Origin of the sequence: Ramlibacter cellulosilyticus (genome assembly GCF_014297465.1) — a bacterium.
Taxonomy (GTDB): Bacteria; Pseudomonadota; Gammaproteobacteria; order Burkholderiales; family Burkholderiaceae_C; genus Ramlibacter; species Ramlibacter cellulosilyticus.
The window spans coordinates 53,341-109,577 of record NZ_JACORT010000001.1; the positions used below are offsets into that span (position 1 = coordinate 53,341).

At 70.2% G+C, this 56,237-nt stretch carries 51 protein-coding genes and 1 pseudogene (2 of these 52 only partly in view); 30 read left to right on the plus strand and 22 right to left on the minus strand.

Annotated elements, in window-relative coordinates:
* Positions 1–279, minus strand: the 5' portion of a protein-coding gene (locus tag H8N03_RS00300; RefSeq protein ID WP_187074126.1) for a hypothetical protein. 54 nt of this gene lie to the left of the window's left edge; the window shows 279 of its 333 coding nt (coding positions 1–279); the start codon lies at positions 277–279; the stop codon falls past the left edge of the window.
* 363 nt (positions 280–642) lie between these two features.
* On the opposite strand from H8N03_RS00300, the gene H8N03_RS00305 reads away from it, so the two are divergent.
* From H8N03_RS00305 to H8N03_RS00320, 4 genes are all read left to right on the plus strand, one after another.
* Positions 643–1,149, plus strand: coding sequence for a hypothetical protein (locus tag H8N03_RS00305; protein ID WP_187074127.1), 507 nt, complete (start codon positions 643–645; stop codon positions 1,147–1,149).
* Positions 1,150–1,162: 13 nt separating this feature from the next.
* Positions 1,163–3,817, plus strand: a complete 2,655-nt coding sequence (locus H8N03_RS00310; protein WP_187074128.1) for a beta strand repeat-containing protein — start codon at positions 1,163–1,165, stop codon at positions 3,815–3,817.
* A gap of 114 nt (positions 3,818–3,931) precedes the next feature.
* The gene (locus tag H8N03_RS00315; protein WP_187074129.1) at positions 3,932–9,940 is read left to right on the plus strand and encodes a DUF11 domain-containing protein; all 6,009 of its coding nucleotides are present in this window, start codon (positions 3,932–3,934) and stop codon (positions 9,938–9,940) included.
* Positions 9,937–12,456 (plus strand): CshA/CshB family fibrillar adhesin-related protein, encoded by a 2,520-nt coding sequence (locus tag H8N03_RS00320; RefSeq protein WP_187074130.1) that lies wholly within the window; start codon positions 9,937–9,939, stop codon positions 12,454–12,456. Before H8N03_RS00315 ends, H8N03_RS00320 begins: the two co-directional genes overlap by 4 nt.
* Positions 12,457–12,458: 2 nt before the next feature.
* On the opposite strand, the gene H8N03_RS00325 is transcribed toward H8N03_RS00320, so the two are convergent.
* On the minus strand, positions 12,459–12,737 hold the full coding sequence (locus tag H8N03_RS00325) for a hypothetical protein (RefSeq protein ID WP_187074131.1): 279 nt from the start codon (positions 12,735–12,737) through the stop codon (positions 12,459–12,461).
* Between the two features lie 121 nt (positions 12,738–12,858).
* On the opposite strand from H8N03_RS00325, the gene H8N03_RS00330 reads away from it, so the two are divergent.
* From H8N03_RS00330 to H8N03_RS00350, 5 genes are all read left to right on the plus strand, one after another.
* The gene (locus H8N03_RS00330) at positions 12,859–13,287 is read left to right on the plus strand and encodes a hypothetical protein (protein ID WP_222622780.1); all 429 of its coding nucleotides are present in this window, start codon (positions 12,859–12,861) and stop codon (positions 13,285–13,287) included.
* Positions 13,288–13,309: 22 nt separating this feature from the next.
* Positions 13,310–14,026 (plus strand): ABC transporter substrate-binding protein, encoded by a 717-nt coding sequence (locus H8N03_RS00335; protein ID WP_187074132.1) that lies wholly within the window; start codon positions 13,310–13,312, stop codon positions 14,024–14,026.
* A gap of 133 nt (positions 14,027–14,159) precedes the next feature.
* Entirely contained in the window at positions 14,160–14,585 is a 426-nt protein-coding gene (locus H8N03_RS00340; protein WP_187074133.1) for a GlcG/HbpS family heme-binding protein, read from the plus strand.
* A gap of 42 nt (positions 14,586–14,627) precedes the next feature.
* A complete protein-coding gene (locus H8N03_RS00345) occupies positions 14,628–15,278 on the plus strand; it encodes a hypothetical protein (protein WP_187074134.1) in 651 nt (216 codons plus the stop codon).
* A 112-nt stretch (positions 15,279–15,390) separates the two neighbouring features.
* Entirely contained in the window at positions 15,391–16,266 is an 876-nt protein-coding gene (locus H8N03_RS00350) for a L,D-transpeptidase (RefSeq protein ID WP_187074135.1), read from the plus strand.
* Between the two features lie 7 nt (positions 16,267–16,273).
* Here the strand turns inward: H8N03_RS00350 and H8N03_RS00355 are convergent, their stop codons facing one another.
* The 5 genes from H8N03_RS00355 to H8N03_RS00375 form a co-directional block, all read right to left on the minus strand.
* A complete protein-coding gene (locus H8N03_RS00355) occupies positions 16,274–17,008 on the minus strand; it encodes a class I SAM-dependent methyltransferase (protein ID WP_187074136.1) in 735 nt (244 codons plus the stop codon).
* A 34-nt stretch (positions 17,009–17,042) separates the two neighbouring features.
* Positions 17,043–17,402 (minus strand): hypothetical protein, encoded by a 360-nt coding sequence (locus H8N03_RS00360; RefSeq protein WP_187074137.1) that lies wholly within the window; start codon positions 17,400–17,402, stop codon positions 17,043–17,045.
* 85 nt (positions 17,403–17,487) lie between these two features.
* On the minus strand, positions 17,488–18,087 hold the full coding sequence (locus H8N03_RS00365; protein ID WP_354005052.1) for a nucleotidyl transferase AbiEii/AbiGii toxin family protein: 600 nt from the start codon (positions 18,085–18,087) through the stop codon (positions 17,488–17,490).
* A 41-nt stretch (positions 18,088–18,128) separates the two neighbouring features.
* Positions 18,129–18,632 (minus strand): helix-turn-helix domain-containing protein, encoded by a 504-nt coding sequence (locus H8N03_RS00370; RefSeq protein WP_187074139.1) that lies wholly within the window; start codon positions 18,630–18,632, stop codon positions 18,129–18,131.
* A gap of 86 nt (positions 18,633–18,718) precedes the next feature.
* On the minus strand, positions 18,719–19,645 hold the full coding sequence (locus H8N03_RS00375; protein WP_187074140.1) for a LysR family transcriptional regulator: 927 nt from the start codon (positions 19,643–19,645) through the stop codon (positions 18,719–18,721).
* A gap of 84 nt (positions 19,646–19,729) precedes the next feature.
* Here H8N03_RS00375 and H8N03_RS00380 point away from each other — a divergent pair, with 84 nt between their 5' ends.
* From H8N03_RS00380 to H8N03_RS00400, 5 genes are read left to right on the plus strand one after another with little or no spacing between them, the layout of a single operon-like run.
* On the plus strand, positions 19,730–20,761 hold the full coding sequence (locus tag H8N03_RS00380; RefSeq protein WP_354005053.1) for an amidohydrolase family protein: 1,032 nt from the start codon (positions 19,730–19,732) through the stop codon (positions 20,759–20,761).
* Positions 20,758–21,660 (plus strand): VOC family protein, encoded by a 903-nt coding sequence (locus tag H8N03_RS00385; protein ID WP_187074141.1) that lies wholly within the window; start codon positions 20,758–20,760, stop codon positions 21,658–21,660. The genes H8N03_RS00380 and H8N03_RS00385 overlap by 4 nt, the downstream gene beginning before the upstream one ends.
* A 19-nt stretch (positions 21,661–21,679) precedes the next feature.
* Entirely contained in the window at positions 21,680–22,546 is an 867-nt protein-coding gene (locus H8N03_RS00390; protein ID WP_187074142.1) for a fumarylacetoacetate hydrolase family protein, read from the plus strand.
* Positions 22,543–24,090, plus strand: coding sequence for a bifunctional 3-(3-hydroxy-phenyl)propionate/3-hydroxycinnamic acid hydroxylase (locus H8N03_RS00395; protein ID WP_187074143.1), 1,548 nt, complete (start codon positions 22,543–22,545; stop codon positions 24,088–24,090). The genes H8N03_RS00390 and H8N03_RS00395 overlap by 4 nt, the downstream gene beginning before the upstream one ends.
* A gap of 25 nt (positions 24,091–24,115) precedes the next feature.
* Positions 24,116–25,087: a Bug family tripartite tricarboxylate transporter substrate binding protein gene (locus H8N03_RS00400; protein ID WP_187074144.1), complete on the plus strand. Its 972-nt coding sequence runs from the start codon at positions 24,116–24,118 to the stop codon at positions 25,085–25,087.
* A 36-nt stretch (positions 25,088–25,123) separates the two neighbouring features.
* On the opposite strand, the gene H8N03_RS00405 is transcribed toward H8N03_RS00400, so the two are convergent.
* Positions 25,124–25,339 carry a hypothetical protein gene (locus H8N03_RS00405; RefSeq protein WP_187074145.1) on the minus strand — a complete coding sequence of 72 codons (216 nt, stop codon included), beginning with the start codon at positions 25,337–25,339 and terminating at the stop codon, positions 25,124–25,126.
* A 148-nt stretch (positions 25,340–25,487) separates the two neighbouring features.
* Here H8N03_RS00405 and rarD point away from each other — a divergent pair, with 148 nt between their 5' ends.
* Entirely contained in the window at positions 25,488–26,405 is a 918-nt protein-coding gene (rarD, locus tag H8N03_RS00410) for an EamA family transporter RarD (RefSeq protein ID WP_187074146.1), read from the plus strand.
* Here rarD and H8N03_RS00415 read toward each other — a convergent pair.
* The gene (locus tag H8N03_RS00415) at positions 26,362–27,363 is read right to left on the minus strand and encodes an NAD(P)-dependent oxidoreductase (RefSeq protein ID WP_255428001.1); all 1,002 of its coding nucleotides are present in this window, start codon (positions 27,361–27,363) and stop codon (positions 26,362–26,364) included. The two genes, rarD and H8N03_RS00415, sit on opposite strands and share 44 nt — an antisense overlap.
* A gap of 178 nt (positions 27,364–27,541) precedes the next feature.
* Between H8N03_RS00415 and H8N03_RS00420 the strand changes: the two genes are divergently transcribed.
* Positions 27,542–28,624 carry a GAF domain-containing sensor histidine kinase gene (locus H8N03_RS00420; RefSeq protein WP_435531650.1) on the plus strand — a complete coding sequence of 361 codons (1,083 nt, stop codon included), beginning with the start codon at positions 27,542–27,544 and terminating at the stop codon, positions 28,622–28,624.
* Here H8N03_RS00420 and H8N03_RS00425 read toward each other — a convergent pair.
* Positions 28,613–29,224 (minus strand): annotated as a pseudogene (locus H8N03_RS00425) (acyl-CoA dehydrogenase family protein); the annotation flags it as partial. The gene H8N03_RS00420 and the pseudogene H8N03_RS00425 overlap by 12 nt on opposite strands.
* On the opposite strand from H8N03_RS00425, the gene H8N03_RS26110 reads away from it, so the two are divergent.
* Together H8N03_RS26110 and H8N03_RS00430 are read left to right on the plus strand one after the other, a co-directional pair.
* Positions 29,136–29,357, plus strand: a complete 222-nt coding sequence (locus tag H8N03_RS26110) for a hypothetical protein (RefSeq protein WP_255428002.1) — start codon at positions 29,136–29,138, stop codon at positions 29,355–29,357. The pseudogene H8N03_RS00425 and the gene H8N03_RS26110 sit on opposite strands and share 89 nt — an antisense overlap.
* Before the next feature lie 7 nt (positions 29,358–29,364).
* A complete protein-coding gene (locus tag H8N03_RS00430; protein ID WP_187074149.1) occupies positions 29,365–30,270 on the plus strand; it encodes a LysR family transcriptional regulator in 906 nt (301 codons plus the stop codon).
* 16 nt (positions 30,271–30,286) lie between these two features.
* Here H8N03_RS00430 and H8N03_RS00435 read toward each other — a convergent pair whose 3' ends face one another.
* Complete coding sequence (locus tag H8N03_RS00435; RefSeq protein ID WP_222622781.1) at positions 30,287–31,903, minus strand: ABC1 kinase family protein; 1,617 nt, start codon at positions 31,901–31,903, stop codon at positions 30,287–30,289.
* 180 nt (positions 31,904–32,083) lie between these two features.
* Here H8N03_RS00435 and H8N03_RS00440 point away from each other — a divergent pair, with 180 nt between their 5' ends.
* Entirely contained in the window at positions 32,084–32,863 is a 780-nt protein-coding gene (locus tag H8N03_RS00440) for an SDR family oxidoreductase (protein ID WP_187074151.1), read from the plus strand.
* A 24-nt stretch (positions 32,864–32,887) separates the two neighbouring features.
* Here H8N03_RS00440 and H8N03_RS00445 read toward each other — a convergent pair whose 3' ends face one another.
* The 3 genes from H8N03_RS00445 to H8N03_RS00455 all read right to left on the minus strand — a co-directional run bounded on the left by H8N03_RS00445 (position 32,888) and on the right by H8N03_RS00455 (position 34,608).
* Positions 32,888–33,127: a hypothetical protein gene (locus H8N03_RS00445; protein ID WP_435531644.1), complete on the minus strand. Its 240-nt coding sequence runs from the start codon at positions 33,125–33,127 to the stop codon at positions 32,888–32,890.
* A 148-nt stretch (positions 33,128–33,275) separates the two neighbouring features.
* Positions 33,276–33,725: a carboxymuconolactone decarboxylase family protein gene (locus H8N03_RS00450; protein ID WP_187074153.1), complete on the minus strand. Its 450-nt coding sequence runs from the start codon at positions 33,723–33,725 to the stop codon at positions 33,276–33,278.
* A 103-nt stretch (positions 33,726–33,828) separates the two neighbouring features.
* A complete protein-coding gene (locus H8N03_RS00455) occupies positions 33,829–34,608 on the minus strand; it encodes an IclR family transcriptional regulator domain-containing protein (RefSeq protein ID WP_187074154.1) in 780 nt (259 codons plus the stop codon).
* 159 nt (positions 34,609–34,767) lie between these two features.
* Between H8N03_RS00455 and H8N03_RS00460 the strand changes: the two genes are divergently transcribed.
* A complete protein-coding gene (locus H8N03_RS00460; protein ID WP_187074155.1) occupies positions 34,768–35,733 on the plus strand; it encodes a Bug family tripartite tricarboxylate transporter substrate binding protein in 966 nt (321 codons plus the stop codon).
* 26 nt (positions 35,734–35,759) lie between these two features.
* Positions 35,760–36,947: an FAD-dependent monooxygenase gene (locus H8N03_RS00465; protein ID WP_187074156.1), complete on the plus strand. Its 1,188-nt coding sequence runs from the start codon at positions 35,760–35,762 to the stop codon at positions 36,945–36,947.
* Positions 36,948–36,978: 31 nt separating this feature from the next.
* Here the strand turns inward: H8N03_RS00465 and H8N03_RS00470 are convergent, their stop codons facing one another.
* The 7 genes from H8N03_RS00470 to H8N03_RS00500 all read right to left on the minus strand — a co-directional run bounded on the left by H8N03_RS00470 (position 36,979) and on the right by H8N03_RS00500 (position 47,689).
* On the minus strand, positions 36,979–38,049 hold the full coding sequence (locus H8N03_RS00470; protein ID WP_187074157.1) for a hypothetical protein: 1,071 nt from the start codon (positions 38,047–38,049) through the stop codon (positions 36,979–36,981).
* The gene (locus H8N03_RS00475) at positions 38,046–39,077 is read right to left on the minus strand and encodes a ricin-type beta-trefoil lectin domain protein (protein ID WP_187074158.1); all 1,032 of its coding nucleotides are present in this window, start codon (positions 39,075–39,077) and stop codon (positions 38,046–38,048) included. Before H8N03_RS00475 ends, H8N03_RS00470 begins: the two co-directional genes overlap by 4 nt.
* A gap of 21 nt (positions 39,078–39,098) precedes the next feature.
* On the minus strand, positions 39,099–45,149 hold the full coding sequence (locus H8N03_RS00480; RefSeq protein ID WP_187074159.1) for an RHS repeat-associated core domain-containing protein: 6,051 nt from the start codon (positions 45,147–45,149) through the stop codon (positions 39,099–39,101).
* 289 nt (positions 45,150–45,438) lie between these two features.
* On the minus strand, positions 45,439–45,822 hold the full coding sequence (locus H8N03_RS00485; protein WP_187074160.1) for a hypothetical protein: 384 nt from the start codon (positions 45,820–45,822) through the stop codon (positions 45,439–45,441).
* Positions 45,823–45,937: 115 nt separating this feature from the next.
* Positions 45,938–46,663 carry an anti-sigma factor gene (locus H8N03_RS00490; RefSeq protein WP_187074161.1) on the minus strand — a complete coding sequence of 242 codons (726 nt, stop codon included), beginning with the start codon at positions 46,661–46,663 and terminating at the stop codon, positions 45,938–45,940.
* Positions 46,660–47,256 carry an RNA polymerase sigma factor gene (locus H8N03_RS00495; RefSeq protein ID WP_187074162.1) on the minus strand — a complete coding sequence of 199 codons (597 nt, stop codon included), beginning with the start codon at positions 47,254–47,256 and terminating at the stop codon, positions 46,660–46,662. Before H8N03_RS00495 ends, H8N03_RS00490 begins: the two co-directional genes overlap by 4 nt.
* Positions 47,257–47,320: 64 nt before the next feature.
* Positions 47,321–47,689 (minus strand): hypothetical protein, encoded by a 369-nt coding sequence (locus H8N03_RS00500; protein ID WP_187074163.1) that lies wholly within the window; start codon positions 47,687–47,689, stop codon positions 47,321–47,323.
* Between the two features lie 141 nt (positions 47,690–47,830).
* Here H8N03_RS00500 and H8N03_RS00505 point away from each other — a divergent pair, with 141 nt between their 5' ends.
* The 4 genes from H8N03_RS00505 to H8N03_RS00520 are packed head-to-tail and all read left to right on the plus strand — an operon-like array spanning position 47,831 to position 50,636.
* Positions 47,831–48,628: a sensor histidine kinase gene (locus H8N03_RS00505; protein WP_187074164.1), complete on the plus strand. Its 798-nt coding sequence runs from the start codon at positions 47,831–47,833 to the stop codon at positions 48,626–48,628.
* Complete coding sequence (locus H8N03_RS00510; RefSeq protein ID WP_187074165.1) at positions 48,625–50,037, plus strand: ATPase domain-containing protein; 1,413 nt, start codon at positions 48,625–48,627, stop codon at positions 50,035–50,037. Before H8N03_RS00505 ends, H8N03_RS00510 begins: the two co-directional genes overlap by 4 nt.
* Positions 50,027–50,425 (plus strand): response regulator, encoded by a 399-nt coding sequence (locus H8N03_RS00515; protein ID WP_187074166.1) that lies wholly within the window; start codon positions 50,027–50,029, stop codon positions 50,423–50,425. Before H8N03_RS00510 ends, H8N03_RS00515 begins: the two co-directional genes overlap by 11 nt.
* Before the next feature lies 1 nt (position 50,426).
* Positions 50,427–50,636, plus strand: coding sequence for a DUF3820 family protein (locus tag H8N03_RS00520; RefSeq protein WP_187074167.1), 210 nt, complete (start codon positions 50,427–50,429; stop codon positions 50,634–50,636).
* 297 nt (positions 50,637–50,933) lie between these two features.
* Here H8N03_RS00520 and H8N03_RS00525 read toward each other — a convergent pair whose 3' ends face one another.
* Positions 50,934–51,692, minus strand: coding sequence for an IclR family transcriptional regulator (locus tag H8N03_RS00525; RefSeq protein ID WP_187074168.1), 759 nt, complete (start codon positions 51,690–51,692; stop codon positions 50,934–50,936).
* Between the two features lie 88 nt (positions 51,693–51,780).
* On the opposite strand from H8N03_RS00525, the gene H8N03_RS00530 reads away from it, so the two are divergent.
* From H8N03_RS00530 to H8N03_RS00550, 5 genes are all read left to right on the plus strand, one after another.
* On the plus strand, positions 51,781–52,740 hold the full coding sequence (locus H8N03_RS00530) for a Bug family tripartite tricarboxylate transporter substrate binding protein (protein WP_187074169.1): 960 nt from the start codon (positions 51,781–51,783) through the stop codon (positions 52,738–52,740).
* Positions 52,741–52,855: 115 nt separating this feature from the next.
* Positions 52,856–53,533, plus strand: coding sequence for an RraA family protein (locus tag H8N03_RS00535; protein WP_187074170.1), 678 nt, complete (start codon positions 52,856–52,858; stop codon positions 53,531–53,533).
* Positions 53,530–54,465, plus strand: coding sequence for a hydroxyacid dehydrogenase (locus H8N03_RS00540; RefSeq protein ID WP_187074171.1), 936 nt, complete (start codon positions 53,530–53,532; stop codon positions 54,463–54,465). Before H8N03_RS00535 ends, H8N03_RS00540 begins: the two co-directional genes overlap by 4 nt.
* A gap of 45 nt (positions 54,466–54,510) precedes the next feature.
* Positions 54,511–55,509, plus strand: coding sequence for a tripartite tricarboxylate transporter substrate binding protein (locus tag H8N03_RS00545; protein WP_187074172.1), 999 nt, complete (start codon positions 54,511–54,513; stop codon positions 55,507–55,509).
* Between the two features lie 57 nt (positions 55,510–55,566).
* Positions 55,567–56,237 carry the 5' portion of a Bug family tripartite tricarboxylate transporter substrate binding protein gene (locus H8N03_RS00550; protein WP_187074173.1) on the plus strand. It continues 304 nt past the right edge of the window, so 671 of the gene's 975 nt are visible here — the first part of the coding sequence; the start codon lies at positions 55,567–55,569; its stop codon lies off the right edge, out of view.

Sequence of the window (56,237 nt, forward strand, 5' to 3'; positions counted from 1 at the left end):
CGGCACGTCATCGCCGGCGGGCAGCGCGGTCTGCTCGATGACCACGCCCTGCGGCGCCTGGACGGTGCGCTGGCCCGTCACGGACGCTGCCGCCACCTGCTGCGGCGGTTGCAGCGGTGCCGTCGGGGAGGGGGCGACCAGCGCCGCGAGCGCGAAGCCGCCCACGAGCGTCGCGGCCGCCGCGCCGGCCCAGCGCGACCGCACGCGGCCGGAGCCTGGCGCCGGCGCCGGTGCGCCGTGTTCCGCTTCCACTGCATCTTGGCGAACGAGGTAGCACATCGCAGGCTCCTTGCGCGGGGGTGCAAGGCAGTATGGTTCGCGCCCGCGCGGATGCAAGCACGACGCGCGCCCGCCACGCGCGCTTGCCGTTCAGGGGTGCTTTCGCGACCGTTAGGGGTTTTCCTTAGCCGACCCTTACTTCGCAACTTAACACGTTTGAAATAGGTCGTTACATTCAGCCCGTCCGTTGGGAGCTCGCACGTCCAGGGAAGGACAGGGCGTAGCGAGTACTGACTTGTCGGGTTGGATGCGCAGGGCCGCGTGCTCGCGTGGACGCCCCGCTCGGTCGGGACGGACAGAGGAGGGTGGTCGTCGTGTCACAAGCGGCGGCGCCCCTGTTGTCCGACCTACCGAGTGATTGATATGAAAGCATTGCTGAAGCCCTGCCTCCTGGTGGCCGGACTCGTGATCGCCCAGCTGGCCGCCGCCCAGAGCTCCGCCGTGAGCTCGACGCTGCAGGCCCGCCGCGTCGAGAACGTGAACGGCAAGGTGGTGCTCACGTCGGCCGACGTGGGCAAGCCCGGCGACCTCGTCGAATACAGCGGGACCTACCGCAATGGCGGCAGCAAGCCGGTCGACAAGCTGGTCGCCACGATCCCGGTGCCGCCCGGCACCACCTACGTGTCCGGTAGCGCCGAACCCGGCAAGGCCACCGCTTCCGTCGACGGCGTGCGCTACGCGCCCATGCCGCTGAAGCGCACCGTGCGCCAGGCCGACGGCACCTCGCGCGAGGAGCCGGTGCCCGTCACCGAATACCGCTTCATCCGCTGGGACATCGGCTCCCTCGGTGCCGGTTCGGAATCCGTCGTGAAGCTGTGGGTGCGCATCGATGCCGCCGCCACGGCCTCCGCGGCCAACGTGAAACCTTGAAGAGGGGAAAGCAATGACTGCAACTCTTGCCCTGCCCCGGCCTGCGATGCCGTGGCTCCATTTCGCCCGCGGCCTCGCGGTGTTCTTCCTGATGCTGGTGCTGGCCCTGGCCGGCACGCGCGCGTTCGCGGCGCCGCCGCCCGCGGGCACGTCGATCAGCAACATGGCTTCGGCCACGTACTCCGACGGTTCGGGCGTGGCCCGTACCGTCACCTCGAACGAGGTGAAGACCACGGTCACGCAGGTGTACAGCCTGACCCTGGACGTCCCCGGCTCGCAGAGCGCGAACCCGGGCAGCGTCGTGTACTACCCGCACACGCTGACCAACACCGGCAACGGATCCGATTCGTTCAACCTCACCGTGGCCAGCTCTGCCGGCTTCACGATGGGCTCGATGCAGATCTTCGCCGACAACGGCAGCGGCCAGCCCACCGGCCTGGCGATCACGACACCCGTGACGGTCGCCGCCAACGGCACCTTCAAGTTCATCGTGCAGGGCACGGTGCCCGCGGGCGCCACCAACGGCCAGACCAACACGATGACCGTGACGGCCCGCAGCGTCGGTGACAACACCAAGGTGCAGACCAACGCCGACGTCACCACCGTGACCAGCAACGCCGTCGTCACGCTGAACAAGTCGATCAGCGTCGGCTCCGGCCCCGCCGGCACCGCCACGCGCTACACCTACACGATCGGCTACACGAACACCGGCAACAGCACCGCCAGCACCCTCGCGATCGCCGACACGATGCCGGTGGGCATGACCTACGTCCCCGGCTCCGCGCGCTGGAGCATCACCGGCGCCGCGACCCCGGTCGACACCGGCAGTGCCGTCGGCACCGCGCCGAACACGCTCACCGCCAGCTACGACGGCCCCACGCGCAAGCTGACCGCGACCGTCAACACGGTGGCCGCCGGCCAGTCCGGCTGGGTGAGCTTCCAGGTGACGGTGGACGCGAACGTTCCGCCCAGCACGCTGCTGAACACGGCCACCGCCACGTACAACAACGGTGCGACGACGGCGAACGCCACCTCCAACCAGGTGCCTTTCACCGTGGTGCAGACCGCCGCCGTCACGATGGCGGGCGACACCGTGGCGAATGCCAACGCGGGCACGACGGTCACCTTCCGCAACGTGGTGACCAACAACGGCAACGGCAGCGACACGTTCAACATCGTGCTGGCCGCGACGAACACCTTCCCGACGGGCACCACGTTCCAGCTGTACAAGGCCGACGAGCTGACCCCGCTGGTCGACACCAACGGCGACGGCGTGCCCGACACCGGCCCGGTGGCTGCCAATGGCGGCACCTACACGGTGGTCGTGAAGGCGACGCTCCCGCCGAACGCCTCCGGCACCGGCCCGTTCGCGATCCAGAAGACCGCGACCTCCACGTTCGACGCCACCAAGTCGTCGACCGCGACCGACACGCTGACCGCCGTGACCAAGGCTGCCGTCGACCTGGCGCACACCGCCAGCGGCACCGGCAACGGTGCAGGCGCAGGCCCCGAAGCGGCCGGGCCGGTCGTGACGCTGTCCGGCAACCCGGGCACGACCGTGACCTTCACGCTCGTCACCCGCAACACCGGCCCGATCTCCGACAGCTACAACCTGGGCGCGAGCACGGACTCCGCATTCGCCACGCAGACGCTGCCGGCCGGCTGGTCGGTGACGTTCAAGGCCGACGCCAGCGGCGGCGCGTGCACGACCACGGGTGCGACGATCACCAACACCGGTCCGGTCGCCGCTTCCGGCAGCGCCACGGTCTGCGCGGTGGTGAGCATCCCCGCCGGCTTCGACGCGGGCACCACGCAGGTGTACTTCCGCGCGCTGTCGCCCACCTCCAGCGCGGTGGACGTGCTGCGCGACGCGGTGACCGTCAACGCGGTCCGCTCGCTGAGCCTCGCGCCCAACGGCACCGGCCAGACCTACCCGGGCGGCTCCTACGTCTACACGCACACGCTGACCAACAACGGCAACGTGGCCGAAGGCGGCACGGGCGGCAGCACGATCAGCACGGCGACCACGAACAACGGTCCCGGCTGGACGTCGACGCTCTACTACGACACCAACGGCAACGGCATCCTCGATGCGACCGACGCGCTGGTCGGCGCGACGCTGAACGTCGGTGCGGGCGGCCTGGCCAAGGGCGCGTCCATGACCATCTTCAACAAGGTGATCGCCCCCAGCGGCGCCGTGGCCGGCACGGTCAACGCCACCACCATCACGGTGACGACGGTCAACGCGGGCTACAGCACGACGGCGCCGGCCGACGCGACGGCCACCGACAGCACCACGGTGATCTCGGGCAACCTGACCCTGGTGAAGGAACAGGCCATCGACGCCACCTGCGACGGCACGCCCGACACGGCGTACTCGCAGGCCGCGCTGAACGCCGGCCCCGGCCAGTGCGTGATGTACCGCATCACCGTCACGAACGTGGGCGCGGCCAACGCGACCAGCATCGTGGTGTCCGACGCCACGCCGACGTTCACGACGATCAGCACGCTGGCCACCACGAGCTCCGGCGCGATCACCGGCCCGGCGGTCGGCGCGAGCGGCACGATCAACGCGTACATCGGCTCCGGCGCCTCCGCCGGTACCGGCGGCACGCTGAGCTCGAGCCAGTCCGCGACCATCACCTTCGGCGTGAAGATCGCCCAGTAAGCAGGCGCAAGCCGGGAAGGGGTCCGCCCCTTCCCCGCTTGCGGAAGCCCGAGTCCAGGGGACTTCCGCAAGCGCCGCGCAGCACCTGCCACGCAGCACCTCCCGAGCTCCGAGATGTCCTGGCGCCTGGTCCTCCTCAAGTTGCTGGCCTGCTGGGTCCTGCTGGCCGCAGGGCCCGCGGCCTTCGCCGCCCCGGCCGCCGGGGTGGTGATCAGCAACACCGCGCTCGCCAGCTTCGTCGACACCACCAGCGGCAACATCGTCCGCATCAACTCCAACACGGTGAACACGCGCGTCACGGCGCTCGAGGCGCTGACGCTCGCCTCCAGCCAGGCGCAGGTGCTGGCCACCGGCGCCCCCTTCGCCATCGCGCACACGCTGGCCAACACGGGCAACACCGACAGCACCTTCCGCCTGAACGCGAGCGTCGCGACGGGCAGCGCCTTCACGCCGCTCAACCTGGAACTGGTCCGCGACGTCAACGGCAACGGCCGTGCCGATGCGGGCGAACCCGTCGTGCCCGCGACGGGCATCGACCTCGCGGCAGGCGCCATGGCCAACCTGCTCGTGACGGGCCAGGTGCCGCCGACGGCGTTGCCCGGGCAGTCGGCGCAGGTCGTCATCAAGGCGACGTCGGTGTTGCAGGGCGCGACCGCGAGCAACACCGACACGCTGACGCTCACCAGCGGCGCGGCGGTGCAGGTGGTGCTCTCCGCCTCCGTCGCGGCCGCGACGCCGTCGGCCACCATCGACTGGACGATCGTCGCCGTGAACAACGGCGCCGCGCCTGCCGCTTCGCAGGCCGTCACGGTCGACGGTGCCGCGGCCAGCGGCTTCGTGCTGCGCGCGCCGGTGCCGGCGAACACCAACTACGCCGGCCTCGCATCCTCCGGCAACCCCGCCGCGCGCACGCTCTTCCACCTGGTCGGCCAGCCGGCCGGAACCTACGTCACCACGGTGCCCGCCGGCGGCATGGTGGAGGCGGTGGCGTGGCTGCTGCCCTCGCTCGCGGCCGGCAACGCCGTGCAGGCGCAGTACCGCGTGCGCGTGCACGCGAATGCCGCGGGCACCGTGAGCGAGATTGCCTATGCCGACTGGTCCGAGGCCGGCGCCACGCAGCTCGCCACCAGCAACAAGGTGGCGCTGCCGCTGCCGCCGCGGGAGGCGCAGGTCGCCTTCTACACCGGCAACACCTACGCCACGCGCGCCGCGCAGAACTCGCCCGGCAAGCCGCTGTACGTGCAGGCCGACGCCGCCCAGTGCAACGCGGACATGGGCGGCATCGACACGGTGCAGGTCCGGCTCGCGAGCCAGCTCACCGGCGACGTCGAGTTCTTCACGGGTGTCGAGACGACGCCCAACAGCGGCATGTTCCGCATCCAGCCCGACGTGCCCACGGCCGACGGCGCGACGCACGTCGTGGTGGCGGGCGACGGCATCCTGGAAGTGCTGCGCAACGACACGGTCACGGCCACGGTGACGCCCTGCATCGGCGGCGCCGCGACGGCCGTGACCTCGCTGCTGATCGACCCGAGCGGCATCGTGTTCGACAGCCACTCCAACCAGCCGCTCGCGGGCGCGACCGTCGAACTCATCGACGTCACGGGGCTCGGCAACGGCGGCCGGCCGGGTGAAGCCGCGCGCGTGCTCCTCGGCGACGCGAGCGGGCCCGCGCCGTCGACGGTCGTGACCGGCGCGGACGGCGTCTACGCGTTCCCGCTGGTGGAGCCCAGCACCTATCGCCTGCGCATCACGCCTCCGGCAGGCTACGTGTTCCCGTCCACCGTGCCCTCCGGCCAGCTGCCGCTCGGGCGGATCATCGATGCGTCGGGCTCGTACGGCGGCACCTTCGCCGCGGGCACGGGTGCCGTGCGCATCGACGTGCCGCTGGACACCGGCGGCCGCAGCGGCCTCTTCGTAGAGAAGACCGCCAGCAAGCGCACCGCCGAACTCGGCGACTTCGTGGACTACGCCGTGGTCGTGCGCAACGTGTCCGCGGCGGGCCTCGCCGGCGTGGAAGTGCGCGACGCGCTGCCCGCCGGCTTCGCCTACGTGCGTGGCAGCGCCCGCCTGGACGGCGCCCCCACCGCGGATCCCGCCGGCGGCACGGGCCCGCGCCTCACCTTCCCCGTCGGCGGCATCGCGGCCGGCGCGCAGCACGTGCTGCGCTACCGCGTGCGCCTGGGCGCGGGCAGCCAGTCCGGGGACGGCATCAACAGCGCGCAGGCCGTGGCCGGCGCCATGCTCTCCAACCGCGCGAGCGTGCGCGTGCTGGTGCAGGGCGGCGTGTTCGCGAGCGACGCGTACGTGATCGGCAAGGTCTTCGCCGACTGCAGCCGCGACGGCGTGCAGGGCGGCGACGAGCCGGGCCTCCCCGGCGTGCGCATCTACCTGGAAGACGGCACCTATGCCGTCACCGACGAGGAAGGCAAGTACAGCTTCTACGGCATCTCGCCGCGCACGCACGTCGCGAAGGTCGACCGCACGACGCTGCCCGCGGGCGCCGCGCTGCACGTCATCGACAACCGCAACGCCGGCGACGCGGGCAGCCGCTTCGTGGACCTGAAGAACGGCGAGCTGCACAAGGCCGACTTCGCGGTGGCGGGTTGCAGCGCCGACCTGCGCGAGCAGATCGCCGCGCGCCGCGCGGCGCTGCGCAATCCGTCGGAGATCGAGCAGGCGGGTGGCGTGCAGCTGCAGGCGACCCCCACGACCGGCACCGTCGACACCCGCACGCTCCCCGCCACCGGTGCGCTGGGCATCCCCGGCGCGACGCGCGCACCGGGTGCGGCCAACGTGGGCGCCGTCGGCGACACGGGTGGCCCGGTCGGCGCGATCCAGCAAGGGCTGCCGCTGCCCCTCTACAAGCCCGCCGACAAGCTCCTGAGCGCCGCACCGGCGCCGGCCGCCCCCGCAGCACCGGCCGCCCCCGCGCAGCCGCTGCCGCTGGAAGAACTGCTGCCGCAGCTCACCCCCGAGACCGGCTTCATCGGCCTGCAGGACGGCCAGCTGCTCTCCTCCCTCCAGACGCCGGTGCGCGTGAAAGGCCCGCTCGGCGCCGAGTTCGCGCTGTTCGTCAACGGCCAGCCCGTGCCCGCGACCCAGGTCGGCAAGCGCAGCAGCCTCGCGCAGACGGGCATCGCCGGCTGGGAGTACATCGGCGTGGACCTGAAGCCGGGCCGCAACACGCTCGAAGTGCGCGTGCAGGACGGCTTCGGCAACGTGCGCGGCAAGGCGCAGCTCACCGTGCTCGCGCCGGGCCCGCTCGCCGCGTTGCGCATCGGCGTTCCCGAGCGGCCGGTAGCCGATCCCGCCACGCCGGTCGCCATCACCGTGCAATTGCGCGACGCGAGCGACCTCCCCGTGGCCGCGCGCACGCAGCTCACGCTGCAGGCGAGCGCCGGCCAGTGGCAGGCCCCCGACGCCGACCCGCACCAGGCCGGCGTGCAGGTGATGGCGGAAGGCGGCACCGCGCGCGTGCTGCTGCTGCCGCCCGCCAACCCGGGCAAGGCGGAGCTCACCGTCGTCGCGGGCACGGTGAAGGCGACGATGGACGTGGAGTTCGTGCCCGCGCTGCGGCCGATGCTCGTGGCCGGCCTGCTGGAAGGCACCCTCGACCTGCGCAAGCTCAGCCCGTCGGCGCTGCAGCCGGCGCAGGGCGGCGACGTGTTCGAGCGCGAGATCCGCAGCGTGTCCCGCTCGTTCGACAACGGCAAGGCCGACGCTTCCGCGCGCGCGGCCCTGTTCCTCAAGGGCAAGGTGCTCGGCTCCAGCCTGCTCACGCTGGCCTACGACTCGGACAAGGCCGCCGACATGCGCCTGTTCCGCGACATCCAGCCGAACCAGTTCTATCCGGTGTACGGCGACTCCTCCGCGCGCGGCTTCGACGGGCAGTCCAGCGGCAAGCTGTACGTGCTGCTGCAGAACGGCACCAACTACGCGCTGGTCGGCGACTTTTCCACGCAGAGCGACAACGCCGCGCGCCAGCTCACGCAGTACGCCCGTTCCCTCAACGGCGCCAAGGCGCGCTGGAGCAACGGCAAGCTGGGCGTCGAGGGCTTCGCCAGCCGCACGTCCGCCACGCAGGTCGTGCAGGAGATCCGGGCCAACGGCACCTCCGGCCCCTTCCAGCTGGACACGCGCGGCATCGTGAACAGCGAGCAGGTGCACGTGCTGGTGCGCAGCCGCGACCAGCCCGCGCTGGTGCTGAAGGACACGGCCCTCGCCCCGTTCACCGACTACGCGATCGAGCCCTCCAGCGGGCTCCTGTTCCTGAAGTCGCCGGTGCCCAGCCTCGACGCCGACCTGAACCCGGTGTTCATCCGCATCAGCTACGACGTGGACGCCGGCGGCCCCGAGCACGACGTGGCCGGCGTCGAAGTCACCGCGCAGGTCGCGCCCGGCACCACCGTCGGCGCGCTCGCGGTGCGCGACGACGATCCCGCCAACCGCCTGCGCCTCTCCGGCTTCACGCTCACCAGCCGCCTGGGCGAGAAGACCGTGGCCACCGCGGAGATCGCGCACAGCCACACCGACCTCCAGGGCGACGGGCACGGCCAGCGCGTGGAACTGCGCCACGAAGGTCCCGGCGTGCAGGCGCACGTGTGGGGCACGCGCACGGACGCGGGCTTCGCCAACCCGGGCAGCCCGCAGTCCGCCGGCCAGTCGCAATACGGCGCCAAGATCGGCTACAACCTCGGCCCCACGCGCCGCATCGTCGGCGAGGCCCTGAAGACCAGCAATGCGGCCACGGGTGCGGAGCAGGTCGGCGCGGAGCTGAAGCTCGAACAGAGCCTGCCCGGCAACGCCAGGCTGGAAGCCGGCGTGCGTTACAGCAGCACGAACGAGCAGGCGGCACTGACCTCGCTGCCCGCGCCGGGCACGAGCTCGACGACCGATGCCGTCGCACCGGGCACCGGCACGGACCGCAGCGGCCTCACCAGCGCGCGCGTGAAGCTCACCGTGCCGGTGCCCGGCGTGCCGCAGGCCGACGTCTACGGCCTGCTGGAAGAAGCCGTCGCCGGCGGCAGCGGCCGCGAGGCAGGCGTCGGCGCCAACTACCAGTTCAATCCCACCACCAGGCTGTACGCGCGCCACGACTTCATCAACAGCCTGCACGGCGCCTACACCTTGAGCGGCGAGGTCTCCCGCTACAACACGGTCGCGGGCGTCGACTCCACGCTGCCGGACAGCACCCAGCTGTTCAACGAATACCGCGTCGGCGATGCGATCGACGGCCGTACGGCCGAAGCCGCGCTCGGCCTGCGCCGCACCGTGCGCCTGCCCAACGGGCTGAACGTCAGCGGCACCCTGCAGCGCATCAAGCCGGTGGCGGGCCCGTCCAGCGAAGACTCCAGCGCCGTCACCCTCGGCGCGGAATACGTCGCGGCCGCCACCTGGAAGGCGTCCGGCCAGTTGCAGTGGCAGGCCTCCACCAGCACGCGCACGCGCCTGGCGAGCGGCGCCCTGGTGAACCGCCTCGACCGCGAGTGGACGCTGCTGAACCGCTTCCTCTGGCACGACGAGCGCCCCGTGACGGGCAACGGCGAGCACGAGCGCGTGGCGGCGCAGTCCGGCTTGGCGTACCGCCCCGTGGACAGCGACCAGTGGAACGCGCTCGCGCGCGTCGAATACAAGAAGGAACAGGACACCACGGTGGTGACGGGCAACGACCAGTCGTCCTGGATCCTGTCCACGCACCTGAACGTGCAGCCGGCGCGGGGCTGGTCCATGAACGCGCGCTACGCGGCCAAGTTCGCGCGCGACCGCTCCCTGGGCCTGGAGAGCCGCTCCTTCACGCAGCTCCTGGGCGGCCGCTCGGTCTGGGACATCGACGGGCGCTGGGACGTGGGCGTGCAGGCCTACGGCCTCTGGGGCAACCACGCCACGCAGGCAGCGCTCGGCATCGAAGTGGGCTACCTGGTGTGGAAGAATCTCTGGTTGTCCGTGGGCTACAACTTCCAGGGCTTCTCCGCGCGCGACATGGCCGGCGACGCCACCACCTCCAGGGGCGCGTACCTGCGCCTGCGCTTCAAGTTCGACGAGATGCTGCTCGATGCCGCCGGCACCGCGCAGGCGGACGCGCGCGCGCAGGCCGAGCCAGCGGCGGAGGCGGCGCAATGAAGCGCGTGCTCGTGATGATCTGCCGCTTCCTGCTCGCGTGCGTGCTGGGCGTCGCCGCCTTCCTGGCGGCGCCGGGCAGCGCGAACGCCGCCGGCTGCGCGCCGGCCACCACGCAAGGCACCGCGCCGGCCGACTTCCGCACCTATTGCTGGCTGGACCTCACCGGCTACAACGACGGCACTGCCAGCAGCGGAACGGGCCAGAACTTCTCGTTCACGCTTCCGGACGGCACCACGGTCTCGTTCAACCTCAAGCGCACCGGCGGCGCGCTCACCACGGTGGCCGTGCCCTCCTGGACCGGCTCCGCGTTCGGCAACGCCGCCTTCAACGGCATCCCGGGCCGGCCCATCCTGTACCAGGCCACCAACGGCACGACGGTGACCGTCACCATCAGCGCGATCTCCGTGGTGCCCCCGACCGGGGGGAGTGCTCAGTACTCGATGATCGTGGGCGACGGCGAGTCGAGCAACGGCGGCGAGTCGCTCCGTTTCACCACCACCGGCGGCAACTGGACGCGCATCGCCACCATCTACAACACCGGCAGCACCACGCTGCCGGGCGTCACGGGCGAGGGCACGCAGCAGGTCGACGTCACCGGCGTGAACGGCACCGTCGGCAGCTTCGTCTGGCGTTCGGACAACAACCCGAAGCAGATCACCGCCCGCATGGTGGGCAGCGGCCTGCAGGGCGTCATCATCGGCATGCGGTACGCGTCGGTGTCCGTCGTGTCGCAGATCACCGGGCAGCGCTACAACGCGGCGGACCAGTTCACCTATCGCCTGGGCACCAACACCGGCACGGTGCTCGCCTCGGGCTCCACCACGAGCACGGCGACCTCGGGCTTCGCGGTCGCCTCGGTGCCCACGGTCGCGGCGAGCTACCCCTTCGTCGTCTCGCAGGTGATGGCCGCGGGCAGCGTGGGCACGCTCGCCAACTACACGACTTCGCTGACCTGCACGAACTCGACCTCCGGCACCGGCACGACGATGCCGACCAACGTCTCCGGCAATTCGTACACCTTCAACAGCCTGGCGTACGGGGACGCGATCCTTTGCACGTTCACGAACACGCCGATCTTCAACACCATCGTCGGCACCGTCTACCACGACATCAACCACAACGGCGCACGCGACGGGCCGGAAGGCGGGCCCGGCGTCGCCGGCTTCTACGTGAAGATCGCGCCCGTCTCCGGCGGCACCTGCACGGGGCCGGCCACGCAGTACGCCACGGTCGATGCGTCCAGCGGCGCGTACACCTTGCCCAACCTCGCGCAAGGCACCTACTGCGTGATCCTGGACAACAACACGACGCTCTCCGACATCACGCCGACGCTGCCCGCGGGCTGGCTGCCGACCGAGAGCCCCAGCGGCGTGCTGCAGGTCTCCGTGCCCGCGGGCTCGCCGACGCCGGTGCCGCAGGACTTCGGGGTCTACAACGGGTCGCGGCTCGCGGGCACCGTCTTCGCGGACGTCGGCACGGGCGGCGGCACGGCCAACAACGGGGCGAAGGACGGCAGCGAAGCCGGCCTGGCCACCGTGACGGTGACGGCGTCTTCGGGCGCGACCGCGGTGGCGAGCGCGCAGACCGCGGGCGACGGCACGTTCACCTTGTGGGTGCCCGCCACCGCCACCGGCACGCTCACCCTGTCGGCCACGCCGCCTGCCGGCTACCTCGCCACGGGCGGCAGCGCAGGCACCACCGGCGGCAGCTACACGCGGCCCAACGTCACGTACCCGTCGGCGGCGGGACAGGTCTACAGCGGCGTGCTCTTCGGCCTGGTGCCGCCCAACACGTTCACGCCCAACGGGGCGCAGACGGCGCAGGCCGGTTCGGTCGTGTTCTATGCGCACACGTTCCAGGCGGGCAGCGGCGGGCAGGTGAGCTTCTCGCTGGCGAACGTCGCCAGTCCCGCGAACACCGGCTGGAACGCCATCGTGTACCGCGACGCCAACTGCAGCGCGTCACTCGACGGCACCGAACCCGCGTTGACGGCGCCGGTCACGGTCACGGCCGGACAGCAGGTCTGCCTCGTGGTGAAGCAGTTCGTGCCGTCGGGGACGGCCTTCGGCGCGCTGAACACGGTCACGGCGACGGCGGCCTTCACGTACACGAACGCGTCGCCCGCGCTCTCGGCCAACCTCGCCGTGACCGACGTGACCACCGTCGGCGAGCCCACGGCGCTCTCCCTGCGCAAGCTGGTCGCGAACGTCACGCGCGGCGGCACGGCATCGACCTCGGTGAATGCGACGCCGGGCGAGCTGCTGCAGTACACGCTGACGGCGCAGAACAACGGCGGCGGTCCTCTTTCAACGCTGGTGATCAACGACGCCACGCCCGCATTCACCGTGTTCGTGAGCGCCGCCTGCCCCGGCACGCTGCCGGCGGGCATCACGGGCTGCACGATCGCTTCGCAACCCGCGGCGGGCGGCACCGGCGGCGTGCAGTGGACCTTCACCGGCACGCTCGCCGCGAGCGCGCAGCTGGTGGTGAGCTACCAGGTGCGGCTGAGCCAGTAAGGCTAGGGGCGCTCGCCGCCCGCCGCGGAGCCGTTCGCGCTGGGCGCCTTCGCGCCGCGTCCCGACGAGCCCTTGTCCTTGTCCTTGTCCTTCTCGTCCGACTTGCGGCGGCTGCCTTCGGAGGGGCGTTCCGCCCGCGCACCCAGGCCGCCCGTGCGGCCGGCGCGCGGCGGCAGCGGCTCCTGCGGCGCCGACTTGTCGTGGCAGCCGTCTTCCTTTTCCGCTTCGGTGACGGCTTCGGCCGGCATTGCCTGCGCGGACTGGCTGGTGTTCGAGGCCATGGCATCCCCCAAGGTGTGAAGCACAGCTTCCCCACCGGCGAAGCGCGACGGTGCAGGAGCGGCGGCGCTTCGCGCGTCGGACGGGGCGCCACGCCCTATAGTCCCTCCAAGAAAGGTTCGCATGGCCCAGCAAGATCCCTCCGTCCTCACGGCGGCCCAGGCCTACCACCGGGCGCCGCCCGGGCGGCGCGTCATCGGATGGAAGCTCGACCGCGAAGAGCGCGACACCCTGCTCGCGCGCTTTCCCGCCCGCTACGGCAACGTCGTCGCCGACCACGTGACGCTGAAGGCGTACGTGGACGCGAAGAGCGCGCTGCCGCCGCCGGCCACGGGCGTGATCGTCGGCCGCAGCGACGACGGCCGCGGCGTGGAAGCGATGGTGGTGCAGGTCGACGGCAGCACGGAGCGCCCCGACGGCAGCAAGTACCACGTCACGTGGTCGCTCGGCCCCAACCGCAAGGCGGTGGAGAGCAACGACGTGATCGCCAGGCGTGGCTGGGAGCCGGTGGACCCGCCGGTGCCGGTGCAGCTCACGCCCGCGCTGTTCTGAACTTGCGTTAAGGTCGCGGGCCATGAACCCGAACGCTTTCACGCCCCACGGGCGCCTGCGCGCCTCCATCAACCTCGGCAATCCCATCCTCGCGGGCAAGGACGCGGCGACCGGCGAAGCGAAGGGCGTGTCCGTGGATCTCGCGCGCGCGTTCGCCGAGCGCATCGGCGTGCCGCTGGAGCTCGTGGTGTTCGACACGGCCGGCAAGTCCGTCGACGCCGTGGCCGGCGAGCAGGCGGACATCGGCTTCTTCGCGATCGACCCCAAGCGCGGCGAGCACATCGCCTTCACGCCGCCCTACGTGCTGATCGAAGGCTGCTACCTGGTGCGCGACGCGTCGCCGCTGCAGGCCAACGAGGAAGTGGACCGCGCGGGCCAGCGCGTGGTGGTGGGCAAGGGCAGCGCCTACGACCTCTACCTCTCGCGCGAACTGAAGAACGCGCAGATCGTGCATGCGCCGTCGTCGCCGGCGGTGGTGCAGCACTTCGTGGACACCGGGGCCGAAGTGGCCGCGGGCGTGAAGCAGCAGCTGGACATGGATGCGAAGCGGATCGGCGGCATGCGGCTGCTGCCGGGGCGCTTCATGGTGATCCGGCAGGCGATGGGGTGTCCGCGGAGTCGCGGCGCGGAGGCGGCCGCGGCGTTGGCCGCGTTCGTCGAGGAGATGAAGGCGAGCGGCTTCGTGGCGGAGGCGCTGAAGCGGCACGGGATCGAGGGCGCGTCCGTGGCGCCGGCGTGAGGGTGACATTGCTGGGGTGCGCTTCGCGCGACCCAGCCTACCGCGGAGTACGAACGTCGCGAAGTGCCTCGTAGCGTTGTAGGCTGGGTTGCGCGAAGCGCACCCCAGCAATCCCAGCCCCCACAATCCCTCCATGACCCAGCTCACCCTGCAACAAGCCAGCCAGATCATCACCGCCGCCCTCGCGAAGTCGAAGGAAAGCGGCTACCAGCCCATGGGCATCGCCGTGCTCGACGCGTCCGGCAACCTCAAGGCCTTCGCCAGCGAGGACGGCGCCAGCATGTTCCGTTTCGACGTCGCACGCGCCAAGGCCTGGGGCGCCGTCGGCATGGGCGTGTCCAGCCGCACGCTGGCCGAACGCGCCAAGGGCAACCCGAACTTCTTCGTCTCGCTGGCGGCCACCGCCGACGGCAAGTTCCTGCCGCAGACCGGCGCCGTCGTGATCAAGGACGCGCAAGGCAAGTTGCTCGGGGCCGTCGGCGCGAGCGGCGGAACCGGCGACGAAGACGAAGCCATCTGCATCGCGGGTGTGCAGGCCGCCGGCCTCCAGCACGGCTGACACGACGGCAGCAGCGCCGGCGCCCGGAGTAAAGTCCCGCCCGTGCATCGCCTCGCCTCCGAACTCTCCCGCCTCGGTTTCACGGCTGCTGCCGACGGCAGCGCGCCTGCCTGCGTGCTCTCGCTCGCGGGCGCGGCAGCGTGGGACGCGCTGTCCGCCGCCTGGAAAGGCGTGCAGGCGGACCTGGGACTGCCGGCGCCGGGCATCGCGGTCGCCGGCGACGCGGGGTACCAGCTGTGGTTCGCCTTCGACCCGTCCGTCGATGCCGCGCGCGCACGTGCGTTCGTGGAGGCCTTGCGCGGCCGCTACCTGGCCCAGGTGCCGCCCGCGCGCGTGCGCATCGCGCCGGCCGGCGAGCCGCCGCCGCGCGAACTGGCGCCGGGGCGCTGGTCCGCGTTCGTCGCGCCGGACCTCGCGGCGCTGTTCGCCGAAGAGACCTACATCGACCTGCAACCGAGCGAGGACGCGCAGGCGGACCTGCTGTCGCGGTTGCGGTGCATCCCGGCGGCTGACCTTGCGCGTGCGCTGCAGGAACTCCAGCCGGTGCAGGCGGCGCCCGCGCAGGCTTCCGCCGCCGTCGCGCGCGACCCGTCCGAAGACCCGCGCGCCTTCCTTCTCTCCGTGATGAACGACGCTTCCGTGCCGCTCGCGCTGCGCATCGAGGCCGCCAAGGCCTTGCTGCGCCAGCCTTGAACCGGCGGGCGGCTGCTCGGCTTTCCTACACGCGCTTCGGCCGGCGGCGCACCGGTTGCCGCGCCGCGTTGCGTACGCTGGCCGGACGACAGCACATCACCGGAGGAAGTCCATGCCGCACGATCCCGCCCATGTCCCGCAGCCGTCCCGCGTCGGGCCGCTGCTGCGCGGATGCATCGGCCTGTGCGCGGCACTGGTCCTGGGCTCGGCCCTCGCCGCGCCCGAACCGGCACACAAGCAGGGAAGCTCTGCCACCCAGGTCGCCAAGGCGAAGAAGAAGGCCGTGAAGCCCAAGGGCAAGACCACGGCGAAGGCACCGGGCAAGGCCACGGCGAAGGCGCGCGAACAGAAGCCGGGGCCGCTCGCCGATTTCGGCGGCACGACGGCATCCCCCGAAGTCGTGCACATTGCGAACTGGGCTTCCTATACGCGCAATCCCGGCGGCCGGGGCTTCGTCGTCATCGACAAGAAGCAGGCCCGCATGTACGTGTTCGACCGCTCGGGCAAGCTGAAGGGCAACTCGCAGGTGCTCCTCGGCAAGGCAGTGGGCGACACCTCGGCGCCCGGCGTCGGCAACAAGCCGCTGGCGCAGCTGAAGGAGAGCGAGAAGACGACGCCCGCGGGCCGCTTCCTCGCGCTCCCCGGCAAGAACATGCGCGGCGACGACATCATCTGGATCGACTACAACGCCGCAGTCTCCATGCACCGCATGCACAGCGTGTCGGCGAGCGAGAAACGTGCGGACCGCATGGCGAGCGAGACGCCCGACGACAACCGCATCTCGAACGGCTGCGTCAACGTGCCGCCGTCCTTCTACAACAAGGTGCTGCGCCCCACCGTGCTGAAGCAGGGCGCGTACGTGTACGTGCTGCCGGAGACGCGCACACCGCAGCAGATGTTCGGGTCGTACGACGTGCCGGCGGCCGGCAAGGCCACCGCCGTGGCGAAGGACGGGGGCGACGCGGCGAAGAAGTCCGCGAAGTCCTGAGCCCGGATCAGGGCTGCGCGGGGGAACGCCTCGCCATGGCGCGCCACGTGGAGGCCGGAAGGTCCCACGTGCGCTCGATGGTCTCGGCCCGCGTGGCCAGCATGCCTTCCGACGGCTGCTCGCCGCAGTGCGCGATCACGACCACGTTGCCCGCCTCCGTCGGGGGGAACTGCCAGAGGGTGGGCGGCTGCAGGGCCTGCCGGATGCGAGCGACGCTCGCGCGCACGTCGACCCCGCCGCCGACCAGGTTGACGGCCAGCGTGCCGCCCTCGCGCAGCGCGGCGCGGCACGCGAGGTAGAAGGCTTCGGAGTCGAGCGCCGGACGGTCCACCGACGCGTCGTAGGCATCGGCCTGGAGAACGTCGATGCTGCCGCGCAGCTGCGGCTGCACGATGTAGTCCGCCGCGTCGGCGTGCACCACCTGCAGGCCGTCGCCGTCCGGCGGCAGCAGGAAGTGCGAACGGCATGCGGCGATGACGCGCTCGTCGATCTCCACCGCGGTCGCCTGCATGCGCAGCACGCGCCAGGCGAACTTCGTCAGCGACGCCGCGCCGAGGCCGAGCGTCACGAGGTGCTTGCCTGGCAGGCTGGCCGGGTCGTGGAAGAGCAGCCAGGCCGACATGCGCACCGCGTATTCCAGCTCCAGCCGGTCGGGGGCATCGATGCGCATCGCCCCCTGGCACCAGTGCGTGCCGAACTGCAGGAGGCGCAGTCCTTCGGATTCGGTGATGACGATGTCCATCGTGCGAGGCTAGCGCACGATGGCCTGCAACGGGCTAGCGGGGCACGAGCCGGATCACTTCGCCGTTGTCGCGCTGCATGAAGAGCGTGCCGCCCGAGAGGCGCACGTCGTTGCAGCCGCCGTTGGACTTCTGCGGTGCGTGGCACAGGCGCCCGTCCTCGGTCTTCCACTTGCCGCTGTCGGTGTACGCGCCGACGGTGATGTAGAAGTAGCCGTTGGACTTGTAGTCGAGGCGCCAGACGTTGCCGTTGGCGACCTTGGCCTCGAAGTTCCTGTCGGTGAGATGCTGCTGCACGGCAGCGGCCGGCGGCACGGTCGCGTCCGGCGGGAACGGCTGCTGGGCGATGGCCGGGGCCGCGGCGAGAAGGGGAAGGAGCAGGGCGAGGTGGCGCATGGTGGTTTCCTGCGAGGTGGGCGAGGGCCTCAGGGTAGGAAAGCGCGGCGCGCACTGCCATCGCCCGGACGGAGGATGCCTTTCGTCAGCGGCGGAGGGCGGCCTCCACAATGGATTCCGCGAGCGTGAGGCATTCCTCGAACGGCCGTTTGTAGGCAATGCGACGCAGTTGCGCGAACTCCTCTTCCACGAAGGGCGCATTCGCCTTGAGCTGGGCGATGAACGCGCTCCCCTGGCGACGGAAGAACGGGGCCGCGGCCGCGATCGCCTCCGGATCCAGGTCGGCGACCGCGCAGAGGTCGAAGAGGTCTCGTGCCTTCGCCTGCCCGCCGCGGTAGTACATCTTCTTCGCGATGATCTCCGCGTTCTTCTCCACGCGGATGTTTCGCTGGCGATGCGCGACCAGTTCCCACGGGTCGTCCGTGAGCGGCCCACCCACCACAACGTCGATCTCTCCCGATGGCAGGAGCAGCTTGACGTACTCGGCGGCTTCGACGTACTCGGTCGTGAGTTCCGCGGCCACGTCGGACAGGCGCGGCGTGACGTGTCCGAGGTACTGCGGATCCGGCACGAACAGGTCGATGTCCCGGCTCTGGCGATGGTCCAGCCGCAGCATGAGCACGGTGCCTCCGCCGAAGGTCCACATCGGCCGCTCCAGGACGGTGGCCAGATGGTCCGTAAGCACCAGTGCCGACGCGAACAATGGCGCCCAAGGGCCAGGCTTCGTCAGGTCGACAGGTCTTGCCATAGGCGGCGCTGGCATTTCAGGACGCTGGCCAGCATGCGCATCCGCTTCCACGTATCCGCGTCCGGAATATCGTGGGCGCGGTGCAATTCGTCGGCAAGGTTCGCCAGCAGGCCGACAGGGGCTTCCTCCAGCAGGTTGCGCAGGTGCGGGATGTAGCCTGGGGAAACGACGCCTTCCTTGAGTGACTCGGCCAGCACGTCCGCCGGGACTTGCGTTGCGTACGGCACGCTTGCGACGCGCGCTGCCGTCTCGAGCGCGCTGCTGTCCGTGGCACGGCGCGTGCCGACGAGGCCGACCGCGAAACCCAGTTCGTTGGCGAGCCGCTCGATGCGCTTCGTGCTCAAGTCCTTGAGCTTGCCGTTTTCGAGATCCGTGATCGTCGCCCGCGAGAGCTCCGCCAGCCCGGCCAGCTGCTGCTGGCTGAGCCCCATCTCCTGCCTGCGGCGGCGCACGGCGGCGCCGAGTTCGGTGAGCAGCGGCATGGGCGCAGGCTAGTCCGGTTCCGCGCTCGTGTCAAATATATTCGACATTTGAGGACCTAAAATTTTCGCCAACCCCCTGTCGCCGCTCACGCCGGCAACCCCGCCCCCGAATCCCTCCGGTTCACCTCGTAGAACACTCCCCGCAGCCACCGGTTCGCCGCATCGTCCTGCATGCGCCGGTGCCAGTACTGCTGCACCTGGATCTGCGGGGCGCGGAAGGGCAGCGCGATGCGCTTCAGGGGGACGTGGCGACCTACCACGGTGGCGATGTCGTCGGGGACGGTGGCGACGAGGTCGGTGCCGGGCAGCAGCGACAGCAGGCTCATGAAGTGCGACAGCTCCAGCGTCACGTGGCGCTGCCAGCCCTTGTCTTCCAGCACGCGGTCCAGCAGGTGTTCGCGGCCGTCGGGACGCACGACCACGTGGCGGGCCGCCAGGTACTGCTTGAGCGTGAGGCGCGTGCCGACCGCGTCGTTGCGCGCGCAGGTGATGCAGGCATACGAGGTCTTGAACAGCGCCTGCTGGAAATAGCCGGCCTTCTGCAGGTCCGGGAAGAAGCCCACCGCGAGATCCGCTTCGCCGCCTTCGAGTGCCGCCGCGGCTGCGGTTCGGGGCCGCGACACCGCATGCAGCGTCACCTGCGGGGCTTCCTGCCGCAGCCGGCGCAGCACGCCGGGCAGGAAGGCGACTTCGCCGATGTCGGGCGTGAGGAGGGTGAAGCTGCGGCGCGCCGTCGCGGGATCGAAGCCCGCCGGCTGCAGGATCTCGGACTGGATCGCCTCGACCACGCGGCGCACGGCCGGCGCGAGCTCCAGCGCGCGCGGCGTGGGTTCCATCTGCGCGCCGGCGCGCACGAACAGCGCGTCGTCGAACAGCGTCCGCAGGCGCGCGAGGGCGGCGCTGGTCGCCGGCTGGCTGAGGCCGATCGCCTCCGCCGTGCGGTTCACGCTGCGGTGGCGGGCCATGGCGTCGAACACCACCAGCAGGTTCAGGTCGACGGCGCGGATATCCATGGCATGGATTCTATGTATCCACGGCATCGGCTGTTCGAATATGGCCCGCGTCCCTACCATGCGCAGCGGAGACAGACATTGAGCGTGCACAAACATCCGTCCGGTTGCGCTTGCGGCATCGACACGCATGCCCACGTGGTGCCGGAAGACTTCCCCGCGTACATCGGCAGCAAGGCGCCGGGCGACTGGCCGTCCATGGCGGCCGCGCAGGCCTGCCATCGCAACGTGATGATCTCCGGCAAGGTGTACCGCGCGGTTTCCGACAAGTGCTGGGACACGGCCGGGCGCATCGCGGACCTGCCGGGCATGGGCTTGTCGCTGCAGGTCGTGTCGCCGATGCCGGAGCTGCTGTCGTACTGGATGCAGCCTGCCGACGCGCAGCAGCTCCTGCGCTTCCTCAACGACCAGATTGCGGGCATGGTGGCGGAGAGCGGCGGCGCGCTCGCCGGCCTCGGCGCCGTGCCGCTGCAGGACCTGGACCTCGCCATCCGCGAACTGGACTACGTGGTGAAGGTCCTCGGCTTCCCGGGCGTGGAGGTCGGCAGCAACATCAACGGGGCACCCATCGGCGACCCGCGCTTCGATCCCTTCTTCGAAGCCTGCGAGGCGCTGGGTGCCTGCGTCTTCGTGCATGCGATCCGCCCGGCGGGCATGGACCGCCTGGTCGGCCCGCCCGCGCTGCAGCAGGTGCTGGCCTATCCCGGCGACGTGGGGCTCGCCGCCGCGTCCGTGATCACGAGCAACCTGCTGGTGCGCCGGCCGAAGCTGCGCATCGCCTTCAGCCACGGCGGCGGCACGCTGGGCCTGCTGCTGCCCCGCCTGCAACAGGGCTGGGGCGTGTTTCCGGCGCTGAAGGAGCAGGTCGAGGAGGCGCCGCTCGAACAGGCGCGCAAGCTTTTCTACGACACGCTGGTGTTCGACACCAACGCGCTGCGCTACCTGGCCGGCACCTTTGGCCCCACGCAGCTGCTGGTCGGCACCGACTACCCCTTCAACTTCCACGACCGCACGCCGGTGCAGCGCATCGGGGCCGCCGGCTTCGACGCGGACACCACCGCCATGCTGGTCCACCGCAACGCCGAGCGCTTCCTGGCGCGGCAGAAGGAAAGCACATGAGCCCCTGGATCGAAGGCCTGCGCAGCGTGGCGCTGTACGTGCCCGACCTCGCGAAGGCGGAAGAGTTCTACACCCGGACCTGGCACCTGGAGGTGGCGCACCGCGGCGACGGCGAGCTGTTCCTGCGCGGCAGCGGTACCGACCACCACCTGCTCGCCCTGCACCAGGGCGGCCCGTCGCCGCAGATCCGGCAGGTGACGCTGCGTGCGCGCAGCCGAGAAGCGCTGGACGCGGTACGCGAGAACGTGCTGCGCGCCGGCGGCAAGCTCCTGGCCGAAGCGCACGAGCTCACGCGCAACCCCGCCGGCGGCATCGGCCTGAAGTTCCAGGACCCGCACGGCCGCACCTTCCAGGTGGTGCACGGCGATGCACGCCGCGAGGAGGGCGCGCCGGTGAAGGACCGCCCGATCCGCCTCACGCACGTGGTGCTGAACACGCACGACGTGGACGCGTCGCAGAAGTTCCTGTCCGAGGCCCTCGGCTTCCGCCTGGCGGACCGTACCGGGATCATGGCCTTCATGAACTGCGACCGCGACCACCACACGATCGCGCTGGGCATCTCCGACAACGACGCGCTGAACCACATCGCCTTCCTGATGCCGGATTTCGAATCGGTGATGCGCGGCGGCGGCCGGATGCGCGACGCCGGTTTCCCCATCCAGTGGGGACCAGGTCGGCACGGCCCGGGCAACAACCTCTTCAACTACTTCATCGATCCCTTCGGCATCGTCATCGAGTACACGGCCGAAGTGGAGCAGGTCGACGAGACGTATGTGGCCCGCGGCCCGGAGGACTGGAAGTGGCCCGCCGGCCGCGTCGACCAGTGGGGCATCTCGGCCCCGCCGTCCGCCACCTTGAAGGAGGCGCAGAAGCGCGTCTTCTTCGCCCCCAACCCCTGATCCCCCGGAGAGACCCACCATGAAGTTCACCACCTACCTGCGCGACGGCGCGCCGCGCCTGGCGCTCGTGGACGGCAACGACCTCGTCGACCTGAACGACGCCAACGCGAAGACGCCCGCCGACCTGCGCGCCGCGCTCAAGGCCGGCGTGGACCTGCAGGCCGCGGGTGCCGCGGCGCTGAAGGCCGACGCCAGGCGCCAGCCGCTCGCGAAGGCGAAGCTCGCGCCGCTGGTGCCCGAGCCCGGCAAGATCGTCTGCCTCGGCCTCAACTACTACGACCACGCCAAGGAAGGCGGGCGCGAGAAGCCGGACTATCCGTGGTTCTTCTTCCGTGCCGCGTCCTCGCTGGTCGCGCATGGCGAGGCGGGCTGGGCACCGCAGGTGTCCACGAAGTTCGACTACGAGGCCGAACTCGCGGTCGTGATCGGCAAGACGGTGCCGCGCCACGTGAAGGAAGCCGACGCGCTGCAGTACGTCTTCGGCTACGCCTGCTTCAACGACATGAGCGTGCGCGACTACCAGAAGCGCACGCCGCAGTGGACCATCGGCAAGAACTTCGACCGCACCGGCGGCTTCGGCCCGCACCTGGTGACCGCCGACGAACTCGCGCCTGGGGCCACGGGCCTGCGCATCCGCTCGCTGCTGAACGGGCAGGTGATGCAGGACGCGAACACCAGCGACATGATCTTCAGCGTCGCCGAAACCATCGCGCTGCTCGCCGACGTGCTCACGCTGGAACCGGGCGACGTGATCGTGATGGGCACGCCCGCCGGCGTCGGCCAGGCGCGCACGCCGCCCGTGTGGATGAAGGCGGGCGACACCATCGTGATCGACATCGAGAAGGTCGGCGCCCTGTCCAACCCCATCGTCGCGGAACCGCAATGAAGCAGGTCGACGTCGCGATCGTCGGCTTCGGCCCGAGCGGCGTGGTGGCCGCGGGGCTGCTGGGGCAGGCGGGGCTGCAGGTCTATGCCTGCGACCGGCAGGTGGGCGTGTACGAGATCCCCCGCGCGATCTCCCTGGACCACGAGATCATGCGCGTGTTCCAGCAGCTGGGCGTGATCGATGCGATCCAGCCGTACACGGAGGCCTTCACGCCTTCGGAGTTCTACGGCGTCGACGGGCAGATGATCCGCCGCATGACGATGGTGGCGCCGCCTTTCCCCCAGGGGTACACGCCCTCGCTCGTGTTCTCGCAGCCGCCGGTGGAACGCGCCTTGCGCGAGCGCGTGCAGCGCCTGCCGAACGTCCGCGTGGAGCTCGGCGCCGAAGCCACCGGCGTGCAGCAGGATGCGCAGGGCGCGACGCTGCAGGTGCGCGGCGCCGACGGCGTGCAGCATGCCGTGCGCGCGAAGTATGTCATCGCCTGCGACGGCGGCTCCAGCTTCGTCCGCATGCAGCTCGACCTGCCGCTGGAAGACCTGGACTTCGACGAACCCTGGCTGGTGGTGGACGTGCTGGTCAACGAGCGCGGACTCGCGAAGCTGCCCAAGGTGAGCGTGCAGTACTGCGAGCCCGAGCGCCCGTGCACATTGGTGATCGGCCCGAAGAACCACCGGCGTTGGGAGATCTCGCTCAAGCCCGGCGAAGATCCGAAGCAGGCCGCGACGCCGGAGCAGACCTGGAAGCTGCTCTCGCGCTGGCTCACGCCGGACGACGGCGAGCTGTGGCGCCAGGCCAGCTACCGCTTCCACGCGCTTGTCGCCGCGCGCTGGCGCGAAGGCCGCGTGTTCCTCGCGGGCGATGCCGCGCACATGCAGCCGCCCTTCCTGGGCCAGGGCATGTGCCAGGGCATCCGCGACGTGGCCAACCTGTCGTGGAAGCTTGCTGCAGTGTTGAAGGGCGAGGTGCAGGGCGCCGCGGCCGAATCGCTGCTCGATAGCTACGGCACCGAACGCAAGGCGCACGTGCGCGAGCTCACGAGCCGCATCAAGGGCGTGGGCGCCGTCATCTGCGTGCGCGACGAGGCCCAGGCCCGCGCTCGCGACGCGAAGCTGCTCGCGGACTGCGGCGGCGTGGTCAAGGACACGCCGCGCCAGGACATCCTGCCGCGCCTCGAAGGCGGTTGCCTCGCGCCTCGCGACACGACCGGACGCGGCACGCTGTTCCCGCAGCCGCGGCTCGCCGCGTCGGGCGCGCTGATGGACCACGCGGTGGGCGGCGGCTGGCGGCTGGTGCTCGCTGCCGGCGCGGATGCACCGGCCGACGTGCCGCAAGGCATCGCGGTCGTCGCGCTGCAACGTACACCCGAAACGGAAGGCGTCGTGGCCCGCTGGATGCAGAAGCACGGCTGCGACGCGGCGCTGGTGCGCCCCGACCACTACGTGTACGGCACGGGGCTGGGCCGCGTCGACACGCAGGAGCTGCTGGCCGAGTGGCGCCAGCGCTGGCCCGCGCCCGCCCCGCAACGCGAAACCGCCACGGCCTGAACACCGAGACCAAAGGAGACACACCATGCAACGCAGAGACTTCGTCCGTGCCGCCGCCGCGGCCTCGCTGTTCCCGCTCGCCGCGCGCGCGCAAGGCACCTGGCCCGAGCGGCCGGTGAAGCTGATCCTGTCGCAGCCCGCGGGCTCCGGTCCCGACATCCTCGCGCGCTACCTGGGCGAGCAGCTCTCGCGCACGTGGAAGCAGCCGGTCGTGATCGAGAACAAGCCGGGCGGGCAGAACGTGATCGGCGCGCAGGCCGCCGCGCGCTCGCCGGCCGATGGCTACACCTTCTATTACGCGACGACGGCGGCGATGGTGACCAACGCGTACACCTTCAAGTCGCTGCCCTACGACCCGGTGAAGGACTTCGTGCCGGTGCGCCTGGTGGGCCGCAGCCCGTTCGTGATCGCCGCGGGCGCGAACTTCCCGGTGAAGGACCTCGCGGAAGCGCTCGCCAAGGCGAAGGCGCAGCCGGGCGGCATCAGCATCGCCACCGAGGGCCCGAAGACCTTCTCCGGGATGCTGGCCGACACGGTGGCGAACCTGGGCGGCGTGAAGCTCAATCACGTGCCGTACACCAAGGCGCCGGACGCGCTGCAGGACGTGATCGGCGGCCGCGTGCAACTGGTGTGCCTGCCGGACGCGGCGCTCACCGCCTACATCAAGGGCGGCCAGGTGCGCCCGCTGGCCATCAGCACGACGCAGCGCTCCACCGAGCTGCCGAACGTGCCCAGCCTGTCGGAGACCTTCCCCGGCTTCGAATACGCCGGCTGGAACGGCGTGTTCGCCCCCGCCGGCACGCCCGCCGACGTGGTGGCACGCGTGAACCGGGACATCGAGTCGGTGCTGAAGCAGCCCGAAGTCGCGCAACGCCTGCTGGCGCTCGGCTCGATCGCCGAACCGAAGATGTCGGTCCCCGAGTTCGACGGCTTCATGCGCGGCGAGCGCGAGCGGTGGGCGAAGATGGTGAAAACGCTGGGGATCCAGCCGGAGTAACGGCGCCGGCCTCCGCGCCCGCGGCGACGGAAAGTCTCAGTGCAGCACGGGCTGCTCGCCCAGCTGCTCGCGCAAGCGGCGGGCGCTCTCCTGCAGCCGGCTCGTCTCGGCCAGGGCCGCCTCGACCCGTTCGGCGGGGGCGCCGGCCTGCTGGAGGTCGAAGGCGCGCTCGAACGCGCGTTCGGCATTCCTGCTGATCGCCGTGAGCTGCGATCGGAGGTGGGCCACGTTGGCGACGGTTTCGGTGCTCATCGAAGTCTCCTTGCCGGGTCGGCGGTGCCCGCAGTGTCGGCCTGGCCGCCGGCGACGCCCTGTAGGCCGCCGCGGATCCGTGGCGTGATCCGCTGCCGGGCTTGCGCGTCGCCGGAATGCGGCGGCAGCCACTGCCACAATCGCCGCCATGTCGTCCGGTGTCCTCCAGGCAGGCCTCGCCTATGCGATCTGGGGCCTGCTCCCGCTGTACTTCCATCTCGTGGCGGCCGTCGCGCCGTTCGAGATCGTGCTGCAGCGCGCGCTGTGGTCGCTGGCGTTCGTGCTCCTGCTGCTTGCCGTGCTGCGGCGCTGGGGCTGGCTGCGTGACATCGCCCGCCAGCCGCGGACGCTGGGCATCTTTGCCTCCAGCGCGCTGCTGCTGTCGGTCAACTGGCTGGTGTATGTCTGGGCGGTGACGCACGGACTGGTGGTCGAGTCCAGCCTGGGCTACTTCATCACGCCGCTGGTCAACGTGCTGCTCGGCTATTTCGTCCTGAAGGAGCGGCCCAGGCGCATGCAGTGGGTGGCCCTCGCCATTGCCGCGGCCGGCGTGCTGTGGCTGGCGGTCTTCACCGGTTCGCTGCCGTGGGTCGGCCTCGTGCTCGCTGCGAGTTTCGGCATCTACGGATTGCTGCGCAAGACCGCGCCGCTCGGCGCGCTGGAAGGTCTCGCACTCGAGACGCTGCTGCTCGCCCCGCTGGCGGCCGGCCTGCTGGCCTGGCGGGCGTCGCAGGGCGCGAATACTGCCGGCGGCGACGCCTCCCTGCTGGCACTGCTGGCGTTGAGCGGCCCGCTCACCGCCTTGCCGCTGCTGCTGTTCGCCGCCGGCGCCCGCCGCATCCCGCTCACCACGCTCGGCGTGCTGCAATACATCGGCCCGACCATCCAGTTCGCGCTGGGCGTGTGGCTGTTCCACGAACCCTTCGGCGGGCCGCGGCTGGTGGGCTTCGTGCTGATCTGGCTGGCGCTGGTCGTCTACACGGGGGAGAGCCTGGTCTGGATGCGCCGGCGCCCCCCGGGCGTCAATGGCTCCCCGACCCCTGGCGAGGCGCAGGGCCGGGCGTGAGTTCGGTGCCGGACTGCCGCTCGACCCAGCGCACCAGCTCGCTCACGCTGGCACCGGGGCCGGCGGCGTGGTCGGCCATGCGCCACAGCTGCTGGCCGAGGCCCCAGAGGGGCGCCGGCGTGGCGGTTTCGCGAGCCAGGTCCAGGGCGATCCCCATGTCCTTGAGCATCAGCTCCAGCTTGAAGGGATCGTCGAAGCTGCGGCTGAACACCCGCTGGTGGAAGTGGGTCTGGGTGATCCAGGAACCGCCGGTGGATTCGTTCAGCACGTCCACCATCACCTTCGGGTCCAGCCCGTAGCGCTTGCCGGCCACGAGGCCTTCGGCGGTGTTGGCCAGCGTGACGGCCGTGATGCAGTTGTTGATGCACTTCATGGCGTGCCCGCAGCCCAGGCCGCCCAGGTGGAACACGGCACGGCCCATCACGTCAAGGAGCGGGCGGATGCGCGCGACGTCGTCGTCTGCGCCGCCGACCATGAACACGAGCTTGGCCTCTTGTGCGCCCCAGGCGGCCCCGGACACCGGCGCGTCGACCATGGCCGCGCCGCGCTTTCCGAGTGCCTCGCCGGTCTGCTCGGTCAGCCAGGGCTCGCAGCTGGACGTGTCCAGCAGGATGGCGCCGCGGCGCAGGCCTTCCACGAGGCCGTCCTGGCCCAGGGCGACCTGCTGCACCACCTGGCCGTTGGGCAGCATGGTGATGACCACCTCGCTGCGCGCGGCAACTTCGCGCGGCGTCGTGGCGGCGACCGCGGCATGGCCCAGCCTCTCGGCCAGGCTGCGCGTGACCGATGCGTTCGCGTCCAGCAGCGTCAGACGATGGCCGGCCTGCGCGAGGTGGGTGGCCATGGGGGCGCCCATCACACCCAAGCCGACGAAGCCGATGTCCATGGATGCCTCCCTTCGAAATGCGGTGCCAGGGCGCAGCATGCCCGAGAAGCCGCCGCGGCGCAGCTCGGCCATACGCGCACCTTATAGTGGCCGGATGACGTCAAACAGCAAGGACGCCGGAACGGGCGAGGGGACCGCGGAGGGCCTGACGCGGGCCGCGCCGGCAGCGGCGATCGAGGCCGACCTCGCGGCGATCGCGAGCGTCGCTGCCGTGCCGCAGATGCTGGAGGTGATCTGCCGCACGACGGGCATGGGCTTCGCCGCCGTCGCCCGGGTCACGGACGCGCAATGGGTGTGCTGCGCCTCGCGCGACGAGATCGGCTTCGGCCTCCAGCCCGGCGGCGAACTGGTGCTGGAGACGACGCTGTGCAACGAGATCCGCCAGCACCACCAGCCGGTCGTGATCGACGACGTGCCTGCCAGCCCGCTGTACTGCGAGCACCACACGCCGGCGCGCTACGGCTTTCGCAGCTATATCTCCGTACCGATCTTCCGCGGCGACCGTTCGTTCTGGGGGACTTTGTGCGCCATCGACCCGAAGCCCGCCAGGGTGGAGACCGCCGAGGCCCGCGGCATGTTCAGGCTGTTTGCCGACCTCGTGGGCTTCCATCTCGATGCGCAGGACCGACTGCACGCAAGCGAGTCTGCCCTGCGGCACGAGACCGACACCGCCCGGCGCCGGGAGCAGTTCGTGGCCGCGCTGGGGCACGACATCCGCACGCCGTTGCAGGCCATCGCCGGCGGGCTCGCCGTGATCGAGCGGGCACCCGACCAGGGGGCGCGCGTGACGCCGCTGATGCGGCGCAGCCTCGACCGCATCGGCGAGCTCGTGGAGGACCTGATGGACCTGGCTCGCGGCCAGCTGGGCACGGGCATGCGGGTGAGCCCGGTGCATTGCGAGGACCTCGGCCAGCGCCTGGCGCGCATCGTCGATGAAACGCGTGCCGCGCGGCCGGACGCGCGCATCGAGTTCGAATGCCGCGTGGACGGCCCGGTGTGGTGCGACCCGGCCCGCATCGTGCAGGTCGCGGCCAACCTGCTGGGCAACGCCGTCACGCACGGAACGCCGGGCCAGCCGATCGCCGTGCGGGCGACGGCCAGCGCGCAGGCCTTCGAGCTGACCTCCTCGAACGCGGGACCGCCGATGGCCGCAGCCGAGGTCGCGGCGCTGTTCAAGCCGTACTTCCGTCCGGCGACCAGCAGCAAGAGCTCGGGCATGGGCCTCGGCCTCTACATCGTCTCGGAGATTGCCAAGGCGCACCGCGGCACGGCGACGGCCAGCGCCGAACGCGGCGAGCTGACGTTCACGGTGCGCATCCCGCGGCACGCGTGAGCGGCGACCTCGGACGCTGCGCGAGTGATGCCGGGGTGCGCCCATCTTCCGATCGGGCTTGCCGAGCGTCAGCCCCGGCAAGGTGGCAGGAACGATGAACGCGGTAATGCCGCCCGGGCCGGGGCCCTCGGTGCGCGCCATCAGCGTGAATGCGCCAGCCCGTGGCGCGTTCGTGATGAAGCGCTTGGTCCCGTTCAGGACGTAGTCGCTGCCCTCTCTGGCGCCACGCGTCTTGATGGAGGCTGCGTCGGACCCCGCGTCGGGTTCGGTCAGGGCGAACGACACCACCAGCTCACCGCTGGCAATGCGGGGAAGGTACTCGCGCTTTTGCGCAGCGGTGCCGTCCATGAGGATGCCTTGCGAGCCGATCCCGATGTTGGTGCCGACCACGGATCGAAAGGCGAGCGCGGTCTGCCCCAGTTCGTAGGCCACCTCGCACTCCTGCGCCATCGACAGGCCGATGCCGCCGTACTCCTCCGGAATGGAGATCCCGAACAGGCCGAGATCCTTCATGTCGCTGACGATCTCCGGCGGCACGTCGTCGTGCTCCTCCACCTGGTCCTCCGCCGGCACCAGCCGGTCCTGGATGAAGCGCTGCACGCTGTCCTTCAGCAGCTGGAAGGTTTCGTCGTCGAGTGCCATGCCGTTCCTTGTGGAGGAGCCGCAATTGTTCGCATGCCGGCCGCCGTTGACAATCACAGCAGACATGAACAGTCCGTCAAAGGAGTTTTGACAGTCGAATGGACGCGCAATCCCTCGCCCTCTTCGTCGACATCGCCGATGCCGGCAACCTCAGTCTCGCGGCGCGCAATCTCAAGATGAGCCGGGCCAACGTCAGCTACCACCTGCGGCAACTGGAAACCTCAGTGGGTTTCGAGCTGCTGCGCCGGACCACGCGCCGTGTGGAGCTGACAGAAGTGGGGCAGCGCCTGTACCAGCACGGGCGGGTGATCCGGGACGAGGTGATGGCAGCCCGCGAGTCGGTGGCCATGCTCGGCAAGGGAATGCACGGTTCCGTGCGGCTCAGCGTGCCGACGGGGTTCGGGCAGCTCGTGATGTCCCCCTGGCTGATCGAGTTCAAGCGCCTGTACCCGGAGGTCTCGCTGGATCTTCGCTTCGAGAACCGCATCGACGACCTGCTGCGGGAAGAGGTGGACGTCGCCGTGCGTGTGATGTCCGAGCCGCCGGAGCAAACCGTGGCGGTGGAGCTTGCGCGCGTGCGGTACGCCGCCTGCGTGTCGGCGGACTATGCGCGTAGGGGTCCCGTGCCCACCCGGTTGGAGGAGCTGGTGGACGCTCCCCTGATCACGTCCGCCGTGAGTGGCCGCGACCTGCGGCTGTCCGCGTATCGTAACCACGAGCGCCGTGATTTGACGCTCCACCCGACGCTTGCATCCGAGAACTTCCAGTTCCTGCGGGACGCGGTGCTGGCGGGGCTGGGTGTCGGGCTCGTGCCCGATTACGTCGTCGAAGCGGATGTGGCTGCAGGGCGCGTGGTGACCACACTGCAAGAGTGGCAGCTGAGCATCTTCGGAACGCGCATGTACTTGTTGCGCATGCCCGCGCGCTACCAGACGGTGGCGACCCGCACGCTGATCGACTTCCTGGTGGAACGATCCAGGGCATGGGCGGCGCAGCACCGCTGAAGCCGACGCGTTCCCGCTAGCTCCTGCTCCTGCGATACGACCGGTCCTGCAGGTAGATGTTCACCAGCAGGATCACGCTGCCGAGCGCAGCGCCGATGAAGCAGACGATCGCCAGGCCGGGGTAGCCGAGCACGCGGAAGTCGGTGTCGACGCGCATCAGCAACGCCGCGCCGATGATCAGCGCCGCGAGCACGAGGCCGGTGGTGACGCGGTTGGCGATCTTCTGCATGCCTTCGATCATGCCGTTGGCGTCTGTTGCGCGGACCTTGATCTCCAGCTCGTTGTCCGCCACGGCGTCCATGATGCGGTTCACGCGGCGAGGCAGGCCCGCGGCGAAGCTCTTGAACTCCATCGCCGCCGTGAGGAAGCTCCCCTCGGTCGCCTCGCGCTTCATGCGCGTGGACAGGAGCTTGCCCGCATGCCGGCGTACCGCCGCATTGGGATCGAACTGCGGATCGAGCACGCGGCCGATCTCGTCCAGCTGCAGCAGCGTCTTGGCCAGCAGCGCCAGCTCGCTGGGCACGAAGAAGCCGCAGTCCGCGGCGACCGTGCTGATGTCGAGAAGCGTCTGGCCGATGTTCACGTCCTTCAGGCCGCGCCCCTGCTCGCGCGCGACCAGGATGCCCAGGCGACGGCGGAAGTCGGCGGGGTCGGCCTCGTCGCTCTTGTCGCTCACCTGGATCAGCGATTCGGCCGCCTGCTCGCTGCGCCCGTCGCTCACCGACAGCAGGATCTTGAGCAGCTGCTCCTGCATGCCCGGCGTCGTGCGGCCCACCATGCCCAGGTCGAGCAGCGCCAGGCGCCCGTCGTCGGTGATGAACACGTTGCCCGGGTGCGGGTCGGCATGGAACAGGCCGTCCACCAGAACCTGCTTCAGGTAGGCGTGGAACAGCTCGTCCAGCAAAGCGGTGCCGTCGACCTCCAGCCGCGTGTAGCCCGAGAGTTTGGTGATCTTGGTGCCGTGCACGCGCTCCATCGTCAGCACGCGCTTCGTGCAGTAGTCGGGGATCGGCTGCGGCACGGCCAGGCGCTCGAACTCGCGCAGGCTGCTGCCGACCGCGACCAGGTTCTCCGCTTCGCGCTCGTAGTCCAGCTCCTCGTGGATGGAGACGCGGAACTCTTCGAGCATGAGACGCAGGCGGTGGCGGCGGCCGACGTCGGTATGGGCGTCGAGGAACTGCGCGACCCGCGCCAGCACGTCGAACTCCTCGGCCACCTGCTTGCCGACGCCGGGCCGCTGCACCTTCACGACCACGGGCGTGCCGTCGCGCAGCGTCGCCGAGTGCACTTGCCCCAACGAGGCGGCCGCAATGGGTTCGGGATCGAAGGACTGGAAGGCCTTGGAAATGCGGGCGCCGAGCTCCTCCTCGACGATCGCGCGGACCTCGTCGAAGGCGAAGGGCTTCACGTCGTCCTGCAGGCGCGAAAGCGCCTTGACGTAGCCGGCGGGCAGCAAGTCGGGCCGGCTCGACAGCACCTGGCCCAGCTTCACGTAGGCCGGCCCCATCGCCTCGAGGTCGTCGGCCAGCTGGCCGGCGCGCTGCTGCGCCGCTTCGGCGGCCGTTTCATCGCTGGCGCGAACTGTGCGCCCGTGCTTCCACATCAGGCGGGCGATCTGCCGCCATCTCTGCAAGTGCTCGATCCTGGTTGTCATGCGGCCCGGAACTTCATGGGAGAGCTCGAGTGTCCCCATGCCAGAGCCGCCGCCTTATCGTCCCGGGGCTCGTCCGGGTGTCGGAATGTTGCACGTCAGACTTTCCAGCTCATCCTCTGCCCGCGGATGGATACAGTCAAGAACCATCAAGGAGAAAGAATGGAAGCGAACCTGCAAGGCCGCGTCGCCATCGTCACCGGCGGCAGCAAAGGCATCGGCCGCGCCATCGCGCTGCGGATGGCCGCCAGCGGCGCGGATGTGGCGATCCTCGCGCGGGACGAGGCGACGCTCGAGGAAGCGCGCCAGGTGGTCGCGCAAAAGGCCAGGGCTCGCGTGATGGTGGCGCGTTGCGACGTGACGAAAGCGCAGGACATCGCTTCGGCCTACGAGCAGGTGGTCGCGACCCTGGGCCGCGTGGACATCGTCGTGAACAATGCGGGCACCTCGCGCACCGGGGCCTTCCTGTCGATCACCGACGAGGTTTGGCAGGAAGACCTCGACCTCAAGCTGTTCGCCGCCATCCGGCTGACGCGGCTCGCCTGGCCGCAGATGGTGGAGCGGCGCTGGGGCCGTGTCATCAACGTCCTGAACATCGGCGCCAAAGCGCCGAAGGCCGCGAGCGCCCCGACTACGGTCTCGCGGGCGGCCGGCATGGCGCTGACCAAGCTGCTCGCGGGGGAAGGTGCGCCCCACAACGTTCTGGTGAATTCGCTGCACGTCGGCCTGATCGACAGCGACCAGTGGGTGCGCAGGCACGCGCAGTCGGCAGAAGGCTCGTACGACGCGTTCCTCTCCGGCATGGCGAAGAACATTCCTCTCGGACGCGTCGGCACGGCGGAGGAGTTCGCCAACGTGGCGTGCTTCCTGGCCTCGGACCTGGCCAGCTATGTGACGGGGGCTGCGATCAACGTCGATGGGAACCTGTCGCCGGTGATGTAGCAGCGCGCATCACGCTGCCTGCGGTCACGGAAGGGTCAGACTCAAACCGGTCATCCTGGTGATGAAGAAGGTGAAGAGCCCCATGCCCAGGAGCGCCAGCATGAAGACCGCGGCCACCTGGCCGCCCGCGCGCAGCACCGCGCGCTTGTCCATCTTCTTCTCCTTCTGGCCTCGGTCGTAATGCCACTTGATGGCGTAGAACATGCCCGTGCCGAACACGAGAACCTTGAACGTCACGAAGACGATGAGGACGATCGAATCCATCATTGGATGTACTTCCGGGCTATCACTTTGAAACCATCGACGGCGTCGCGATCCGTGCGAGAACTGCGCGCGCTCCACCGCAAGAGCCGCAGCGTTCCTGATGCAACACATGGATTCTCCGTCAACGGCGCTTCCCTCGCACGGCAGCTCACGCCCTGGCGCGCGGCCTCATGCGGAAGCTGATGCCCATGCGATTGATCGCGTTCATGGCGGCGATGGTGAGGGTCAGCTCGACGAGGTCCTTCTCTCCGAACACCGCCAGTGCGGCCGCATAGGCTTCGTCGGAAGCGTGCGTCTCGCTCACTCGCGTCACCTCCTCGGACCAGGCCAACGCGGCCCGCTCCTGCTCGGAGAAGAGGTATTGCGCCTCGTGCCAGGCCGGAACGAGCACCAGCTTCTCGACCGACATGCCTTCAGCGAGCAGGTCCCGGCTGTGGATGTCGATGCAATGCGCGCAGCCGTTGATCTGCGACACGCGCAGGAAGACCAGGTGGGTGAGCAGGCTTGGGAGGCGAGTGCTCCTGGTGACGAAGTGGTGCAGCACCCCGACAGCCTTGGCACCCTCGGGAGAAGCCTGGAACCAGACAGCGCGATCCATGAATCGGTTTCCTTCGATGTGAGTGATGGACGGAGGCCGGATCCGGCCTCTCCGCCATAAGACGTTCGACGCGAAGGCGTTGTGACAGCCGTCGAAGAAAGTGCTACTCGAAGCTCACCGTCGCCTTCAACGCATCGCGCGCCTCGCGGATCGCCTCGAGATGCGCCTGCCGGAAGGCCCGCATCGTCATGCGTTCGGCGCGCACCGAAAGGCTCACTGCCGCCATCGTCTTGTCGGGGAAGCTCGAAACGGGAATCGCGATGGAGCGGACGCCGAGTTCCAGCTCCTCGTCGCATTCCGCCCAGCCGTGGATGCGGCAATGCTCCACCTGTTCGACGGCGGATGCGACGTCCCGCACGGTCTTGGTGGTGTACGCATCCAGCGGCGTCGCCTCCAGGTAGCGCACGACGTCGGCGCGAGGCAGCGTCGACAACACGGCGCGGCCGATGGCCGAACAGAAGGCGGGCAGGCGCGAGCCGATGCCCAGGCCGGTGGACAGCGTGCGCCGGCCCGTGGACCGGGCGATGATCAGCACCTCCTGGTCCAGGAGCAGGCCCAGCGATGCGGACTGGCGCGTGCGGTCCGCGAGCTGGTCCAGAACGGGCTGCGCGAGCTGCGGCGCCGGCCGTGACATCAGGTACGGCCTCGCCAGCAGCAGGCTGCGCGGCGCCACCCAGAACCGCTTGCCATCGCTGTGCAGGTAGTCGAGCTCCTGCAGCGTCATCAGCAGGCGGCGGGCCGTGGCCGGCGTGTAGCCCGTGAGGCGAGCCACCTCGGACAGGCTCAGCTTGGAGTGCTTGCGCTCGAAGCAGAGCAGCACCTTCAGGCCCTTCTCGAGCGAGGCCACGAAGTCGCGCGGGTGCGATCGTCCGGGGTCCGTCATGGGGCAATTATCTGCGCAATGCGCAAGAAGCCGTTGTCGGCCCCCCGCAGGGCCGCCAGAATCAGCGGCATCCTTGACGCATCCGCTTGATTTCCAGGCGTGCATCTGGCAGGCGCGGTTCCCGCGCTGATCCCTTCCGCAATCTTCGAGACGCTGGCCATGATCAAGAGACGAGACATCCTGGGACTCGCATCGCTTTCGGCGGTCCCCTTCCTCGCGCATGCGAACGACTATCCGCGCAAGCCCATCAACCTGGTGACCCCCCTGGCCGCCGGCGACGCCGCCGACCGCGCCGCCCGCCTGATGGGGCAGGAGCTGGGCCGCCTGCTGGACACGACCATCACGGTCACCAACCAGCCGGGAGCCGGAGGCTCGCTGGGCACGCAGGCCGTCATCCGCGCGCCGAAGGACGGCTACACGCTGCTCTATGCGCAGAACAGCCCGCTGACCATCCGCCGCGTCATCGAGCCGGAAGCCGCCAACTACGATCCTCTGCAGGACCTGACCCCGCTGGGGCTGACGACCCGCAGTCCCTCGGTGCTGGTGGTGCGCAAGGACGCTCCCTTCAAGACGCTGAAGGAAATGATCGCGTACGGCCCCAGGGCTGCGAACGGCCTTCGCGTGGGCAACGCGGGCCCTGGCTCCGTGGGCGAGATCAGCACGGAACTGATCAACTCCACCACCGGCGCCAAGCTGGTCTCGGTCAACTACAAGGGCGCGGCACCGGCCATCACGGACCTGCTCGGTGGCCACATCGAGGGCGTGATCATCGCCCTGGGCGCGGTGAGCACGCACCTGCGCAGCGGCAACCTGCGCGCGGTGGCGATCTCCTCGCGCTTCCCCGAATTCCCCGACGTCCCGACGCTGCGCCAGCTTGGCTACAAGGCCGACATCCTGGGCGTGTGGTTCGGCTTCTTCATGCCGGCCGGTGTCCCGAAGGACGTGGTGGACACGATCGTGCCCGCGCTGGAGAAAGTCGCACGCAATGCGGACATCTCGGCGCAGTTGCTGCCGGCGGGCATCGTGCAGGAGTGGGGATCGAGCCGTGCACTGTCCGAAGAGATCGCCAGCGAGTTCAAGTCCGTGACCGCGCTGCTCGGCGCGAAGGCGAAGAACGCGAAGTGAAGAACGAGGTTGGAATGGCAAAGCGCATGCATGTAGCCGTCGTGGGCGGCGGGATGGGCGGCCTGGCCGCGGCGGTGGCGCTGGCGCACCGGGGAATCAGCGTCGCGGTGTACGAGCAGTCGGCGGCGCTGCGCGAGGTGGGCGCCGGCGTCTTCATCTATCCCAACAGCCTGCGGCAGATGGAGCGCATGGGCCTGGGCGATGCGCTGGCGCGCGTCGGCGCCAGGGTGGGCTCCGGGTCGGAGTACTACCGCATGGACGGCTCGGTGGTCGGCAAGATCACCACCACCGACTCCAGCGGCTGGAACGGCATGTACGGCATGCACCGCGCCGACATCCTGAAGGTGCTGGCCGATGCGCTGCCCGCAAGTTCCATCCACACCGGCCACCGGTGCGTCGGCTTCAGCCAGGACGAGAACGGCGCCCGCCTCACCTTCGAGAACGGCAACGTGGCGCACGCGGACGTGGTGATCGCGGCCGACGGCATCAACTCGGTCCTGCAGAAGCACGTGGTGGAACCTTCGCCGCCCGAGTACGCCGGGTGCCGCGCCTACCGCGGCCTGCTGCCTGCGGACAAGCTGCCCGAGTGGCGGCGCGAGGCGCACCAGGTCTGGATGGGGGACGGCAAGCACTTCATGGTGTTCCCCGTGCGCAGCGGCGAGCTCCTGAACTACGTGGGCTTCGTGCCGACGAAGAGCGAGACGGCGGAGTCCTGGTCCGCCGTCGGCGACCGCGACGAGCTCGCCGCGTCCTTCGCCGGCTGGGATCCGCGCGTGACCTACCTGCTGGAGAAGGTCGAGACCTGCTTCTGGTGGGGCCTCTACGACCGCAAGCCGCTGCGCACGTGGACCAACGGGCGACTCGCATTGCTCGGAGACGCTGCCCACCCGATGCTCCCGCACCTCGGCCAGGGCGCCAACCAGGCGATCGAGGATGGCACGGCCCTGGCGGTGATCCTGCAAGCCTGCGCGCAGGACGATGCGATGTCGCCCGAAGAGGCGCTGCGCAAGTACCAGGCGCTGCGGCAGCCGCGGACCTCGATGGTGCAGGCCGAGGCGCGCAAGAACGGGCTGCGCTACGACTCCAAGTACGCGGACCTGGCGCAACGCGACAAGGAGATCGCCAACTCCGCGCAGTTCCGCCGCTCGCTTTACGACTACGACATCGAGAAGGAAGCGCTCGAGTTCGTGCGGGTGGAGGGGGCGACCGCTTGAGGGGCGGGGCGCCCCGCGGGCGCCCGCTCTTTCAACGCGTGAGGTCTCCCGCCAGCCCCGCCGGCAACGGGAAGATCACCTCCGCCAGGTTTCCCTTCCACACGAACGGCGGATAGGCCGACGTGACCGGGCAGATGTGGTGCGCGCCGGAGATCACCGGCACCGACCCCGCCCCCGTGAACTGCGTGCGGCAACCCGTCGGGTTGTGGAACGCCGCGAGGTCCTGCTGGAACGTGGTCTGCAGCGTTACCGGCAGCGACGCGGGCGGCGGCCCGGGCGGGCCGGGCTCGGGCGCGCGCGTGGATGCGCGTGCGGCGCCTCCCGGCGGCGGGCGGTCCTTCGCATCCAGCCGCAGCTCCCACGCCACCAGCACCTGGAACTGCAGCGCGCCCTGCGACAGCGTCGGCGGCATCAGCGTGTTGTCGCTCGCGTCGTAGAGGGTGCTGTACCAGCGGGGCCACTGCGCGGGCGGGCTGACGCTCGGGTCCCAGCCCACCGGCTCGCCCTCGGCGTTCGCGCCCTGGATCTGGTGGAAGTAGCTCGATTGCACGAGCGCCGCCGGCTGCGTGCGGTCGGCGATGCCCCAGTTGGCGAGCCCTATGCTGCCCGTGTCCCCCGCCACGAACTCCTGCGGTGCCCAGTGGCCCGAGGACGGCAGCTGCAGCGTCATCGGCATCGAGAGTTCCACCGGCGCGTTGGGGATCTCCGGCGAGGAGCGGAACGACGAGGGCGTGTACGCGACGAGCTGTGCATTCGGCATGGGGCCGCCGCTGCCGTCCTGCAGCGCGTTCGTCACCGTGAGCCCGTGCTGGAAGAAGCCGCGCGAGCTCGCCACGTTGGCGAGCATGTTGCCGGGAGAGAACGTGCCGCGCAGGCGCTGGATGACCACGTAGTGGCAATCGTCGAGGTCGCCGTTCACCCAGTACACCCAGATCTCGCTCTTCACGGTGCCGTTCGCGCCCTGCGTGCCGGAGCCGATGGTGACGTCGTCGGTCCACTGCATCTGCTTGCTGAACGGCTGGATGGTGGGCCGCGCCACGCCGTAGCGCGCGCCGGGCGGCGGCGTCAGGGTGTTGTCGGTGAAGCGCAGGGAGGGTCTCATGGCGTCTTCTCCAGGAACGTGAAGGGGTGCGACTGTTCCGCGGGCGCTGGCGCATCCTGCAGGGGCGCCGCGTCGGGCACGAGCCAGGTCCACACTTCGTTGTTCTGGCCGCCGCCCCAGCCCCAGGTGACGACGCCGAGGTCGGGCCCGTAAGGGCCATTCCCCGGGAGTTCCATGTTCTGCCCGTGGTCGAGCACGGGGCGGAACGCGAAGAAGTGGTTGCCCTCGCTGCCGCCGGGGCTCCACAGCGAGTGCGCGTCCAGCTTGTTCAGGGGCACCTGCGTGACCGGGCTGCCGTTGCTGCCGGTGATGTAGAGCGCCTGGCCGGTCTGCGCGCTTGCCACGGCGATGCCCCAGGGCATCCCGCCGTAGAAGGCGAGCGCCGGGAAGAAGAGCTGCCCCTGCTGCTTCAGGTCGTTGGCCCTGCTCACGAGCTGCCCCGTGGGATTCGCCGGGTTCACCGACGCGGACCAGCCGCAGCGCGAGTAGAGGCCGCGGAAGAAGGGCGCGTAAGGCACCACGTCGAACTCGGCGAGGTACGGCGCGCTCGTCGGGATGCAGGTCCACTGCGAGTTCCACGGCCCGCCCGCCCACCGGTAGGTGATCACGGGCGCCGGCTTGTACGGGCCGTCCCCGGGGATGTTGATGTTCTGGCCCAGGTCGGCGACCGGCCGGATGGCCATGTACCCGCCGCCCTCGTTGCCGCCGAAGCTCCAGATCGAGTGGTCGTCGATGTTCGCCACGGGCACCTGCGACACGGGCTGGTCGTTCCCGTTGGGCGCGTACACGGCGTAGCCCGTGAGCATGTTGACGAACGAGACGCCCACGATGCCGCCGCCGCCGTCGCTGAACCTGCGGATGTACAGCGCCGGCATCCACAGCTGCGAGGGCTGCGAGGGATCCAGCGGCGACACCCAGAGCTGGCCGCCCGGGTCCCGGAGGTTCACCGCCAGCGCGAGCGGGCGGCCGTTGAACGTGCATCTCGACACGATCGAGATGAACAGCGGACTTGCGGTGAAAGCAGCCATGGCGTTTGCCTTTCTCGTTCGTTACCAGGGAAGGTCGTCGTTGCAGCCCCACATGATTCCGCGCCCCGCGGCGACCCAGATCTTTCCGCTCGCCATCTTCATTCCGGCCACCATGGCGTCCGGCGACATGAGCGGTGCATTGGTGGGGAGGTAGCGGCGCGCATCCCCCAGCACCATCCCGTTCGCACGTGCCCGGGGGGGAGCGTCGAAATCGATGGCGGCCGGGGGCGGGCGCACCCCGTACTTCTCGAGGACGCCGCGCGAGACCGAGCCGCCGATCCCGCCGAAGATGCCCCCGATCAGGGCTGCCATGCCCAGGCCATGTTCCGCCGACTTGTGCGTCACCCCGTTCTGCATCACCTGCATCAGCACGCCGCCGACCGCGCCGTTGACGGCGCCCATGCCGCCGGCGAGGGCGACGCGGCCGCCCCAGGACCAGCCCGCGATCGCGGCGCGGGCGTCCTGCGCCCAGGCGGCCCTGGCCCACCGCGCGGAAAACCAGGTGCTGTCCCAGCCGACGTTCTCCGGGGCCGGCAGCTCGGAGAGCACGCGCGAGAAGAAGCGGCCGATCCCGCCCGTGACGAGGCCCGTGGCCGCGCCGACGCCGAACTGCGCCGCCCAGCCGCCCCACTGGTTGTGGTCCTGCTCGTTGCCGCGGCCGTGCGCGATCTCCGTCACGTCGTAGACGAGGCCGCCGATGCCGGCGCCCACGAGCATGCCGCCCACCGCACCCGAGAACGGCGTGACGAACGCGCCCACGGCCACTGCCACGGTGGAGATGAACATCTGCGCGACCATGTCCTGCCAGCTGTGGCCGCTGGGGTCGATGCGCGACACCGGGTTGTTCCCGACGTAGGCGTACATGTTCAGCGCATCGGTCGCGAACAGGCCGCCGCCCGCGCGGTCGTCGGCGCTGGTGAAGCGGCCGGTCACCGGGTCGTAGTAGCGCGACTGGAAGTAGTAGAGCCCGGTGGCATCCAGCTCCTTGCCGGTGAACTTGTGCCGGAAGGCGTCGGTCCCGCTCACGGCCACCACTTCGCCGTAGGGCATGTAGATCGCCCGGGCCGCGACGCCGCCGGCCGCGTCCGTCAGCACCGTGGTGCTGTTCACGTGGTCGGAGTGCAGGTAGAAGGTGCCCGGCGCGGGCACGCCCGCCGTGGGGGGAGGTGCTCCCGCTTCGACGATCGTGCTGGCGACCGCGATGCCGTAGGGGCCGACGACGCGCCGCGTGCGCTGCGCTGCGCCGTCGGCGAACTCCGTGCGTTCGAAGTTCTCGGAGACGTAGAAGGTGGTGTGCCCCGGCGCGCGCTTCACCAGCCGCCGCCCCGCGTGGTCGTAGACGAAGCTGTGGTCTCCAGCGGCGAGGAGCCGGTTCTCGGCGTCGAAGGTGCAGGAGCTCGCCGTTCCTTGCCAGGTGCGCTGCGTGGTCCGCCCGTTGGCGTCGTAGGTCGCGGAGAAGACGGGCTGCCCGGCCACGGTTCCCTGCACGACCTGCTGGCCGTCGTAGGAGAAGTCCACGTCGCCCTTGCGCACCATGTTGCCTGCCGCGTCGTACGCGTAGGCCTGCTGCGGGAAGGGACCGGTCGCGCCGGCGAGCCGCCCGGCGGCGTCATAGGTGAACGCGCGGCTCTGGCCGGCACCGGAGGCGTCGGTGATCGCCAGCAGCTGGTCCAGCGTGTCGCGCGCGTAGGTGTCGTCCACCACGGCGCGGCCATCCGGGGCCGCGATCCTCTGCGCGACGAGCTGTCCCAGCGCGTCGTAGCTCGTGGCTTCCTTGCAGTCGTTCGTGCTCGCCGCGCTGCTCGCGCTGCCGAACGCGGTATAGCCGCTCCAGGAAACACCGGCGGTGAGCGCGCCCGCGTCGAGCAGCGACGCCGCTGCCCACGCGCCGCCGGCGAACCAGTCGTTCTGCTGCACCGCGCCGTCCGGCATCACCACCTGCGCGAGGCGCTGGTCCGGCAGGTAGGCCCTGCGCGTGGTGTAGCTCCTGCCTTCCAGCGACAGCGTCGTCATGGTTTCGTTGCCGCAGGCGTCGTAGCCGTAGGCATACGCGTAGCTGCCGCGCGAATCGGCCACGCTGGCCAGCCGCCCGAGCCCGTAGCCCTCGGCGCTGTCGTAGGCATAGGCCGTCTCGTAGTCGCCTGCAGGCGACGATGCGGCCTGCAGCACCACCCGGTGCAGCGCGTCGCGCTTCACGGTCACGGTGTCGCCTGCCGCGTCGCTGGAACGCACCGCGCGGTGCACGTCGTCGAACACATGGGTGGCGGATTGGTAGACCTTCGCGCCCCGCGACTGCGTGGTCTGGACGATTCGCCCCAGCGCGTCGTACGTGCGCGCGCTGACCACGCCGCCCGGATCCGTGATGCCGACGAGGCGGCGCAGCGCGTCGTACGCGTAGGTCGTGACGCCGCCATCCGGGCCGGTGCGCGACACGATCCACTGCTTGCCGCCGAAGCCGCCGAAGGTGAAGACCGTCTTTCGCGCGAGCGGCGTGCCGGCCGCTTCGACCTGCACCGCGGTGTCCGTGGCCGTCCACGTGATCGTGGTGGTCGCCGGGCCGCCTTCGGCCGGCCGCTGCACCCGGACCACGCGGCCCAGTGCGTCGAGCTCGCGCGTGATCGTCGCCGGCGCGTCGCCGTCGAAGTAGGGCAGCGTTTCGCTGGCGCACTGGTTGCGGCTGTCGAGCGTGCGGTCTACTCGCACCGTGCGGCTTCCCTCGGGTCCCGGCGCGAGCGAGTCCACCTTGCGGCCGAAGCCGTCGAGGCGCTCGCGCGTCCAGAGCCATTGCTCGCCGGCCCAGTCCGCGCGCTTGCGCGTCTCGGCGTAGGCCTGGCCGTCGACGACGATCCAGGCATAGGTCGCCAGGCTCACCAGGGCTCCCGCGGGATCGGGCCCCTGCAGCTCCGTCTGCCGGCCCAGGCCGTCGAACACCATGGCGCTCTTCACCCCGTTCGCGTCCGTGGCCGAGGTGCGCACGCCGAAGCGCGCGTCGAAGGTGTTCTTCGACGCGAGGCGCAGGCCGCCGTCGTTCGCCGGCTGCAGGGTCTGCACGACGAAGGTCTGGTAGTCCGGATCGAAGGCAAAGCTGGTCGTCGCTCCGGAAGGATCCGTCTCGGCGATGGGGTTGCCATGCGCGTCGTACGCATAGGTGGTGGCGAGCCAGGTGTCGCCCACGTCGTGCCACTCGGACTTGGAGAGCCTCTGCCCGTTCGGGTCGTAAGTGCAGCGCTCCGCCGAGAGCACCGTGGCGCCGCCGGCGTCCGCGCAGCGGCGGCTCTGCGTGTGCAGGCCGAGCAGCCAGGTGCCCGCGTCGTTGCTGTAGTCGTCCAGCGTGTAGAGCGGTGCGGGCAGGCCGCTGCCCGTCTCCGCGAGCACGGTGCGGTTGCCGTAGTCGTCGTACCGGAGGGACTGGCTTTCGCTGCGGTCCGGTGTCGGCTGGCCGGGGCTGAAGTAGCTGGTGGCTGCCTGCGCGAGCTGCACTGCGGCGACCGGCACGCCCGGCCAGGGTGCGGGTGCGCGACTGTCATAGGTGTTGACGGTGGACACCAGCTGCACCCCGTCGGCCGTGAGGATGTTCTTGCGCAAGGCCATGCCGGTGAGCGGGAAGTCCTGCCCGTACTCCGTGTACGTGGCGGCACCCGCGTCCACGTCGAGCTCGTGGATCGCGGCATAGCCCAGCCAGCCGCGGCCCCGCAGGTCGAGGAGCGCACCCGTGTAGAAGCGCTGGAAGTCGTAGCGCGTGCCGGCACCTTCGTCGAGCGTGTGCGAGGCCACCACGTACTTCGGGAAGTCCACGCTGCGGGTCGCGCGGGCCGTGCCGGCGCTGGCGGCCTGCAGGCCGCCGGCGGGATCGAGCACGCACGTGGAGTCCGGCACGTGCCCCGTGAGCACCCCCACCGCGTCCACGCGCGACGGCGTCGCCTCGGAGCGGCGGTACACCGTGCGATCGGTGAGTGGCTTGTAGTCCATGGAGACGACGCCCTGGAGACCGTTCGTGATCGCGACGACGAGGTCGGGATACGGCCCGGCCGGCGGCGCGCAGGTCAGGCGCAGCGTCGTGGAGCCCGCCGCATAGACGAGGCCCGTCTTCCCCTTGCCCGCGAGGTCCAGCGGCAGCAGGCCCCCGCCGCCCGTGAGGCCGGCGAGCGCCTGGTAGACGCCGGACTGCAGCTGGTACGCGCCACCGTCGAACGCGAGCACGTCCAGCCGCACGCTCGCGTCCCCCGACACGACCACCAGCTCGCACACGCCGTCGCCGTCGACGTCCATCGGCAGCAAGGTGCCGCCGTAGGCCAGCGGGAACTTCTGCGGCTGGCCGCCGTTCTGCAGCTCGAACGACTTGCCGTTGGAAGCGAGGGTGTAGAGCAGCAGCGACTGGTCGAACGCATCCTGCGTGGCGTAGACGAGGTCGCCGAGGCCGTCGCCGTTGACGTCGAAGGGCACGAACGAGCCGCCGCCCGTGAGCGGCAGCGGCGTGGCCAGGGGCGGCGCATCCTGCTCCTGCAGGCCCTGGCCCCAGGTCGAGAGGAAGAGCACGGTCTGCACGTTGGACGCTGCGTCGGGGAAGGCGTAGACCACGTCGCACAGTCCGTCGCCGTTGAAATCCATCGGGATGAACGAGCCACCGGGCGCCTGGTTGGACACCGTGCAGGGGCCGAGGGTGAACGCCGTGCCGGTGGAGAGCAGCTCCTGCAACTGGATGCGCATGCCGTCCGGGCTGCTGGCGTACACGAGGTCGACGAGGCCGTCGCCGTTGACGTCCATCGGCAGCAGCTGTCCGCCGAAGACCAGTCCCTCGGGTCCGGCGCCGTTCACGGTGCCCGTGACCGCGAGCTTCCAGCCGCCGGGGGATGCCGGGTCCGCGACGGCGGCGAAGATCGTGAGGCCGAGGTCGTAGCCGTCCGAGGCGCCGTAGACGAGCTCGATGCAGCCGTCCGCATTCACGTCCATCGGTAGCGCGATGCCGTCCTGGAACGTGAGCTGCGGCACCTGCAGCGTCACGGGGTCGGAGAACGTGGTCCCCTGGTTCACGAAGAGGGTCAGCGTCAGCGCACCGGTGGCGCTCTCGGCGACGTACACCATGTCGACGAGTCCGTCGCCGTTGACGTCCATGGGCAGCAACTGGCCACCGGCGGTGACGGACACCGAGGGCAGCGGCTGCGCGTCGGCGAAGATGCCCGCGTTGCCGTCCTGCCAGGTGAAGGTGAGCGGCGGCAAGGCCTTGCCCTGGCCGTCGGCTTCGGTGACGGAGACCAGCTGGCTGCGTCCGGTCGCGGCACCAGTGGCATACGCAAGCGAATAGGTCCGCACGGCCTGATCGTCCAGCCAGGTGGACACCGCCGCCAGTCGCTGCGCATAGGCGATGCGCACGCCACCCACGTAGCGCGGCATGACGTCGGGACGCGGCTCGTACGCGAAGGTCACCGCGCGCCGCGCCTGCAGCGCCGGATGGGACGTGTAGGCGATGCGGTCGGGGTAGCAGGCGCCATTGGCGGCATCCTGCTTGTAGGTGACCACGAGTGCGTTGCCGAGCCGGTCGGTCACGCGGCTCAGCGCCCATACGCGGATCGTCGGGTCGTCCGGCGATGCGGCGAGCCGCGCATCGGGCGTGCCGCCGTATTCGAGGATGCGGCCGTCGCGCTCGAACACGCGGAAGCCGTCGGGGCCGCTGCGGCCCGGCGTCGGCGCCTCGTAGACGGGAACCACCTTCCGCCAGGACTCGATCTCCGTGTGGTACACGGCGTCGGGCGCGCCGTACGCACCTTGCACCGGCTGCAGCCGCCCGCCGTCGAGGACGAAGCGGTCCCCGTCGTCGAAACGCACGGTGCCGGTGTAGCCGTCCTGGGCCACCGTCGCGGCGCAGCGCGTGATGTGCGACAGGCCACGCAGGTTCCATCCGTTGCCGATGAGGCTGTCCGCGGAACCCGCGCCACTCAGGTAGTCGAGCGACAGCGAGGGCTGCATGCGCGCAGTCCCCGGTGGCACCTGGATGGGAATGGAGAACGCAGCGCTGCCGCCGGCCTCCACGCTGAAGTCACCCTGCGTCGTACCGACGTATTGCGGATCCGCCATGTTCACCCCTTGCGCACGGCGTGGGCCGGGCGCGTTCTTTTTGGCAATCAGGCGTCGCTGAACGCGTACGGCTATGCGTGGAGGAACTTTGCGGACTTCGTACCTGTTCGCTGCACAAACTTTACGAAATGCTGTTTACAAAGGCGCGGGCGCGAACAATAGCAGCGGGTTCGCCGAGTTCAATGAGGATTTTCTTTACGCGGATGCCCTGCAGATGGGATCCCGTAGGGTGGCGGCCGCCCGCGGCCGGCAGGTGAGCGCGAGCGAACCCCACCGTTTCGACGTTCCGTCAACGCGCTCCCGCCATCATCGTCCGCTCGCTGCGCATGCCGGTGCGCGCCAGGTAGGCCGACCCGCTGTCCTCCGCCGTGAGGCCCCGCACCTCGTCGCGCGAGGCGATGAACGCGTCGCGCACCTGCTCGCGCGTGATCGCCGAGCGCGCCTGCATCATCGCGGGCTGCTGCTGGATCCATTCCGCGCCGAAGCTGGTGAGCTCCCCGCGGTGCGCCAGCACTTCCGCCTTCACCGCGCTGCGGCTCAGGGTGCCCGCGATCGGCCGGATGTCCTGGATGGGGCCTTCGGCGTGCGCGTTGCCGATCATGAAGGTCGCGGCGATCGCGGCGGCGGCGACGGAACCGACGAAGGAAAGCGTGGACGTGGTGCGCTGGTGCATGGTGCTTCTCCGGTGAGTGTTGGGGGTCGTGGTGCGAGGCTTCCTGCTTCGCCCACGTCCCGACTTACGGGTGGAGAAATCGAACGGATGCAATGCGTAGCGCGTTCGCGCGAGCTCACCACAACTTCGCGCAGGTTCCCGTGAAGAGCGTCACGGACGGCGTGGTCGGGTTGGGCTCGGTTTCCGCCGTGACCACCAGTCGCGAGACCCGCGACAGCAGCTTCTCGGAGGTGTCGGGCATCTCGTGGGTCTCCGATCCGCGCATGGGGATGGTCCCCAGCATGAACGGCGCCCCGTCCGCAGGCACCGCCCACAACACGAGCCGGCCCGCGGCCGGCTCCGCGATCGGCCCCAGCACCTTGAGCGTCATGGTGCGCCCGTGCCGCAGCGAACTCACCAGCAGCTTCGCATTGCCCTGCGCATCGGTGAGCAGGCCGACGTAGCTTTGCGGCAGCTTCTGCCCCATGCGCATCGCGACCTGGTCGGGCGTGAACAGCAGCGAGGGCAGGGCGAAGAGCAGGGCGGCGGCGAGCGTGCCGCCGGCGAGGACGCCGAGTGCGCCCACGCCGGCTGGCATCCACCACCGCGCACGCTGCTGTCCGGACGCGCTTCGAGGCCGCGTGTGCTGCGCGATGCCCTGCCACACGCGGTGCGGCGGTGGCACCGGCGGCACCGAAGCGGCAAGGCGGTTCAGGCGCGCCTCCCATCCTCCCACCGCGAGCTGCACGTCCGCGCGGTCGCGGTGCAGCCGCTCGAAGCGGCGCCGCGCGCGCTGCGAGAGCGTGCCCAGCACGTAGGCGGCCGCGAGGCGGTCCACCAGTTCCGGCTGCGCGTACCTCACGCGCCGGCTCCCTGCGGCTGCAGGCAGTCGCGCAGCTTCTCGAGCCCGCGGCGGATCCACGCCTTCACCGACCCGAGCGGCACGCCCATCTGCAAGGCCACCTCCGTGTGCGACAGGCCCTGGTAGTAGGCGAGCGCGAGGCTCTGGCGGTGCGTGCCTTGCAGCGCCTCCATGCAGCGCTCGATGCGCAGCGACTCGGTGGCGGCGCTGAACAGCTCCAGCGCGCTGGGCGAGGCCGCCTGCGTGAAACCGTCGGCCTCCTCCTCGTCGTCGAACGCATCGAGTTCGGTCTCGGGCATGCGCGTGCGCGCTCGCAGCGCGTCGAGTGCCTTGTTGCGCACGATGGTGATCAGCCAGGTCATGGGCTGGATGGGCTGGCCGCCGATCTCGCCGCGGAAGTTGCCGGCGTTCTTCCACACGCTGACGAAGGCTTCCTGCAGCACCTCCTCCGCGGACTGGCTCCGGCCGAGGATGCGCACGGCCACGCCGAACAGGTGCGCGCTGGTGCGCGCGTAGATCTCGGAGAACGCGTCATGGTCGCCCCGCCCCGCGGCGGAGAGCAGTTCCTCGAGCGTCGGAGCGGACGCGCCCATGCGGTCCAGTATAGGCAGCGGTCCGGCAAGGGCAAGCGCGCGCATGGCGCCGCCGCGCACCTCGCTAGTGCAGCACGTGCCCGCCCTGCGACAGGAGCAACCGGCACTTCACGGCCAGTGCTTCGACGCACGCGAGGTGGTCCCCGACTTCCGCGGCCACGTCCAGCGGTTCGCCGCGGGTCATGCGCCACAGGTTGTGCATCAGCTCCGTGTGCGAAATCATGACCATGACCCACTGCACTGACAGCGGCGGGATGGCGGCGGCCAGGCTGCGCATGCGGTCCATCGCCTGGCCGGGTTCGCCGAACATCACGACGTCCTGGCGCGCCTGCCATTCGTCCGCCAGCCCCTGCACGAGGGATGCGTACGCGTGCAGCTCGGCCACCAGTTGCAGGAGGATCGCGTTCAGTTCGGGACGATGGTTGCGTGACATGCGTGTGCTCTTGAGCGAGTGTACGGACGAACCGTCGCTGCGCAAGGGGCAAGGGTCCCTCTGTACGGATGCGTACACAAGGCCTCGACGAGCACTTTCGTGCGCGTTCCGGTATCCGGGGTATGCTGGCCCGATCCCCCCGTGCCACCCCTCGCCACCCTCGTGCAGCACGCAAGCGATAGCGATCTCCTGTCCCGCCTGCGGCAAGCCGAGGAGGCGGTGCGCGCGCGGGACGACTTCCTCGCGGTCGCGGCGCACGAACTGCGTTCGCCCCTGAACGCGCTCGCGTTGCGGCTCGCGGCGCTCGAGCGCCTGGCCGCGCGCAGCAACGATGCAGCCTTGCAGCAGGGCCTGGAACGTGCCGGGCGCAGCGTCCAGCGCTATGTGGCGCGGGCGCTCGTGCTGCTGGACGTCAGCCGCCTGCACGCCGGCGCGACGGTTCCGGCGCCGACGCGCGTGCGCGCCGCGGCGCTGGTGCGCGACGTGGTGGACGCCTATGCGGACGAGGCGGCGTTCCACGGTGCGACGCTGCGCGCGGTCGCGGCCGACGAGGACCTCGTGGGCACGTGGGATGCGCACATGGTTGAACAGATCCTGGGCAACCTCGTGGGCAATGCCATCAAGTACGGCGGCGGCACGCCGGTGGAGGTGCGTGTCGCGCGCGTGGCGCCCGACAGCGCGTGCTTCGAGGTGGCCGACCGCGGACCCGGCATCGCGCCGGAAGACCGCGCCAGGATCTTCGGGAAGTTCGAGCGCGTGGTGTCCACGTCGCGCGACCGGGCCGGTTTCGGCCTCGGGCTGTGGATCGTGGGGCGCATGGTCGCCGCCCATGGCGGCACGATCGACGTCTCGGAGAACCCCGGGGGCGGCGCGCTGTTTCGCGTGCTGCTCCCCCTGCACGCGCCGCAACCACCGCACCGACAGGACGAGAACAAGTGAACGACGACGCCAACCTGCCCCCGCGACTGGACCGAGTGAGCACCGGCATCCCCGGCCTGGACGCCGTCACCGGCGGCGGCTTCCTGCGGTCCGGCGTCTACATCCTGCAGGGTGCCCCCGGCGCGGGCAAGACCATCCTGGCCAACCAGGTCGTGCACCGGCATGCGGCTGCCGGCGGGCACGTGGTGTACGTCACGATGCTCGCCGAGTCGCACGGGCGCCTGTTGCAGCACATGGAGCCGTTCAGCTTCTTCGACTTGGCTTCGCTGCCGGACAAGGTGTACTACGTGAGCGCGTTCGATGCGCTGCGCACCGGCGGCCTCAAGGCGGTGGTGGAGTTGCTGCGCAACGAGATGCGCTCGCGCGAAGCGGGCATCGTGGTGCTCGACGGCCTCGTGATGGCCGCCAGCGCCGCGGAGTCGGAGGAGGAGCTCAAGCTGTTCGTGAGCGACATCCAGGCGCACTCCACGCTGACGGGGAGCACGACGCTCCTGCTCACCAGCGAACACGCCGACCGGCCCGTCTCCGCGGAGCAGACCATGGTCGACGGCATCCTGCTGCTGCGCGAGCGGGCCTTCGGCCCCCGGCGCGAGCGCAACATCGAGGTCGTCAAGTTCCGCGGCAGCAGCACGCTGCGCGGCAACCATGCGTTCCAGATCGGGCCCGACGGCATCACCGTGTACCCGCGACTGGAGACGGCACGCCGCGAGCATGCCGGCGACGCAGTGCTGCCCGTCGGCGTGTCCACGGGCGTGGCCGGCCTCGATGCCATGTTCGACATCGGCGGGTACGGCCAGGGCAGCATCACGGCGGTCACGGGGCCTTCCGGCGCCGGCAAGACCGCGCTCGCGCTCCAGTTCGTGTCGCGCGCCACGCCCGAAGACAAGGCGGTGTACTTCAGCTTCTACGAGTCGCCCCCGCTCCTGCTGCGGGTGATGGAGTTGCTGGGGGTGGCCGCGCCCGATCCCGCCGCCATCGATTTCCGCTGGCAGCCGTTCGGCGAGACCGTGCTGGACCGGATGGCCTCGGAACTGCTGGAGGCCGTGCAGAGCAGCCGCGCGTCGCGGGTCGTCATCGACGGCGTCGGCGGCTTCCTGGCGGCGCCGGCCTACGCCGAACGCAACGGGCCCTTCGTCGCCGCGCTGGCCAACGAGCTGCGCCGGCTCGGCGCGACGACGATCGTCACGCTGGAGGAAAGCGAAGCGACGGGCACGCGCATCGTGGACACGCCGACGCTGTCCGCGCTGGCCGACACGACCCTGCAGCTCTCGGTGCGCACGGAGGGCAGCACGCGCCGCTTCGCCACCATCCGCAAGTCGCGCGTCAGCCGCTGCGACCTGCGCGTGCGCGAACTCGTGCTGACGCCCGCCGGCATCGAGGTGCGCCAGGAGGACCCCGTTGCTCCCTGACGAGGTCCACGCGGCCGAACCGGGGCGCGGCCGTCGCGTCCTGCTGGTCGACGACGAGCTGTCCAGCGCCGAGGTGCTGGCGCTGATCCTCGCCGGCGAGGACTACCACGTGACGCTGGCCGCGGACGCGCGGCAGGCACTCGCGCGGCTCGAGGAGGCCGCGCCCGACATCCTCGTCATCGACTTCATGATGCCGGGCATGAACGGTGCCGACCTGCTGAAGGCGATCCGCGAAGTGATGCCCTACGAGAACGTGCCGGTGGTCCTGATCAGCGGTGCGCCGGAGGCGGCGCTGCGCCGTTACGACATCCGGTACGACGCGTTCCTGCGCAAGCCGTTCGGGCTGGAGCAGTTCCTGCGCACGCTGAAGGGCCTGCGGTCCGCCTGACATGTCCGAGCCCTTGCAGCGCCTCGTGGAAATGCGCATGCCTTACGGCAAGCACAAGGACATGCTGATCGCCGACCTGCCCGGCAACTACCTCAACTGGTTCGCGCGCGAAGGTTTCCCGCCGGGGGAACTCGGACGGCTGCTCGCGCTGATGCACGAGATCGACCATAACGGGCTGCGGCACTTGCTGCAGCCGCTGCGGAGGGATTGAGCGCCGCTCGGTGGGGTTCGCTTCGCTCACCTTCCGGCGCTGGCGCGCCGCCACCCTACAGCAGATGCACACGCGATCGTTGGGCGGATGCATGCGTCATCGTTGGGTGGATGCATGCGTCATCGTTGGCGGATGCATGCGTCATCGTTGGGCGGATGCATGCGTCATCGTTGGGCGGATGCATGCGTCATCGTTGGGCGAATGCATGCGTCATCGTTGGGTGGCGGCATCGCGCGGTGCATCTCGTAGGGTGGCGCGGCGAAAGCCGCGGAAGGTGAGCGAAGCGAACCCCACCGATCACGGATGCCAGCGCGACACCGCCGCCGGCGTAGCCGCCGACCGGCTTCCCGCCAGCGCATACGAGAGCTGGTTGGCGGCGCGGATCACCGATTTCGCGTGCTTCTCCAGCTTCGCCTTCGTGAGGCGCGAGCTCGGCCCCGAGATGCACATGGACCCGAGCAGCCGCCAGTTGGTCCCGAACACCGGCGCCGCCACGCTGGCCACTTCCGCCTCGCGTTCGCCGAGCGAGAGGTGGTACCCGCGCTTGCGGATCTCCTCGTAGGGCTCGCCCGCCGCGCCGCTGAAGGCGAGGATCACACGGCCCGGTGCGCCGCGGTCCAGGGGCAGGCGCTCGCCGATCCGCACGTGGTGGCGCACGGAGTGCGGGCCTTCCACGCGCGACACGCAGGCGCGGATGTCGCCTTCGCGCACGTAGAACGACGCGCTCTCGCCCGTCTCCTTCACCAGTTCGTGCAGCGTGGGCTCCACCACGCGATGGACGTCGAAGCCCGCCTGGTAGCGCGCACCCAGCCAGCCCGCGGCGGGGCCCAGGCGCCACTGGCCGTCTTCCGTCTGCACCATGTACTGCGAGAGGGCGAGCGTGCGCGCGAGCCGCAGTGCCGTCGTCTTGTGCATGCCGGCGCGCCGGCTCAACTCCGCGAGCGACAGCGTCGATTCGCCGAGGGCGAAAGCCTCCATCAGCGACAGCGCCCGCATCACGGCGACGACGCCGCCCTGCGTGCCGCCTTCCTCCTCATCCCCGGTCGCGTTGCGCATGTTGCACCATGGTTCACTGTGTGAAACGCGATTGTACGGTGTGCAACACCGTCCGAGAATTCGCCCACACCATTCCGGAGACAAACCGATGCAGCTTTCCCGCCGTGCGGCCATCGCCGCCCTTGCCCTTCTCGCCAGCGCGGCGCAAGCGCAGCCCTGGCCGTCCAAGCCCATCCGCCTGGTCGTGCCCTTCCCGGCGGGCGGCGGCACCGACCTGATCACGCGCGAAGTCGCGCAGAAGGTGACCGGCTCCGGCTACACCTTCGTCGTGGACAACAAGCCCGGCTCCGGCGGCAACCTCGGCGTGGACGCGGCGGCCAAGTCGGCTCCCGACGGCTACACGCTGGTGATGGGGCAGACCAGCAACCTGGCGATCAACCCCACGCTGTACTCCAAGCTGCCGTACGACCCGTTGAAGGACCTGACGCCGATCAGCCTCGTCGCCAGCTCGCCGCTCGTGATCGTCACCGGGGCCGACTCTCCGTACAAGACGATGGCCGACGTGATCAAGGCCGCGAAGGAGAAGCCGGGCAGCATCAACTTCGCCACTTCCGGCAACGGGACCGTGGCGCACCTCGCCGCGGAATCCTTCCAGAAGGTCGCCGGCGTCAAGCTCGTGCACATCCCCTACAAGGGCGCGGCGCAGGGTGCCACCGACGTGATCAGCGGCCAGGTGCAGCTGTACGTGTCCTCCATTCCCACGCTGCTGGGCCACATCAAGAGCGGCAAGATGCGTCCGCTGGCCGTCACCGCGCTCAAGCGCGCCGACGACCTGCCGCAGGTGCCCGCGATCGCCGAGACCTACAAGGGCTTCGAGGCGGTGACGTGGTTCGGCATCGTCGGCCCGGCCAACCTGCCGAAGGACGTCGTCGCCAAGCTCAATGCCGACATCAACAAGGCCCTGAAGGACCCCGAGCTGGTGAAGAAGCTCGGCGACCAGGGCGCGGACGTCGAGGGCAGCACGCCCGAGCAGTTCGCCAAGCTGATCCGCGACGACATGACCCGCTGGGGCAAGATCGTCAAGGAATCCGGCGCCAAGGTCGACTGACCCTGCATCCACACGCGGCCTGCGCGGGCCGCTGCTTTCCCTCTTTCCTCCTTCCCCTCCCTCCGGTGCGCACGCGCGCACCGGCAGGACCTCCCACGCCCCGAGAGAGACTCCCATGACCGACATCGTCCGCAACTTCGAGCGCGTTTCCGCCGACCTCGTCCGCCAGGCCGCCGAATTCCAGGCCGCCATCCTGGCCGACGTCAATGGCCGCCGCGGCGCGCTGCATGGCCGCATCGCGGCGCTGCGTCCGCGCATGAAGCTCGCCGGCCCGGCGCTGACCGTGGACGTGCGTCCCGGCGACAACCTCATGATCCACGCCGCCATCTCGCTGGCGAAGCCGGGCGACGTGCTCGTCATCGACGGCAAGGGCGACCAGACCGCGGCGCTCATGGGCACGATCATGATGACCGCGTGCAAGCAGCTCGGCCTGGCCGGCGTGGTGATCGACGGCGCCGTGCGCGACAGCCTCGAGATCGACGAGATGGACTACCCGGTGTTCTCGTTCGGCACCAACCCGAACGGCCCGACCAAGAACGTGCCCGGTCGCATCGGCCACCCGGTGTCCATCGGCGGCGTGACGGTGCGCTCCGGCGACCTGATCGTGGCCGATGCCGACGGCGTCGTCGCCATCGAGCGCGAGCGCGTGGAGGGCCTGCTGCCGCTGGCACGCAAGAAGGTGGAAGACGAGACGGCACGCATCGCGTCCATCAAGAAGGGCAACACCGCCGCTTCCTGGCTCGACGCCGCCCTGCGCACCGCCGGCGTGCTGAAGCAGGGGGAGACGCTGTGAGCCAGCGGCCCGTCGTCATCGTCACCGGCGCCGACCTGGCGTCGCAGGCGCTCGACCTGCTGAAGGACTTCGAGGTCGTCTACGCCGGCAAGACGCCGCAGGAAGCGGACCTCGTCGCGCTGTGCAGGCAGCACGACCCGGTTGCCATGATCGTGCGCTACGGCAAGGTTCCGGCCTCGGTGATGGACGCTGCTCCGTCGTTGCGCGTGATCTCCAAGCACGGCAGCGGCACCGACACGATCGACAAGGAAGCCGCGAAGGCGCGCGGCATCGAAGTGCGTGCCGCCGTCGGTGCCAACGCCGCGGCCGTCGCCGAGCAGGCGCTGGCGCTCGTGCTGGCCTGCGCCAAGTCGGTCGTGCAGCTCGACGAGCGCATGCACGCCGGCCACTGGGACAAGGCCACGCACAAGAGCGTGGAACTGAACGGCCGCACGATCGGACTCGTGGGCCTCGGCGCCATCGGCCAGCGCTTCGCGCGCATGTGCGATGCGATGGGCATGAAGGTGATCGGCTTCGATCCGTTCGCCAAGGACCTGCCGTCGTACATCCAGCCGGTGGCGCTCGATGCGATCTGGCGCGAGTCCGACGTCATCTCGCTGCACTGCCCGCTGACGGAAGAGAACCGCAACCTGGTGAACGCGCAGACGCTCGCGGCCTGCAAGCGCGGCGTGATCCTGGTGAACACGGCGCGGGGCGGCCTCATCGACGAAGCGGCGCTGCTGCAGGCGGTGCGCTCGGGCCAGGTGATGGCCGCCGGCCTGGACAGCTTCGCGGTGGAGCCGATGACGGCGCCGCACATCTTCCACGGCGAAGCGAACATCGTCCTCAGCCCGCACATCGGCGGCGTCACGAGCGATGCGTACGTGAACATGGGCGTGGGCGCGGCGAAGAACGTGCTGGACGTCCTCGCTCGCACGACCGAAAGCGCCTGAGCCCCGCCGGGGATGCCTCCGGCACCGAAGAACAAGGAGACAACCATGGATCGCCAACCCACCCGGGCCTGGTACTGGCCGCTGCGGGCGGCTCTCGCAGCAGCCGGCCTGGCCCTCGCGGCCGCCCCCGCGCTGCACGCCCAGACGGCATGGCCGGAACGGCCGGTCAAGCTGGTCGTGCCCTACCCGGCCGGCGGCAACGCCGACGCCACCGCGCGGCTGCTCGCGACACAGCTGTCGGACCGCCTGGGCCAGCAGGTCGTGGTGGACAACCGCCCGGGCGGCGGGGGCACCATCGGCGCCGGCATCGTCGCCAAGGCGCCGGCCGACGGCTACACGCTGCTGCTGGACGCGACCGCCTTCACGGTGAACCCCAGCCTCTATCCCAAGCTGCCCTACGACAGCGCCAGGGACTTCGCGCCGGTCTCGCAGATCACGCGCGTGCCCATGCTGCTCGTCGTGCCGGCCAACTCGCCGCTCCACTCGCCCGCCGACCTGGTGCGCACCGCGCGCGCGGCGCCGGGCAAGCTGAGCTACGCCTCGGCCGGCAACGGCGGCGCGCAGCACCTCGCGGGCGAGCTGTTCAAGCAGGGCGCCAAGGTGTCGATGACGCACATCCCCTACCGCGGCGGCGCGCCCGCGCTGACGGACCTCGTCGCCGGGACGGTGGACGTGATGTTCAGCGCGACTTCGGCGTCCGGCCCCTTCGTCAAGGGCGGCAAGCTGCGCGCGCTGGCCATCACCTCGGCGAAGCGCTCGGCGGACTGGCCGCAGGTGCCTACCGTCGCGGAAAGCGCCGTGCCGGGCTTCGAGGCCTACGAGTGGAACGGCCTGTTCGCGCCCGCCGGCACGCCCGCGCCGGTGCTGGAACGGCTGGAGAAGGAAACGCGGGCCGCGCTGGCCTCGCCCGAACTGCAGCAGCGCCTCGCCGCGCTGGGCGTACAGCCGGTCGGTTCCAGCAGCGCCGAGTTCCGGAAATTCCTCGAGGCCGAGACCGCCAAGTGGGCACGGGTCGTGAAGGCGAGCGGCATCCGCATCGACTGAAGGCGCCACCCCACTGAACCTCAAGCTCGATCGAGCTTCCAACACGGAAAACCTCCCATGCAATCGACCTCCTTCTCCCTCGCGCGCCGCACTTTCATCGGCGCCGTCGCCCTCGCCGCCGCCTCGCTGGCCCACGCCCAGTGGCCGGAGCGGCCCATCACCATCGTCGTGCCGTACGCGCCCGGCGGCGCGGCCGACGCGCTGGCCCGCGTGCTCGCCGGCAAGATGAGCACCAAGCTGGGCACCAGCGTGATCGTCGACAACCGCGCGGGCGCGAGCGGCACCATCGGTGCCTCGTACGTCGCGAAGGCGCAGGCCGACGGCTACACGATGCTGTACGACGCGACGCCGTACTCCATCAACCCGCACCTGTTCCCCAAGATGCCGTACGCGGCGAACGCGCTGCAGCCGCTCTCGCTCGTTTCGCTGGCGCCCAACATCCTGATCGTCAAGGCGGACTCGCAGTACAAGGACGTCAAGGACCTGATCGCGAAAGCCAAGGCGCAACCCGGCAAGGTCAACTTCGCCTCCGGCGGCAGCGGCACCGTGCAGCGCCTCGCCTCCGAGCTGTTCCGCCAGAAGCTGGACCTCGACATGGTGCACGTGCCTTACAAGAGCGGCGGTCCCGCCATCACGGACGTGATGGGCGGCCAGGTCGACTTCATGTTCAGCACGGTGGCCGCGTCCTCGCCGCTCGTGGACTCCGGCAAGCTGCGCGCGCTGGCGAT

Coding starts and splice junctions, on each gene's coding strand:
- H8N03_RS00305 (WP_187074127.1), top strand. CDS start 643: ATGAAAGCATTGCTGAAGCCCTGCCTCCTGGTGGCCGGACTCGTGATC.
- H8N03_RS00310 (WP_187074128.1), top strand. CDS start 1,163: ATGACTGCAACTCTTGCCCTGCCCCGGCCTGCGATGCCGTGGCTCCAT.
- H8N03_RS00315 (WP_187074129.1), top strand. CDS start 3,932: ATGTCCTGGCGCCTGGTCCTCCTCAAGTTGCTGGCCTGCTGGGTCCTG.
- H8N03_RS00320 (WP_187074130.1), top strand. CDS start 9,937: ATGAAGCGCGTGCTCGTGATGATCTGCCGCTTCCTGCTCGCGTGCGTG.
- H8N03_RS00325 (WP_187074131.1), bottom strand. CDS start 12,737: ATGGCCTCGAACACCAGCCAGTCCGCGCAGGCAATGCCGGCCGAAGCC.
- H8N03_RS00330 (WP_222622780.1), top strand. CDS start 12,859: ATGGCCCAGCAAGATCCCTCCGTCCTCACGGCGGCCCAGGCCTACCAC.
- H8N03_RS00335 (WP_187074132.1), top strand. CDS start 13,310: ATGAACCCGAACGCTTTCACGCCCCACGGGCGCCTGCGCGCCTCCATC.
- H8N03_RS00340 (WP_187074133.1), top strand. CDS start 14,160: ATGACCCAGCTCACCCTGCAACAAGCCAGCCAGATCATCACCGCCGCC.
- H8N03_RS00350 (WP_187074135.1), top strand. CDS start 15,391: ATGCCGCACGATCCCGCCCATGTCCCGCAGCCGTCCCGCGTCGGGCCG.
- H8N03_RS00355 (WP_187074136.1), bottom strand. CDS start 17,008: ATGGACATCGTCATCACCGAATCCGAAGGACTGCGCCTCCTGCAGTTC.
- H8N03_RS00360 (WP_187074137.1), bottom strand. CDS start 17,402: ATGCGCCACCTCGCCCTGCTCCTTCCCCTTCTCGCCGCGGCCCCGGCC.
- H8N03_RS00370 (WP_187074139.1), bottom strand. CDS start 18,632: ATGCCGCTGCTCACCGAACTCGGCGCCGCCGTGCGCCGCCGCAGGCAG.
- H8N03_RS00375 (WP_187074140.1), bottom strand. CDS start 19,645: ATGGATATCCGCGCCGTCGACCTGAACCTGCTGGTGGTGTTCGACGCC.
- H8N03_RS00385 (WP_187074141.1), top strand. CDS start 20,758: ATGAGCCCCTGGATCGAAGGCCTGCGCAGCGTGGCGCTGTACGTGCCC.
- H8N03_RS00390 (WP_187074142.1), top strand. CDS start 21,680: ATGAAGTTCACCACCTACCTGCGCGACGGCGCGCCGCGCCTGGCGCTC.
- H8N03_RS00395 (WP_187074143.1), top strand. CDS start 22,543: ATGAAGCAGGTCGACGTCGCGATCGTCGGCTTCGGCCCGAGCGGCGTG.
- H8N03_RS00400 (WP_187074144.1), top strand. CDS start 24,116: ATGCAACGCAGAGACTTCGTCCGTGCCGCCGCCGCGGCCTCGCTGTTC.
- H8N03_RS00405 (WP_187074145.1), bottom strand. CDS start 25,339: ATGAGCACCGAAACCGTCGCCAACGTGGCCCACCTCCGATCGCAGCTC.
- rarD (WP_187074146.1), top strand. CDS start 25,488: ATGTCGTCCGGTGTCCTCCAGGCAGGCCTCGCCTATGCGATCTGGGGC.
- H8N03_RS00415 (WP_255428001.1), bottom strand. CDS start 27,363: ATGGCCGAGCTGCGCCGCGGCGGCTTCTCGGGCATGCTGCGCCCTGGC.
- H8N03_RS00420 (WP_435531650.1), top strand. CDS start 27,542: ATGGGCTTCGCCGCCGTCGCCCGGGTCACGGACGCGCAATGGGTGTGC.
- H8N03_RS26110 (WP_255428002.1), top strand. CDS start 29,136: ATGTCGCTGACGATCTCCGGCGGCACGTCGTCGTGCTCCTCCACCTGG.
- H8N03_RS00430 (WP_187074149.1), top strand. CDS start 29,365: ATGGACGCGCAATCCCTCGCCCTCTTCGTCGACATCGCCGATGCCGGC.
- H8N03_RS00440 (WP_187074151.1), top strand. CDS start 32,084: ATGGAAGCGAACCTGCAAGGCCGCGTCGCCATCGTCACCGGCGGCAGC.
- H8N03_RS00445 (WP_435531644.1), bottom strand. CDS start 33,127: ATGGATTCGATCGTCCTCATCGTCTTCGTGACGTTCAAGGTTCTCGTG.
- H8N03_RS00450 (WP_187074153.1), bottom strand. CDS start 33,725: ATGGATCGCGCTGTCTGGTTCCAGGCTTCTCCCGAGGGTGCCAAGGCT.
- H8N03_RS00455 (WP_187074154.1), bottom strand. CDS start 34,608: ATGACGGACCCCGGACGATCGCACCCGCGCGACTTCGTGGCCTCGCTC.
- H8N03_RS00460 (WP_187074155.1), top strand. CDS start 34,768: ATGATCAAGAGACGAGACATCCTGGGACTCGCATCGCTTTCGGCGGTC.
- H8N03_RS00465 (WP_187074156.1), top strand. CDS start 35,760: ATGCATGTAGCCGTCGTGGGCGGCGGGATGGGCGGCCTGGCCGCGGCG.
- H8N03_RS00470 (WP_187074157.1), bottom strand. CDS start 38,049: ATGAGACCCTCCCTGCGCTTCACCGACAACACCCTGACGCCGCCGCCC.
- H8N03_RS00475 (WP_187074158.1), bottom strand. CDS start 39,077: ATGGCTGCTTTCACCGCAAGTCCGCTGTTCATCTCGATCGTGTCGAGA.
- H8N03_RS00480 (WP_187074159.1), bottom strand. CDS start 45,149: ATGGCGGATCCGCAATACGTCGGTACGACGCAGGGTGACTTCAGCGTG.
- H8N03_RS00485 (WP_187074160.1), bottom strand. CDS start 45,822: ATGCACCAGCGCACCACGTCCACGCTTTCCTTCGTCGGTTCCGTCGCC.
- H8N03_RS00495 (WP_187074162.1), bottom strand. CDS start 47,256: ATGGGCGCGTCCGCTCCGACGCTCGAGGAACTGCTCTCCGCCGCGGGG.
- H8N03_RS00500 (WP_187074163.1), bottom strand. CDS start 47,689: ATGTCACGCAACCATCGTCCCGAACTGAACGCGATCCTCCTGCAACTG.
- H8N03_RS00520 (WP_187074167.1), top strand. CDS start 50,427: ATGTCCGAGCCCTTGCAGCGCCTCGTGGAAATGCGCATGCCTTACGGC.
- H8N03_RS00525 (WP_187074168.1), bottom strand. CDS start 51,692: ATGCGCAACGCGACCGGGGATGAGGAGGAAGGCGGCACGCAGGGCGGC.
- H8N03_RS00530 (WP_187074169.1), top strand. CDS start 51,781: ATGCAGCTTTCCCGCCGTGCGGCCATCGCCGCCCTTGCCCTTCTCGCC.
- H8N03_RS00535 (WP_187074170.1), top strand. CDS start 52,856: ATGACCGACATCGTCCGCAACTTCGAGCGCGTTTCCGCCGACCTCGTC.
- H8N03_RS00545 (WP_187074172.1), top strand. CDS start 54,511: ATGGATCGCCAACCCACCCGGGCCTGGTACTGGCCGCTGCGGGCGGCT.